General features: G+C 68.9%; 60 protein-coding genes and 1 other RNA gene (2 of these 61 only partly in view). 34 read left to right on the top strand and 27 right to left on the bottom strand.

Annotation, left to right across the window (positions count from 1 at the left end):
* From ACZ5BM_RS05255 to ACZ5BM_RS05215, 9 genes are all read left to right on the top strand, one after another.
* A protein-coding gene (locus ACZ5BM_RS05255) for an NRDE family protein (RefSeq protein WP_498910329.1) crosses the window boundary here: on the top strand, positions 1-214 show its 3' portion. It extends 548 nt beyond the left edge of the window; the window shows 214 of its 762 coding nt (coding positions 549-762); its start codon lies beyond the left edge, outside the window; the stop codon is at positions 212-214.
* 108 nt (positions 215-322) lie between these two features.
* Positions 323-1,087 carry a phosphoribosylaminoimidazolesuccinocarboxamide synthase gene (purC, locus tag ACZ5BM_RS05250; protein ID WP_422862328.1) on the top strand — a complete coding sequence of 255 codons (765 nt, stop codon included), beginning with the start codon at positions 323-325 and terminating at the stop codon, positions 1,085-1,087.
* A 67-nt stretch (positions 1,088-1,154) separates the two neighbouring features.
* A complete protein-coding gene (purS, locus tag ACZ5BM_RS05245; RefSeq protein WP_498910327.1) occupies positions 1,155-1,397 on the top strand; it encodes a phosphoribosylformylglycinamidine synthase subunit PurS in 243 nt (80 codons plus the stop codon).
* Entirely contained in the window at positions 1,394-1,777 is a 384-nt protein-coding gene (locus ACZ5BM_RS05240) for a Rap1a family protein (protein WP_498910326.1), read from the top strand. Before purS ends, ACZ5BM_RS05240 begins: the two co-directional genes overlap by 4 nt.
* A complete protein-coding gene (purQ, locus tag ACZ5BM_RS05235; RefSeq protein WP_498910324.1) occupies positions 1,774-2,442 on the top strand; it encodes a phosphoribosylformylglycinamidine synthase subunit PurQ in 669 nt (222 codons plus the stop codon). Before ACZ5BM_RS05240 ends, purQ begins: the two co-directional genes overlap by 4 nt.
* The gene (gene purL, locus ACZ5BM_RS05230; RefSeq protein WP_498910322.1) at positions 2,439-4,646 is read left to right on the top strand and encodes a phosphoribosylformylglycinamidine synthase subunit PurL; all 2,208 of its coding nucleotides are present in this window, start codon (positions 2,439-2,441) and stop codon (positions 4,644-4,646) included. Before purQ ends, purL begins: the two co-directional genes overlap by 4 nt.
* Positions 4,647-4,669: 23 nt before the next feature.
* On the top strand, positions 4,670-4,900 hold the full coding sequence (locus tag ACZ5BM_RS05225) for a BolA family protein (protein WP_498910320.1): 231 nt from the start codon (positions 4,670-4,672) through the stop codon (positions 4,898-4,900).
* Between the two features lie 28 nt (positions 4,901-4,928).
* The gene (grxD, locus tag ACZ5BM_RS05220; RefSeq protein WP_498910318.1) at positions 4,929-5,261 is read left to right on the top strand and encodes a glutaredoxin family protein; all 333 of its coding nucleotides are present in this window, start codon (positions 4,929-4,931) and stop codon (positions 5,259-5,261) included.
* Positions 5,262-5,336: 75 nt separating this feature from the next.
* Complete coding sequence (locus ACZ5BM_RS05215; RefSeq protein WP_498910317.1) at positions 5,337-5,657, top strand: hypothetical protein; 321 nt, start codon at positions 5,337-5,339, stop codon at positions 5,655-5,657.
* A 15-nt stretch (positions 5,658-5,672) separates the two neighbouring features.
* Here the strand turns inward: ACZ5BM_RS05215 and ACZ5BM_RS05210 are convergent, their stop codons facing one another.
* Genes ACZ5BM_RS05210 through ACZ5BM_RS05200 form a run of 3 tightly spaced genes read right to left on the bottom strand, consistent with a single transcriptional unit; the run spans position 5,673 to position 8,679 of the window.
* On the bottom strand, positions 5,673-6,869 hold the full coding sequence (locus ACZ5BM_RS05210) for a DUF1501 domain-containing protein (protein ID WP_498910316.1): 1,197 nt from the start codon (positions 6,867-6,869) through the stop codon (positions 5,673-5,675).
* Position 6,870: 1 nt separating this feature from the next.
* Positions 6,871-8,175: a DUF1800 domain-containing protein gene (locus ACZ5BM_RS05205; RefSeq protein WP_498910315.1), complete on the bottom strand. Its 1,305-nt coding sequence runs from the start codon at positions 8,173-8,175 to the stop codon at positions 6,871-6,873.
* Between the two features lie 45 nt (positions 8,176-8,220).
* Positions 8,221-8,679, bottom strand: a complete 459-nt coding sequence (locus ACZ5BM_RS05200) for a YraN family protein (protein ID WP_498910314.1) — start codon at positions 8,677-8,679, stop codon at positions 8,221-8,223.
* Positions 8,680-8,744: 65 nt separating this feature from the next.
* Between ACZ5BM_RS05200 and ACZ5BM_RS05195 the strand changes: the two genes are divergently transcribed.
* The gene (locus ACZ5BM_RS05195) at positions 8,745-10,172 is read left to right on the top strand and encodes a phospholipase D-like domain-containing protein (RefSeq protein ID WP_498910313.1); all 1,428 of its coding nucleotides are present in this window, start codon (positions 8,745-8,747) and stop codon (positions 10,170-10,172) included.
* Here ACZ5BM_RS05195 and ACZ5BM_RS05190 read toward each other — a convergent pair.
* On the bottom strand, positions 10,163-10,882 hold the full coding sequence (locus tag ACZ5BM_RS05190; protein ID WP_498910312.1) for an endonuclease/exonuclease/phosphatase family protein: 720 nt from the start codon (positions 10,880-10,882) through the stop codon (positions 10,163-10,165). The two genes, ACZ5BM_RS05195 and ACZ5BM_RS05190, sit on opposite strands and share 10 nt — an antisense overlap.
* Before the next feature lie 32 nt (positions 10,883-10,914).
* Positions 10,915-11,982 (bottom strand): AI-2E family transporter, encoded by a 1,068-nt coding sequence (locus ACZ5BM_RS05185; protein WP_498910311.1) that lies wholly within the window; start codon positions 11,980-11,982, stop codon positions 10,915-10,917.
* A gap of 248 nt (positions 11,983-12,230) precedes the next feature.
* Here ACZ5BM_RS05185 and ACZ5BM_RS05180 point away from each other — a divergent pair, with 248 nt between their 5' ends.
* From ACZ5BM_RS05180 to metC, 3 genes are read left to right on the top strand one after another with little or no spacing between them, the layout of a single operon-like run.
* Complete coding sequence (locus ACZ5BM_RS05180; RefSeq protein ID WP_498910310.1) at positions 12,231-13,109, top strand: helix-turn-helix domain-containing protein; 879 nt, start codon at positions 12,231-12,233, stop codon at positions 13,107-13,109.
* A gap of 52 nt (positions 13,110-13,161) precedes the next feature.
* Positions 13,162-14,034, top strand: coding sequence for a sulfurtransferase (locus ACZ5BM_RS05175; RefSeq protein WP_498910309.1), 873 nt, complete (start codon positions 13,162-13,164; stop codon positions 14,032-14,034).
* Positions 14,031-15,218: a trans-sulfuration enzyme family protein gene (gene metC / locus ACZ5BM_RS05170; RefSeq protein ID WP_498910308.1), complete on the top strand. Its 1,188-nt coding sequence runs from the start codon at positions 14,031-14,033 to the stop codon at positions 15,216-15,218. The genes ACZ5BM_RS05175 and metC overlap by 4 nt, the downstream gene beginning before the upstream one ends.
* 4 nt (positions 15,219-15,222) lie before the next feature.
* Here the strand turns inward: metC and ACZ5BM_RS05165 are convergent, their stop codons facing one another.
* From ACZ5BM_RS05165 to ACZ5BM_RS05145, 5 genes are all read right to left on the bottom strand, one after another.
* A complete protein-coding gene (locus ACZ5BM_RS05165; protein WP_498910307.1) occupies positions 15,223-15,483 on the bottom strand; it encodes a DUF3072 domain-containing protein in 261 nt (86 codons plus the stop codon).
* Positions 15,484-15,518: 35 nt separating this feature from the next.
* Positions 15,519-17,009, bottom strand: a complete 1,491-nt coding sequence (locus ACZ5BM_RS05160) for a YifB family Mg chelatase-like AAA ATPase (protein WP_498910306.1) — start codon at positions 17,007-17,009, stop codon at positions 15,519-15,521.
* A 72-nt stretch (positions 17,010-17,081) separates the two neighbouring features.
* Positions 17,082-18,326, bottom strand: coding sequence for a phosphoglycerate dehydrogenase (serA, locus tag ACZ5BM_RS05155; protein WP_498910305.1), 1,245 nt, complete (start codon positions 18,324-18,326; stop codon positions 17,082-17,084).
* 82 nt (positions 18,327-18,408) lie between these two features.
* Positions 18,409-19,194: an inositol monophosphatase family protein gene (locus tag ACZ5BM_RS05150; RefSeq protein WP_498910304.1), complete on the bottom strand. Its 786-nt coding sequence runs from the start codon at positions 19,192-19,194 to the stop codon at positions 18,409-18,411.
* A gap of 133 nt (positions 19,195-19,327) precedes the next feature.
* A complete protein-coding gene (locus ACZ5BM_RS05145; RefSeq protein ID WP_498910303.1) occupies positions 19,328-20,230 on the bottom strand; it encodes a c-type cytochrome in 903 nt (300 codons plus the stop codon).
* An 88-nt stretch (positions 20,231-20,318) separates the two neighbouring features.
* Between ACZ5BM_RS05145 and ACZ5BM_RS05140 the strand changes: the two genes are divergently transcribed.
* Positions 20,319-21,194, top strand: a complete 876-nt coding sequence (locus ACZ5BM_RS05140) for a prephenate dehydratase (RefSeq protein ID WP_498910302.1) — start codon at positions 20,319-20,321, stop codon at positions 21,192-21,194.
* A 35-nt stretch (positions 21,195-21,229) separates the two neighbouring features.
* Here ACZ5BM_RS05140 and ACZ5BM_RS05135 read toward each other — a convergent pair whose 3' ends face one another.
* Positions 21,230-21,733 (bottom strand): OmpA family protein, encoded by a 504-nt coding sequence (locus ACZ5BM_RS05135; protein WP_498910301.1) that lies wholly within the window; start codon positions 21,731-21,733, stop codon positions 21,230-21,232.
* Positions 21,734-21,890: 157 nt separating this feature from the next.
* Here ACZ5BM_RS05135 and ACZ5BM_RS05130 point away from each other — a divergent pair, with 157 nt between their 5' ends.
* Positions 21,891-23,615: a methyl-accepting chemotaxis protein gene (locus ACZ5BM_RS05130; protein ID WP_498910300.1), complete on the top strand. Its 1,725-nt coding sequence runs from the start codon at positions 21,891-21,893 to the stop codon at positions 23,613-23,615.
* 10 nt (positions 23,616-23,625) lie between these two features.
* On the opposite strand, the gene nudC is transcribed toward ACZ5BM_RS05130, so the two are convergent.
* On the bottom strand, positions 23,626-24,531 hold the full coding sequence (gene nudC, locus ACZ5BM_RS05125; RefSeq protein ID WP_498910299.1) for an NAD(+) diphosphatase: 906 nt from the start codon (positions 24,529-24,531) through the stop codon (positions 23,626-23,628).
* Between the two features lie 106 nt (positions 24,532-24,637).
* Between nudC and ffs the strand changes: the two genes are divergently transcribed.
* The 7 genes from ffs to ACZ5BM_RS05090 all read left to right on the top strand — a co-directional run bounded on the left by ffs (position 24,638) and on the right by ACZ5BM_RS05090 (position 30,382).
* Positions 24,638-24,735: signal recognition particle sRNA small type (ffs, locus tag ACZ5BM_RS05120), an RNA gene on the top strand.
* A gap of 22 nt (positions 24,736-24,757) precedes the next feature.
* A complete protein-coding gene (locus ACZ5BM_RS05115; protein ID WP_498910298.1) occupies positions 24,758-26,812 on the top strand; it encodes a DNA polymerase III subunit gamma/tau in 2,055 nt (684 codons plus the stop codon).
* Between the two features lie 24 nt (positions 26,813-26,836).
* Positions 26,837-27,160: a YbaB/EbfC family nucleoid-associated protein gene (locus ACZ5BM_RS05110; RefSeq protein WP_498910297.1), complete on the top strand. Its 324-nt coding sequence runs from the start codon at positions 26,837-26,839 to the stop codon at positions 27,158-27,160.
* A 16-nt stretch (positions 27,161-27,176) separates the two neighbouring features.
* Positions 27,177-27,767, top strand: a complete 591-nt coding sequence (gene recR, locus ACZ5BM_RS05105; protein ID WP_498910296.1) for a recombination mediator RecR — start codon at positions 27,177-27,179, stop codon at positions 27,765-27,767.
* Positions 27,768-27,795: 28 nt separating this feature from the next.
* Positions 27,796-28,590, top strand: coding sequence for an SDR family oxidoreductase (locus tag ACZ5BM_RS05100; RefSeq protein WP_498910295.1), 795 nt, complete (start codon positions 27,796-27,798; stop codon positions 28,588-28,590).
* Entirely contained in the window at positions 28,587-28,988 is a 402-nt protein-coding gene (gene folB / locus ACZ5BM_RS05095; RefSeq protein ID WP_498910294.1) for a dihydroneopterin aldolase, read from the top strand. The genes ACZ5BM_RS05100 and folB overlap by 4 nt, the downstream gene beginning before the upstream one ends.
* A gap of 104 nt (positions 28,989-29,092) precedes the next feature.
* Complete coding sequence (locus ACZ5BM_RS05090; protein WP_498910293.1) at positions 29,093-30,382, top strand: multidrug effflux MFS transporter; 1,290 nt, start codon at positions 29,093-29,095, stop codon at positions 30,380-30,382.
* Between the two features lie 28 nt (positions 30,383-30,410).
* Here the strand turns inward: ACZ5BM_RS05090 and ACZ5BM_RS05085 are convergent, their stop codons facing one another.
* Both ACZ5BM_RS05085 and ACZ5BM_RS05080 read right to left on the bottom strand, forming a co-directional pair.
* On the bottom strand, positions 30,411-31,067 hold the full coding sequence (locus ACZ5BM_RS05085; protein ID WP_498910292.1) for a hypothetical protein: 657 nt from the start codon (positions 31,065-31,067) through the stop codon (positions 30,411-30,413).
* Between the two features lie 74 nt (positions 31,068-31,141).
* Positions 31,142-31,483: a TIGR02300 family protein gene (locus ACZ5BM_RS05080; RefSeq protein ID WP_498910291.1), complete on the bottom strand. Its 342-nt coding sequence runs from the start codon at positions 31,481-31,483 to the stop codon at positions 31,142-31,144.
* A 167-nt stretch (positions 31,484-31,650) separates the two neighbouring features.
* On the opposite strand from ACZ5BM_RS05080, the gene aroA reads away from it, so the two are divergent.
* The 3 genes from aroA (at position 31,651) to ACZ5BM_RS05065 (ending at position 34,170) form a co-directional block, all read left to right on the top strand.
* A complete protein-coding gene (gene aroA / locus ACZ5BM_RS05075) occupies positions 31,651-33,000 on the top strand; it encodes a 3-phosphoshikimate 1-carboxyvinyltransferase (protein ID WP_498910290.1) in 1,350 nt (449 codons plus the stop codon).
* The gene (locus ACZ5BM_RS05070; RefSeq protein ID WP_498910289.1) at positions 32,997-33,653 is read left to right on the top strand and encodes a (d)CMP kinase; all 657 of its coding nucleotides are present in this window, start codon (positions 32,997-32,999) and stop codon (positions 33,651-33,653) included. Before aroA ends, ACZ5BM_RS05070 begins: the two co-directional genes overlap by 4 nt.
* A 97-nt stretch (positions 33,654-33,750) precedes the next feature.
* Entirely contained in the window at positions 33,751-34,170 is a 420-nt protein-coding gene (locus tag ACZ5BM_RS05065) for a GNAT family N-acetyltransferase (protein WP_498910288.1), read from the top strand.
* A gap of 80 nt (positions 34,171-34,250) precedes the next feature.
* Here ACZ5BM_RS05065 and ACZ5BM_RS05060 read toward each other — a convergent pair whose 3' ends face one another.
* The gene (locus tag ACZ5BM_RS05060; RefSeq protein ID WP_422862362.1) at positions 34,251-34,379 is read right to left on the bottom strand and encodes a hypothetical protein; all 129 of its coding nucleotides are present in this window, start codon (positions 34,377-34,379) and stop codon (positions 34,251-34,253) included.
* A 418-nt stretch (positions 34,380-34,797) separates the two neighbouring features.
* On the opposite strand from ACZ5BM_RS05060, the gene rpsA reads away from it, so the two are divergent.
* The 3 genes from rpsA (at position 34,798) to ACZ5BM_RS05045 (ending at position 38,109) form a co-directional block, all read left to right on the top strand.
* Entirely contained in the window at positions 34,798-36,513 is a 1,716-nt protein-coding gene (gene rpsA / locus ACZ5BM_RS05055) for a 30S ribosomal protein S1 (protein WP_498910287.1), read from the top strand.
* A gap of 133 nt (positions 36,514-36,646) precedes the next feature.
* Positions 36,647-37,555, top strand: a complete 909-nt coding sequence (locus ACZ5BM_RS05050) for a hypothetical protein (protein ID WP_498910286.1) — start codon at positions 36,647-36,649, stop codon at positions 37,553-37,555.
* A 53-nt stretch (positions 37,556-37,608) separates the two neighbouring features.
* Entirely contained in the window at positions 37,609-38,109 is a 501-nt protein-coding gene (locus ACZ5BM_RS05045; RefSeq protein WP_498910285.1) for a hypothetical protein, read from the top strand.
* 65 nt (positions 38,110-38,174) lie between these two features.
* Here ACZ5BM_RS05045 and pbpC read toward each other — a convergent pair whose 3' ends face one another.
* The 10 genes from pbpC to ACZ5BM_RS04995 all read right to left on the bottom strand — a co-directional run bounded on the left by pbpC (position 38,175) and on the right by ACZ5BM_RS04995 (position 50,875).
* Positions 38,175-40,061 (bottom strand): penicillin-binding protein 1C, encoded by a 1,887-nt coding sequence (pbpC, locus tag ACZ5BM_RS05040; protein ID WP_498910284.1) that lies wholly within the window; start codon positions 40,059-40,061, stop codon positions 38,175-38,177.
* Positions 40,062-40,173: 112 nt separating this feature from the next.
* Positions 40,174-45,318, bottom strand: a complete 5,145-nt coding sequence (locus ACZ5BM_RS05035) for an MG2 domain-containing protein (protein WP_498910283.1) — start codon at positions 45,316-45,318, stop codon at positions 40,174-40,176.
* 79 nt (positions 45,319-45,397) lie between these two features.
* Positions 45,398-45,547 (bottom strand): DUF1674 domain-containing protein, encoded by a 150-nt coding sequence (locus ACZ5BM_RS05030; protein ID WP_498910282.1) that lies wholly within the window; start codon positions 45,545-45,547, stop codon positions 45,398-45,400.
* A 32-nt stretch (positions 45,548-45,579) separates the two neighbouring features.
* A complete protein-coding gene (gene ccmI / locus ACZ5BM_RS05025) occupies positions 45,580-46,341 on the bottom strand; it encodes a c-type cytochrome biogenesis protein CcmI (RefSeq protein ID WP_498910281.1) in 762 nt (253 codons plus the stop codon).
* Between the two features lie 55 nt (positions 46,342-46,396).
* Positions 46,397-46,873 carry a cytochrome c-type biogenesis protein gene (locus ACZ5BM_RS05020; protein ID WP_498910280.1) on the bottom strand — a complete coding sequence of 159 codons (477 nt, stop codon included), beginning with the start codon at positions 46,871-46,873 and terminating at the stop codon, positions 46,397-46,399.
* Entirely contained in the window at positions 46,870-47,445 is a 576-nt protein-coding gene (locus ACZ5BM_RS05015; protein ID WP_498910279.1) for a thioredoxin domain-containing protein, read from the bottom strand. Before ACZ5BM_RS05015 ends, ACZ5BM_RS05020 begins: the two co-directional genes overlap by 4 nt.
* Complete coding sequence (locus tag ACZ5BM_RS05010) at positions 47,442-49,418, bottom strand: heme lyase CcmF/NrfE family subunit (protein WP_498911492.1); 1,977 nt, start codon at positions 49,416-49,418, stop codon at positions 47,442-47,444. The genes ACZ5BM_RS05015 and ACZ5BM_RS05010 overlap by 4 nt, the downstream gene beginning before the upstream one ends.
* Before the next feature lie 40 nt (positions 49,419-49,458).
* Entirely contained in the window at positions 49,459-49,968 is a 510-nt protein-coding gene (gene ccmE / locus ACZ5BM_RS05005; RefSeq protein ID WP_498910278.1) for a cytochrome c maturation protein CcmE, read from the bottom strand.
* On the bottom strand, positions 49,965-50,111 hold the full coding sequence (gene ccmD / locus ACZ5BM_RS05000) for a heme exporter protein CcmD (protein WP_498910277.1): 147 nt from the start codon (positions 50,109-50,111) through the stop codon (positions 49,965-49,967). The genes ccmE and ccmD overlap by 4 nt, the downstream gene beginning before the upstream one ends.
* Positions 50,108-50,875, bottom strand: coding sequence for a heme ABC transporter permease (locus tag ACZ5BM_RS04995; protein WP_498911490.1), 768 nt, complete (start codon positions 50,873-50,875; stop codon positions 50,108-50,110). The genes ccmD and ACZ5BM_RS04995 overlap by 4 nt, the downstream gene beginning before the upstream one ends.
* Positions 50,876-51,045: 170 nt before the next feature.
* On the opposite strand from ACZ5BM_RS04995, the gene ACZ5BM_RS04990 reads away from it, so the two are divergent.
* Entirely contained in the window at positions 51,046-51,339 is a 294-nt protein-coding gene (locus ACZ5BM_RS04990) for a YciI family protein (RefSeq protein ID WP_498910276.1), read from the top strand.
* 4 nt (positions 51,340-51,343) lie between these two features.
* Positions 51,344-51,751, top strand: a complete 408-nt coding sequence (locus tag ACZ5BM_RS04985; RefSeq protein WP_498910275.1) for an EVE domain-containing protein — start codon at positions 51,344-51,346, stop codon at positions 51,749-51,751.
* Positions 51,752-51,755: 4 nt separating this feature from the next.
* On the opposite strand, the gene ACZ5BM_RS04980 is transcribed toward ACZ5BM_RS04985, so the two are convergent.
* Entirely contained in the window at positions 51,756-52,037 is a 282-nt protein-coding gene (locus ACZ5BM_RS04980; protein ID WP_498910274.1) for a hypothetical protein, read from the bottom strand.
* 254 nt (positions 52,038-52,291) lie between these two features.
* Here ACZ5BM_RS04980 and ACZ5BM_RS04975 point away from each other — a divergent pair, with 254 nt between their 5' ends.
* Positions 52,292-52,645: a helix-turn-helix domain-containing protein gene (locus ACZ5BM_RS04975; RefSeq protein ID WP_498910273.1), complete on the top strand. Its 354-nt coding sequence runs from the start codon at positions 52,292-52,294 to the stop codon at positions 52,643-52,645.
* 125 nt (positions 52,646-52,770) lie between these two features.
* Positions 52,771-53,580, top strand: coding sequence for an EcsC family protein (locus ACZ5BM_RS04970; protein ID WP_498911488.1), 810 nt, complete (start codon positions 52,771-52,773; stop codon positions 53,578-53,580).
* Between the two features lie 20 nt (positions 53,581-53,600).
* On the opposite strand, the gene ACZ5BM_RS04965 is transcribed toward ACZ5BM_RS04970, so the two are convergent.
* Complete coding sequence (locus ACZ5BM_RS04965) at positions 53,601-53,768, bottom strand: hypothetical protein (protein WP_498910272.1); 168 nt, start codon at positions 53,766-53,768, stop codon at positions 53,601-53,603.
* A 65-nt stretch (positions 53,769-53,833) separates the two neighbouring features.
* Between ACZ5BM_RS04965 and aat the strand changes: the two genes are divergently transcribed.
* Together aat and ACZ5BM_RS04955 are read left to right on the top strand one after the other, a co-directional pair.
* Positions 53,834-54,520, top strand: a complete 687-nt coding sequence (gene aat, locus ACZ5BM_RS04960; RefSeq protein WP_498910271.1) for a leucyl/phenylalanyl-tRNA--protein transferase — start codon at positions 53,834-53,836, stop codon at positions 54,518-54,520.
* An 18-nt stretch (positions 54,521-54,538) separates the two neighbouring features.
* Positions 54,539-54,574: the start of a hypothetical protein gene (locus tag ACZ5BM_RS04955; protein WP_498910270.1), read on the top strand. Its footprint extends 651 nt past the window's final position; 36 of the gene's 687 nt are visible here — the first part of the coding sequence; the start codon lies at positions 54,539-54,541; its stop codon lies beyond the right edge, outside the window.

The following is a 54,574-nucleotide window of genomic DNA, read 5'->3' as shown; positions in this document are numbered from 1 at the left end:
GTTGCTGAGCGACCGCTCCCTGCCGGCCGGCAGCGAGATGAACATCCCGCCGCGCTCCGGTTTCGGCACCACCAACGCGTCCCTGGTCGGGCTTCCGGCCAGTCGCGATGCGGCGCCGAGCTGGTTCTTCGCCGCCGGTGCGCCGGACAAGACGCCGTTCGCGCCGGTGGAGATCGAGGCGCTGGTGCCGTCCGCAGGCATCGACGCCGCCTGACCGGCGATTCATCCGGCCGGGTCCCGCCTGTATCCGGCCGGGTTCCCGGCTGCTATACCGCGCCCGCGCCATCAGATCGGCGTTCGCGAAGCGCAAAGAAGGACCGCCATGGCCCGCCGCCGCCAGCTCTACGAAGGTAAAGCGAAGATCCTGTTCGAGGGCCCCGAGCCCGGGACGCTCGTGCAGTATTTCAAGGACGATGCCACTGCCGGCAACGGCGCCAAGAAGGGCATCATCACCGGCAAGGGCGTGCTGAACAACCGCATCAGCGAGCATCTGATGCTGCGCCTGCACGAGATCGGCGTGCCGACCCATTTCGTGCGTCGTCTCAACATGCGCGAGCAGCTGATCCGCGAAGTGGAGATCATTCCGCTCGAGGTCGTGGTGCGCAACGTGGCTGCCGGCTCGCTGAGCAAGCGTCTGGGCATCCCGGAAGGCACCCGCCTGCCGCGTTCGATCCTGGAATACTACTACAAGAACGACAGCCTGAACGATCCGATGGTGGCCGAGGAGCACATCACCGCGTTCGGCTGGGCTTCCACCGCCGACATGGACGACATCGTCGCCCTGGCGCTGCGGATCAACGATTTCCTCACCGGCCTGTTCCTGGGCGTGGGCATCACGCTGGTGGACTTCAAGCTGGAGTTCGGCCGGCTCTGGGAGAACGAGGATATGCGCCTCGTGCTCGCCGACGAGATCAGCCCGGATAACTGCCGTCTCTGGGACGCCAAGACCTCCGAGAAGATGGACAAGGACCGCTTCCGGCGCGACATGGGGCGGGTCGAGGAAGCGTATCAGGAGGTCGCGCGCCGCCTCGGCATCCTGCCCGAAGCGGGCAACAGCGACATGAAGGGCCCGGAGGTCATGCAATGACCGACCGTCTTCCGACCACTGACGGTCATGCAATGACCGACCTTCTTTCGACGATGAGGGGCATGCAATGAAGGTTCGGGTGACGGTCATGCTCAAGGACGGCGTGCTGGACCCGCCGGGCAAGGCGATCGGCCATGCGCTGCATACGCTCGGCTTCGCGAATGTGGGCGAGGTCCGTGCCGGGCGCGTGATCGAGCTGGAGCTGGACGAGACCGATGCCGCCCGTGCCAAGGCGCAGGCCGACGAGATGGGCCGCCAGCTTCTGGCCAATCTGGTGATCGAGAGCTTCGAAACGGAGGTTCTGGCATGAACAGGCTCGGTCTGATCCTCGCCGCCGTCGCGACATTCGGCATGAGCGGCGCCGCGTTCGCCGAAGCCCAGGGGGGGCGCTTGTCGCACCTGCCGGCCGGCGCGCTGCAGCGTTTCTGCCAGTCGCCGCAAACCGTGAAGGTGTGCGACGCCTATGTGAGCGGCGTTAGCGACGCCATCACGCTGGTGGAAACCGCTGCCGGCCCCAATGTCGCCCGCGACGTCTGCATTCCCGGCCCGACCACCGCGCAGCAGATGCGCGGCGTGCTGCTGGGCTATCTGAGCAAGCATCCGGACCGCCTGAGCAACGATGTCGGTCCGGTGACCTACGATGCGTTCAAGGCGGCGTTCCCCTGCGGCGGCGGCGCGTCCAAGCCGTGAGAGCGGGCATCGTCGTCTTCCCGGGCACGAACCGGGAGCGCGATATGGCGATCGCGCTGCGCAACGCGTCCGGACGCGAGCCGGTGATGCTGTGGCATCGCCAGGACACGCTGCCGGAGCTGGATCTGGTGGTGCTGCCGGGCGGCTTCAGCCATGGCGACTATCTCCGCTCCGGCGCCATGGCCGCGCACGCGCCGATCATGGGCCCGGTGCGCGAATTCGCCGCTCGCGGCGGCTACATCCTCGGCGTCTGCAACGGCTTCCAGATCCTGACAGAAGCGCAGCTTCTGCCCGGCGCGCTGCTGCGCAATGCCGGGATGCGCTTCCTGTCGCAGGATTGCCGCCTGCGCGTGGAGCGGGCCGACACGGCGTTCACCCGCAACTGGCAGGCGGGCGAGGTGTTCCGCGCCCCCATGGCGCATGGCGACGGCAACTACGCCGCCGATGCCGACACGCTCGACCGGATCGAGGGCGAGGGTCGCGTCGCGTTCCGCTACGAGGGCGAGAATCATAACGGCAGCGCGCGGGCGATCGCCGGCGTGTTCAGCGCCAATCTGCGCGTGTGCGGGCTGATGCCGCATCCCGAGGATCTGGTGGACCCGCTGATGGGCGGCACCGACGGCAAGCCGTTGTTCGACGGGCTGGTGGAGAGCTTCAAACAGTGACCACGCATAACCGCACCGTCGATCAGGCGCTGGCGCGCGAGTTCGGTCTGACCGCCGACGAATACGGCACGCTGCTGAACATCATGGGCCGGACGCCGAGCTTCACCGAGCTCGGCATCTTTTCCGTGATGTGGTCGGAGCACTGCTCCTACAAGTCGAGCCGCGTGTGGCTGAAGACCCTGCCGACCACGGCGCCCTGGGTGATCCACGGCCCCGGCGAGAATGCGGGCGTGGTGGATATCGGCCAGGGTCTGGCCGCCATCTTCAAGATGGAATCCCACAACCATCCGAGCTTCATCGAACCCTACCAGGGTGCCGCGACCGGCGTCGGCGGCATCCTGCGCGACGTGTTCACCATGGGCGCGCGTCCTGTCGCCAATCTGAACGCGCTGCGCTTCGGCAGCCCGGAGAACCCCAACACCCGCCGCATCGTCGACGGCGTGGTGCGCGGCGTGGGCGGCTACGGCAACTGCGTCGGCGTGCCGACCGTGGGCGGCGAGATCAATTTCCACCCGTCCTATGACGGCAACCCGCTGGTCAACGCCATGACCGTGGGCGTGGCGCGGCAGGACCGGATCTTCCTGAGCGCCGCCGCCGGCGTCGGCAATCCGGTGGTGTATGTCGGCTCCAAGACCGGGCGCGACGGCATCCATGGCGCCACCATGGCGTCGGCCGAGTTCGACGAGGACGCGCAGGCGAAGCGCCCGACCGTGCAGGTCGGCGATCCCTTCGTCGAGAAGCTGCTGATCGAAGCCTGTCTGGAGCTGATGGCGACCGACGCCATCGTCGCGATCCAGGACATGGGCGCCGCCGGCCTCACCTCGTCCTCCGTGGAGATGGCGGGCAAGGGCGGCGTCGGCATTGATCTCGATCTCGACAGCGTGCCGCAGCGCGAACGGGGCATGACCGCCTACGAGATGATGCTCTCGGAGTCGCAGGAGCGCATGCTGATCGTGATCCGGCCGGACCGGACCGAGCAGGCGCGGGCGATCTTCGACAAGTGGGAGCTCGATTTCGCGGTGATCGGCCATCTGACCGATACCGGCCGCATCGTGGTGCGCCACCAGGGCCGGGTCGAGGCGGATATTCCGCTGGCGCCGCTGGCCGACGAGGCGCCGCTCTATCGCCGCCCGACCGCGCCCAGGCCGGCTCCGGCTCCGCTCGGCGCCGTGCACGATCCGGTCGGGATCGAGCAGGCGCTCGTCACGCTGATCGGCTGCCCGGACGTCGCATCGCGCGCCTGGGTGTGGAACCAGTACGACAGCACCGTGGGCGGTCTGACCGTGCGCCGCCCGGGCGCCGCCGATGCCGCCGTGGTGAAGGTGGAGACCACCGAACTCGGTCTGGCGCTGACCACGGATTGCACGCCGCGCTATGTCGCGGCCGACGCCAGGCTGGGCGGCGCGCAGGCGGTGGTGGAAGCGTGGCGCAACCTGACTGCCGTGGGCGCGCGTCCGCTGGCGATCACCGACAACCTCAATTTCGGCAATCCGGAGAAGCCGGAGGTGATGGGCCAGTTCGCCGATGCCATCACCGGCATGGGGGAGGCCTGCCGCGCGCTCGATTTCCCGGTCGTGAGCGGCAACGTGTCGCTCTACAACGAGACCCGCGCGCCGGACGGCTCCACCGTTTCCATTCTGCCTACCCCGGCGATCGGTGGTCTCGGCGTTCTGGAGAACGCGTCCCAGGCGATCGGCATTTCCCTGCGCCCGGACCAGTTCCTGGTTCTGCTGGGCAAGACCGAAGGTGCGCTCGGCCAGTCGCTCTGGCTGCGCGAGATCCATGGACGCGAGGAGGGGGCGCCGCCGCCGCTCGATCTGGCCGCGGAGCGACGCACGGGCGACTTCGTGCGCGAAGAGATCCTGGGCGGCAGCGTGTCTGCCTGCCACGACCTGTCCGACGGCGGTCTGCTGGTCGGTATCGCCGAGATGGCCATGGCCGGCGGGGTCGGCATCCGTCTCGACGTGCCGCAATCGGGCATCAGCCCGCATGCGTACTGGTTCGGCGAGGATCAGGGCCGGTATCTGCTCTGCGTGGCGGATGCGGATGCGCTGATCGAGCGCGCGCGTCGCGCGGGGATCGAGGCGCGGCTGCTCGGCGAAACGGGCGGCGACGGTTTGACTTTGCCCAGCGGCGCCACAATATCGCTGGCCAGACTGCGGACCACGCACCATGCGTTCTTCCCCGCGCTGATGGATCGCTGATCCCCCTTCGGAGTGCCTTCACGATGCCGATGGCCGCTAGCGAGATCGAACGCCTGATCCGTGCCTCCCTGCCGGACGCCGCGGTGACGATCGAGGATCTCGCCGGCGACGGCGACCATTATGCCTGCACGGTGGTGAGCGAGGCGTTCCGCGGCCGCTCGCGCGTGCAGCAGCATCAGCTCGTCTATGCCGCCCTGTCCGGCCATATGGGCGGGGCGCTGCATGCTTTGGCGATCCAGACCAGCGCGCCCTGATCCGGCCGCGCTTCCAGGAGTTTTGTCCATGTCCGAGACCGTCTTCCAGCGTATCCAGGCCGAGATCGACGCCAACCCGGTGATGCTCTTCATGAAGGGCAACGCGTTGTTCCCGCAATGCGGCTTCTCCGCGCGGGTGGTGCAGATCCTGTCGCACCTTCAGGTGCCGTTCCAGACCGCAAACGTGCTGGAAGACCCCGAGCTGCGCGAAGGCATCAAGGCGTTCTCGAACTGGCCCACCATTCCGCAGCTCTACGTGAAGGGCGAGATGGTCGGCGGTTGCGATATCGTCACCGAAATGTACCAGTCCGGCGAGCTGGAGACGCTGCTCGCCGAGAAGGGCATCAAGGCTGCCGCCTGAACAATCAAGGCTTTACGGCGCGGGTCTGAATCGCGTATCGAGTTTCCGTGATCGATTGAACCACGGAGCACGAACGTGTCCTTCCGCGCCGTCGCCGCCAGGAGCCTTCTCTTCTTTGCCCTGGCCGGAGGCGTCGCGACGCCTGCCTTCGCCCAGCACGTCGTCACCGACGACGAGGCGGGCAAGCTGACACTGGACGCGCTGACTGCCACGCCGGCTCCGGCGGTGCACCGCGTGTCCTACCGGGCGCTCAGCCGTCGTTCGGTGTATCTGCCGGCCGCCGCGCGCGTTCGCATGGGTTCGCGCAGTGCGGTGCATACCGTTTCCTTCCGGCACGCCGCCCATGCGCCGGCCGGGAAGAGCGGCGCCCATCACGGCAAGGGCCGTCGCGGCTGATCCTCAGCGCGTCGATCAGGCGCGGATCAGCCCGCCCATCGGGCTGACGCCGCGGCTGCCGGGAAACACCGTTTCCAGCTGATCCGGTCTCAGGCCGAGATGCGCGTGCAGCACGCCCTTGGCCAGCGCCCGCACATCGGTGGTCGGCGCCAGATCGCGATTCTCGAACAGGGCTGCCTGAGACAGGCCGGGCCAAACGCCCCCGACCCGTCCGCCCGCCACGGCACCGCCGAGCAGGAACGCCACTGTCGCGGTGCCGTGATCGGTGCCGCCAGTGCCGTTCACCCGCACGGTGCGTCCGAACTCCGTCATCACCAGTACGGCCGTGTTGCGCCAGGCAGGGCCGAGACTGGCGCGCAGCGCGGTCAGTCCGGCATCGAGCTGGCGCAGCGGACCGCCCAGACGCTGCTTCTGACCGGCATGCGTGTCCCAGCCGCCGATCTCGAGCGCCGCGATCCGCGGCCCGTCCGCACTGGCCAGCAGATGTCCGGCCGCCTCGGCCAGCGCGGGGAAGCCGTTGCGTCCGCCCTTCGCGGCCGCTCCGCCCGGCGACAACGTCCCGGCGGCGAAATCCTTGGCGTCGAGACCATGCGCGATCGCCGGTCCGGTGAGCGGGTCGCTCGCGTTCAGGGCGGCGATGCGGCTGTAGAGGTCGGGTGAGGGGACTTGCGTTGCTTCAGGGGCATAGGCGCCGACCAGAGCCGGGCCGCGCAGGATCAGCGGCGTGGACAGACCGACGGAAAGACCGTTGCCGTCCGGTTGCGCGGGGTTGCGGGGCAGAGCGCCGACCACGCGGTTCAGCCAGCCGCTGGTCAGCCGATGATCGGCGCCGCTCTCCATGTAGTCCTGCGCCTCGAAATGCGAACGGCTGCGATAGCCTCCGGCCACGGCGTGCACCGGCAGCATGTCTCCGGCGGCATAAAGCGCGTGCAGCCCGGACAGCGCCGGATGCAGGCCGAAGAAGCCGCCCAGATCGAGCATGCCGTCCGTCTGGCCGATGGCGGCGGGCAGCAGAGAGGCGCGCCAGCTCGCCAGATTGCGGTCGCCGTAAGGCACCACGGCGGACATGCCGTCCATCGCGCCACGCAGCATCACCACCACGAAACGCCGGTCGCCGGGCGTGGCCACGGGATCGGCGAGGGCCAGCGAGGCGGAGCCGAGGCTCCAGGCCGCACCGAGGCCGAGAAGGGCCGCTCGTCGGGAAAGGATCATGTCAGCGCCTCTGGAAACCGGGGGAGGACAGCAGCAGGGTGAGGGCATCGCGGCGGTCGCCGGCGCCGCGTATGGCGTCGACCGTGCGCCCTGCCTGGGCGGGACCGAGCGCGATCTCGGCCAGTTGCACGGGATCCGCATCCGGCGGATGGGCAGAGACCCGGTAGCTCCAGTCGACGCGCGCCATCATCGCCTCCGGCCCGCACCAGTCGGCGGCGCGGTCGGACCATCCGTTCGGCAGCGGTGCGGTCCAGACCGGTTGGCCGAGCGCCGCCATCATGCCGGCGAGGCGTCCGTGCCTGGACGGATCGGGATCGTCTCCGAATCCCACCAGACGTGCCGCGGCGATCACCAGATCGAGCGGCGTGCGCAGTTTGCTTCGCGGCACCCAGGCTTCGGGCGTGGAGATCAGCGCCAGCGACACCGCGCGCAGATCGCCGCCGCTGCTCGAGAGCGCCTCCGTGAGGTGGGTGATCGTCGCCGGGGACGGGGTGTCGGACACGAAATGCAGCGCGAGCTTGGTGGCCAGATGGCGGTAGGTGGCGGGGTGGGTCGCCAGCATGTCCAGCATCAGGATGCCGCCGGCCTCGCCGGACGGAAACACGCGCCCCATCACCCGCTTGTCGCCCGGCTGATGCGCGCGGTCGCGAAACACGAAGCCCGGATCGGCCGATTTCCGGTCCACAGACCAGCCGGTGAGGATCGCGGCATAGGCGGTCACGTCGGCCTGGCTGTAATGCGCGGCGGGGCTGACCGTGTGCAGTTCCAGCGATTCGCGCGCCAGATTCTCGTTCAGGCCGTGCTTGCCGCCTTGTCCGGCCGGGCTGTCCGGACCGACCGAACCGGCATTGTCGAGATACAGCAGCATCGCCGGGTGGCGCATCACCGCCAGCAGCATGTCGCCGAACCGTCCGGTCACGTAGGGCCGGATCGCTTCGCGCACGAAGGCGCCGGCGATCGGATGCAGCTCGCCCCGTCGGACGCTGACGGTGAAATGATTGGCCCAGAACCACACCAGGCGCTCGCGGAACGGGGCCGTCGTGGTCACCAGTGCGTCGAGTTGCGCGGCGGCGTCTGCACGATATAGCGGCGCCACCAGGGACTCGCCCGGCGGCGGCTTCAGCTTCTGTTGTTCCGCCAGCAGGATCAGCCCGTCCGACACCGAGGGCAGGGTCGGGGGAAAGCGTGCCGGATCGGCCGGACCGAGCTGACCGGTCAGCCAAGCCTCCGGGTTCGCGGGAAGCGTGCCGTCGCCTGCCGGGCCGAAACCGAACCGCGTCGCGGCGTGGAGTGCATCGAGTGCCATGGGCCGGTTCTGCCAGCGATCGGCGTTGCCGGCGGTATCGGCTCGTTACGAACTCTGGCAGCCGTCTTCCAGGCGGAATGCGTCGCGGATCCGCCGCACGGTCCCGGCCTGATCCACCAGCATCAGGTCGAACCGGATGCCATCGCGCATCCAGTCCGGATGTTCGGCCAGCAGCAATGCTGCCGCGTCTTCGAGCCGCCTTCGCTGGCGCTCGCTGAGGCAGCGTGCGGCATCGGCGAGGGTCGGGCGCGCCTTCACCTCCACGAAGGCCAGCAGGCCGCCGGAGCGTGCGACCAGATCGATCTCTCCCGCCGCGGTGCGGGCACGCCGGGCCAGGATTTCCCAGCCATCCGCCCGAAGCGCATCGGCTGCGCGCTGCTCGGCGCCCATGCCGCGCGAGAAGGTCTTTGCGGCGTGTGCGGTTCGCAGCGCCGGGGCGGGTGGGGAAACCCGGACGAGGCCGGATCGTTGGTCGATATGGCGGCAGAACGAACGCTGCGGCATGTCCCGCTCCATCGCTTCCTGAGAGTGTCCAGCATGCCAGCCAAATCTTTCTCGTTCATGAACGCATGACCGGTTCGGAATTCGACCACGCGACGGAGCTGGTGCTGATCCCGTTGCGGATCGCGATCTCCGTGCTGGTGACGCTGCATGTGCTGCGCACCAAGCGGGATGTCGGTTCGGCGATCGGCTGGATCGGTCTATCGTGGCTAGTGCCGCTGACCGGCGGGCTGCTCTACGTCATGTTCGGCGTGAACCGGGTGCGTCGTCTGGCCAAGCGCCTCGGCCGCAAGCGCCCCTGGTCGAGCCCGCGCGTCGTGTCGGCCGATCATCACGCGATGACCGGCACGTATGGCCTGCTCTCCGAAGCGGTGCAGCGTTTGTCCGGTCGGCCGCTTCTCGGCGGCAACCGGACCCGGGTGTTCCATGACGGAGACGCGGCGTATCCGGTGATGCTGGAGGCGATCGGCCTGTCGCGGTCGAGCGTGCTGCTCTGCTCCTATCTGTTCCACGACGATCGTATCGGCTCTTTATTCGTGGATGCGCTGATCGCGGCGCACCGGCGCGGCGTGGCGGTGCGTGTGATGGTGGACGGGATTGGCAGCGGCTATCTCCGCTGCCGCGCGGCCACGCGTCTGCGGGCGGCCGGAGTGCCGACGGCGCGCTTCATGCACTCGCTGCTGCCCTGGCGGATGCCGTTCATCAACCTGCGCACTCACAAGAAGATCCTGGTGGTGGACGGCCGGATCGGGTTCACCGGCGGCATGAACATCGCGGTGGAGAACGTGCTGCGGTTCCGGCCGAAGCACCCGGTGTCCGATACCCATTTCGAGCTGACCGGTCCGGTGGTGCATCAGCTCAGCGAGGCTTTCGCCAAGGACTGGTCGTTCTGCACCGGCACGGAGCTGGACGATCCGCTGTTCTTTCCGGAACAGGAGCCGGGACCGGATGATGGTGCTCCCATGCGCGTCATCACCTCCGGTCCCGATACGGACGTGGAGAAGATCGAGTTCGCGATGATGCAGGCGATCGCTGCGGCAACGAAGACGGTGCGGATCATGACGCCGTATTTCCTGCCGGATGAGCGGTTGCTGACCGTGCTGGCGATGGCGGCGATGCGCGGTATCGAGATCGACGTGGTGATGCCGCAGGAAAGCAACCAGAAACCGGTGGATTGGGCGCGCGTACCCAACAACCAGCCCTTGCTGGAGGCCGGCGTCAGGCTCTGGCTGGCCCGGCCGCCCTTCAATCATTCCAAATTGATGGTGATCGACCGGCACTGGTCGCTGATCGGATCGTCCAATCTCGACGTGCGCAGCCTGCGATTGAACTTCGAGCTGAACGTCGAGATCTACGATGACGGGGTGGCCGCCCAGCTCGACGATTTCATGCGCGCGCACCAGCACAAGCGGATCACCCATCACCATGGTGACAACCGCAGCTTTCCCGTGCGCCTGCGCGACTCGGCGGCGCGGCTGATGCTGCCCTATTTGTGAGGGGAGCGGCCGTGCAGTCGGAGCCGCACCCGGATCGGGTGATGGTCGGAGGGCTGGTGCGGCAGGACGCGTGACTCCACGCAGTCGAGACCGCGGGCGAGACAGCGATCGAGCCGGATTGGCAGCATGTCCACCATGCGGTGGGTCGGCGCGCGCGGGCCGATATCCTTGAAGCCGGGCAGCATCGCCGGGCCCACCAGATTGAAATCGCCCAGGATCGTGCCGTTGGGCGGCAGCAGGGTGGAGATCAGGCGCAGCTGGCGCCGGTTCAGCATCTGGCCGTGCGACAGATGCACGTTGGCGACGCTGAACCCGTCCATCTCGATCACCTGGCACACGCGCCGGAACATCGAGCCGGGTTGGAGCGGATGAACGCGCGGTTCCGAGCGGAACGGGGTCGGGCTCCAGCAGGCCACGCCGTGGATCCGGCCGGGAAGGGGCGAGCGCGCGTAGAAGCCGCCGATCCGCTCGGCGAGCCTGTCGATGGAAACCGTCGCTTCCTGCATCAACAGGAGGTCGGGCTTTTCGGCGGCGACGAGACGCGCCACGTCCTCGACCGAGGCGCCCACCGTGCGCAGCAGGTTCCAGCTGACGATCACCGTGGTCCGGGCCGCGCCCGCGTGTTCGGTGCCTGCGTGTTCGGTGGGAGAGGGGGCGTGCGGTTGTGGGCGTCGCGTGGCGGCGAGGGCGGTCATCGGCTGCATCGGCATCTCAAGCGTTCGGCGCGCGGCTTCGTTGCACGTCAGGCGTCGCCGAGCGGCGCATCCGGGCGGGGGCGCGTCACCGTGCCCCGACCGGCTGCGAACTCGACCGTCAGCGTGTAGCCCAGCCCGAGCAGCACCGGTCCCAGGAAGATGCCGAGTCCCCCGAAGGCGAGAATGCCGCCGAGCACGCCGAGCACGGTGAGCAGATAGGGAAGCTGCGCCCCGCGGGCGATGAACATCGGGCGGATGACGTGGTCGGCGCCGGAGATTGCCACCACGCCGAACACGGCCAGGAAGATGCCCCAGCCGAGATGGTGCGACATCGCCAGCCAGATCGCGGCCGGAACCCAGACCAGAGGGGCGCCGATCGGCAGAACGGCCACGAAGGCGGCGATCCCGCCGAACAGCACCGGGCTGGGCACGCCGGCGATGGCGAGGCCGACTCCGGTGAGGATGCCCTGGACGATGGCGGTGCCGAGGATGCCGTAGACGGTGCCGCGCACGGTGCCCCCGACCACGGCGAGCAGGCGCGGCGCCGACGGGCCCGCGATTCGGCCGATCACCGCGGTGATGGTGGAGCCGAGGGCATCGCCGCTGATCCAGAAGAAGAAGCCGATGAACAGGGCGATGACCAGTTGCAGGAGGCCGCTGGCGATCTGCACCAGCACGGCCAGGGTCCGTCTGGCGATGGTGCCGATATAGGGCTGCATGGTGGCGCCGATCTGGTTCAGGTCGGCCGACCAGTGTTGCAGCGTGTCGTCGAGCTGATGGCCCACCATGGGGACGCGGGCGATCCAGCCCGGCGGCGTGGGCAGTCCCTTGGCGGTGAGATGCAACAGGCCGGACAGCATCATCGGTGCGTCCTCGACGCCTGCGGATGCGAGCAGGCCGATCGGCAGCACGACCAGCAGGGCGACCAGCACCATCATCAGCACGGCGGCCACGAAGCGGTTGGTGTGCGCACGCAGGCGGGTGAACAACGGCCAGGTGGTGAAGACCAGGATCGCCGCGAGGAGCAGGGCGGAGAAAAACGGATACAGCACGACGATGCAGCCGGCGGCGACCCCGCCCAGCAGCAGCCCCATCATGATCCGTTCGGCTATCATCCACCCTCTCCGGCCGACCCCGCGACCGGCTCAGGGTGTCACGCAATGCCGTCCGGCGACAGACGGGCCGGGCGCAAGAACAAAACCATGTCAACAGTATACATTGGGAGCCGATGTCCAAATTATGGAAAATCATTTCTGAGACGACTTGCATTAGTCGGGCTTGTGTGTCTAATTAACAACGTTATAATTTCGTAAACGGCGCGACGATCATGCCAACGAGGACAATTGGGACCGGGCCGAGCCCGATGCGCCTGAACGAGATCGGACAGCAACTGCGCGCCTACCGGCTTGAAACCGGTATGCGTGCGGACGAGATCGCCGCCAAGCTCGGCGTGTCTCGCGCGGCCCTGTATCGCTACGAAAAAGGCGAGGTGATCAAGCTCGACACGGTTCAGAGGCTGGCCGAGCTTCTCAAAATATCGCCATTGTCTCTTCTTGGTATCGGTGTCGAATATTATAGCCGGGGAATCGGTTTCTTCGAGCGCCTCCGTCAGGTGGAGGAGAGCGCCGACCAGATCCTCCAGCTGGGCCCTGCCTTCTGTCAGCTGGTGACGTCCGAGGCCTATGACGCTTTGCGGACCGACGCGATGCTGGAGCTGGTCGAGCAGGACAAGGACCCGAAAGCGGCCCGGCTGCTGTGCGATCAGGTGCTGGAGATCCAGGCGGCGCGGCGGCATTCCTATCGCGATCGTCGTCCCGGCATCATCGCCATCCTGCCGGAACAGGCGATCCGCCACGTTCTGGAGAACGGCGTGTGCCCCGGCCTGCCTTTGCGTCCCGAAACGCGCGCGCGCTGTCGCGATGTCGCCCGGATCGAGATCGCGGCGGTGGTCGACGTGCTCGAGACAGAACCGATGGGGCTGCAGTTCAGCCTGCTGCCCGGTGTCTCCGTGCCGCCCACCTGCTTCGTCATGCGCCAGCGCGACCGCGCGACCCTGGCGATCAATCCGTTCGCCTGCGACACGCGCTTCGACGAGCCGGGCGGCATCGCCATGGTGACCAGCGCGCCGGAGGCGGTGGCGGCGCATCAGAAAGTGGCGGAAGCGAGCTGGCGCGAATCCCTGAAAGGGGCAGCGGCGGCGCAGAAGCTTCGTGCCCTGCTTGCGGAGTATGCCGGCCGGTGAAATAGGATGACCGCTTCCGTCCGGCCGTTCGGCTGGATGGCGGGGAGATCGAATGGGTCCGCTTGTTTCCACCGAAGCCCTGGCTGCGCTGATCGCGGATGCCGAAACGCGCGAGCGTCTCGTGATCCTGGACGCCACGGCTTTGCTGCCCGGTCAGAATTTCGATCCCGAGGCGGAATTCCGCGCGACGCACATCCCGGGTGCGCGCCGGTTCGACATCGAGCAGTTCTCCGATCCTGATACGAGTCTGCCGCACATGGTTCCGAGCCAGGGGCGTTTCGCGCGCCTGTTCGCGGCGCTCGGCGCCGGCGACGAGAGCGAGATCGTGTTCTACGATCAGACCGGCCTCGCGTCCGCGGCGCGGGGCTGGTGGCTGGCGGGGCTGTTCGGGCACGACCGCGTGCGCGTTTTGGATGGCGGCCTGCCGGCATGGCGCGCCGAGAACCGGCCGACGGAGAGCGGGGAGCCGGACCCTGTCGGACCCGGCCGCTTCACCGCGCGGTTTCGTGCAGGCCGTTTGGCGGGGCTCGGCGACATGTTGCTCTGGTCGCAACAGGCGGCGGCTGGAGACGAGAGCGCACCGCGTCTTCTGGATGCGCGCAGCGCCGGCCGTTTCACCGCCGAGGTGCCCGAGCCGCGTGCCGGCCTGCCCGGCGGGCATGTTCCCGGCGCGAGCAGCCTGCCGTTCGGGGAGTTGATGGATGGAACGCATCTGAAGCCGGTGGAGGTCTTGCGTGCGCGCTTCGCCGCCGCCGGCGTGACGGAGGGGGACCGCGTGGTGACGAGTTGCGGGTCCGGCCTGACGGCTTCCGTGCTCACTCTGGCGCTGGTCCGGGCCGGGTTCGGGCATGGCGCGCTGTATGACGGTTCATGGACGGAATGGGCCCAGTCGCCCGCGCCGCGTGCCGTGGGCGCCGGCAGATGAGCTGGAGCGAGCTGAACGGCAAGCTGGTGCAGATTGGTCGTGGGCATGCCCACGGCGAGCCGCATTTCGTCAGTCCCGGCGTGTCGCGCGGTTCCACCGTTCTCTATGACAGCATGGATGCGATGCGCGCGCGTTCGGCGCAGCGCTACGAGCACCAGCTCATCTACGGCGCCATGGGCGGGCCGACCCAGGCCTTGCTGGAAGAGGCGATCGCCGGGATCGAGGGCGGGGCGCATACCCAGGTCGTGTCGTCCGGTCTGGCGGCCTGCACCACGGCGTTGCTGTCTTTCCTGGGAGCGGGTGGTCATTGCCTGATCCCCGACAGCGTCTACGGTCCGACCCGCCGGTTCTGCGACACGATGCTGCGTCGCCTGGGTGTGGAAACGACCTATTACGACCCGCTGATCGACGAGGCCTCGCTGTATGCGTTGATGCGCCCGGCCACGCAGGTGGTTTTCGCGGAAAGTCCCGGCAGCCACAGTTTCGAGGTGCAGGACGTGCCGATGCTGGCGCGCGTGGCCCACGAGCACGGCGCCAAGCTGATGCTGGACAATACCTGGGGCATCCATGTGTTTCAGCCGTTCCGGCATGGCGTGGACGTGTCGATCCAGGCGCTGACCAAGTATCCGGCCGGGCATGCGGATGCGATCGTCGGCGCGATCACGGTGTCGGACGAGGCGGACTGGGTGACGCTGCGCGATTCCGTGGTGCAGATGGGACAGTTCGCGTCGCCGGACGATTGCTGGCTGGTGTTGCGCGGGCTTCGGACCATGGGAATCCGGCTGGAACAGCAATCCCGCGCGGCGCTGGAGGTCGCGTACTGGTTGCAACAGCGCCCAGAGGTGGCGCGCGTGCTTCATCCCGCGCTGCCCGACTGTCCGGGCCATCTTCATTTCATGCGGGACTTCAGCGGTGCTGCGAGCCTGTTCGGCGTCGTGTTCCATGATCGCTACACGGCGGCGGCCGTGGAGGACATGGCTGGCGCATTGGGCGTATTTGGGCTGGGCGCCTCTTGGGGCGGTTACGAGAGCCTGGTTCTTCCGACCACGGGTACGATCACCCGTACGGTGAACCGTCCGGAGTCCGGTCCTGCCCTGCGCCTGCATATCGGGCTGGAACCGGTTCCGAGCTTACTGGCCGATCTGGAAGGCGGCCTCGCCGTGTTGCGCGAGGCCTCGTTCTAGCGGGTCAATGATCCTTGCCGCGGCCGGTCGCTGATTGCAGCGCATCGATCCGTTTGGAGGCCTCGCCCTTGCTCAGGGTTTCGTCGAATGGCTCTCCGGCCTCTTCCGACAGCGTCTTCAGATAGGACGCCTGCGCACCGGTCATGCTTTCGCCGCCGGTTGTCCAGTCGTCGGGGTTCTTGACGGTGTTGGACGGCAGATCCTGCGCGTCCGCGGCGTCGGTCTTCGGGTTGTTGCTCATGCCGGCAGGAACGGTTTCGTGCATGGTTTGTTCCCTGGCTCACCGGAACGTCAAAGCGGTCATGCCGCCGTCGGACGGCGTCGGAAGCGCAGGGCTTCCGCGACATGGAGCGGCTCCACCCGGTCGCTTCCGGCCAGATCGGCGATGGTGCGGGATACGCGCAGCATCCGCGTGAAACCGCGTGCCGACAGGGCCAGGCGATCCGCAGCCTGCTCGCCCAGCTCGCGGGCGGCGGCGTCCAGTTCGAATCGGTCCGGACTGGCTTCGGCATTGCAGAGTCCGTCCTGACGGGCGATCTGTCGGGCCCGGCAGTGTTTGATGCGGTCGGCCACCACGCAGGAGGCTTCGCCTTTCGGGGCGCGCGACATCTCGCCGGGCGAAACCGGCGTCATTTCCACGGTGAGATCGATCCGGTCCAGCAGCGGCCCGCTCAGCTTGGACATGTATTCCTCGCCGCAACGGGGCGCCCGCTTGCATTCGCGTCCGGCATCGCCGAGATGGCCGCACCGGCACGGATTCATCGCTGCGACGAGCTGGAACCGGGCCGGGTAGGTGTAGTGCGCAGCGGCCCGCGCGACGGTGGTGCGCCCGGTCTCGATCGGCGACCGCAGAGCTTCCAGCGACTGCCGTGTCAGTTCGGGCATCTCGTCGAGGAACAGAACGCCTTTGTGCGCGAGACTGACCTCGCCCGGTTTCGCCTTCGGCCCTCCACCCACGATCGCCGCCTGGCTGGCGGAGTGATGCGGCTCCCGGAAGGGCGGGCGCGTCACCAGCTTTCCGTCCTGCAGCAGCCCGGCGATGCTGTGGATGGTGCTGACCTCAAGGGCTTCCGCGACCGACAGGTCCGGCAGAATGCCCGGCAGGCGTGCGGCCAGCATGGATTTTCCCGCTCCGGGTGGACCGATCATCATCAACGAATGAGATCCGGCGGCGGCGATCTCCAGCGCACGCCGTGCGGTCTCCATGCCCCTCACGTCGGCCAGATCGGGCTGGTTCGGCACCTCGGCGGCGCCGGGCGGGACCGGCGGGCTCAGCACCTGTTCGCCCCGGAAATGGTTGACCAGCGACAGAAGATCGGGGGCGGCCAGAACCTCGATCCGGCCGACCCAGGAAGCTTCTCCGCCTTGCTGCGCCGCGCAGACCAGCCCCAGATCGCGCTCGGAAGCGCCCATCGCCGCCGCCAGCACGCCGGAGACCGGGTTGATCCGCCCGTCCAGCGACAATTCGCCGACGGCGGCGTAGTTCGACACTTCGTGTCTCGGCAGCACATCCATCGCCGCCAGCACCGCCAGGGCGATCGGCAGATCGAAATGGCTGCCCTCCTTTTGAAGATCGGCCGGCGCCAGATTGATCAGCACCCGCTTGGGCGGAAGGGCCAGCCCCATCGACGTCAGTGCCGCACGCACGCGTTCCCGCGCTTCGCCCACCGCCTTGTCGGCGAGGCCCACCAGCAGAAATGCCGGCAGCCCGTTGGCGATCTGCACTTCCACATCCACCGGGATCGCATCGATGCCGGCGAAGGCGAAACTCTTGACGCAGGCGATGGTCATGCGGGCTCCGGATCAGAACGATCCGAAGCCTATGGGTCGCCGATTTAAGCGCCGGTTAACGGCGCGGCCCGCTCAGCGCTGGTAAAGCAAACGTGCGCGGATGGTGCCGTCGAGCGCGCGCAGCTTGGCCAGGATCGCCGCGTCGTCGTCACGATCGGTCTCGGCTTCCACCACCACGTAGCCCAGCTCGCCGTCCGTCTGCAGGAACTGGGCGGCGATGTTGGCCTGCGCCTCGGAGAAGATCTCGTTGATGCGGCGCAGGATGCCCGGGGTGTTGGTGTGCACGTGCATGAAGCGCGTGCCGCGCGGGCGCGGCGGCAGTTGCACCTGCGGGAAGTTCACCGCGCCCAGCGTCGCGCCGACATCGCTGTATTCCACCAGCTTGGTCGCCACCTCGACGCCGATGCGTTCCTGCGCTTCCGCCGTGGAGCCGCCGATATGCGGGGTCAGGATCACGTTGTCCCGGCCCTGGAGCGGCGAGGAGAAGCGCTCCTTGTTGTTGCCGGGCTCGACCGGAAACACGTCGATCGCGGCGCCGAGCAGGTGGCCGTCATCGAGCGCACGGGCCAACGCGTCGAGATCGACCACGTTGCCGCGTGCGTTGTTGAGCAGGAACGAGCCCGGCTTCATCGCGCGGATCTCGTCTTCGCCGATCAGGAGGTTCGTATCCGGCGTCTGCGGCACGTGCAGGCTGACCACGTCGCTTTCGGCCAGAAGACGGGCGAGGGTCGGCACGGCGGTGGCGTTGCCATGGCCCAGCTTGCCGATGGTGTCGAAATAGATCACCCGCATGCCGAACGCTTCCGCCAGCACGGAAAGCTGCGAGCCGATCGAGCCGTAGCCGACGATGCCCAGCGTCTTGCCGCGCACTTCCCAGCTGTTGGCGGCCGACTTGTCCCAGCCGCCGGCATGGGCGGAGACGGATTTCGGGAAGATGCGGCGCATCAGCATGACGATCTCGCCCATCACGAGTTCGGCCACGCTGCGAGTGTTGCTGAAGGGCGCGTTGAAGACCGGAATTCCCCGTTTGGCGGCGGCGTCGAGCGCCACCTGATTGGTGCCGATGCAGAAGCAGCCGATGGCGACGAGCTTGTCCGCGGCGGCGATCACCTCTTCGGTGAGCTGTGTGCGGCTGCGTATGCCGACCACATGCACCCCGTCCAGCGCCGCGCGCAGCGCCTCGCCGTCGAGCGCGCCGGCATGGCGGGTGACGCTGGCGTAGCCGCTCGCGGCCAGGGTCTCCACCGCGCTGTCATGCACGCCTTCGAGCAGCAGGACGCGGATCCGGTCCTTGGACAAGGAAAGGGGACTGGCCATCGAACGGTGCTCGCTGTTCTTCGAAGCTACGGGGGTTAGGACAAAGCGTTTCCGCCGTGTAGCCGGGCGGGGCGAATGGCTGCTATCGCGCACCCTGGAGCAGGGACGCCGCGGGCGCGGTCAAACGCCCGTCGCCCACGGCCAGAACGGTGCCGTCGCTGTCGGGACGCAGGGGACGGCCGTGCCAGTCGGTGACCCGGCCGCCCGCGCCCTCCACCACGGGCACGATCGCCGTCCAGTCCCACACCTTCATGGTGCGCTCGGCGATCACGTCGATCTGGCCCAGCGCCAGCAATCCGTAGGCATAGCAATCGCCGCCCCAGCTCGTGCGTCTGGTCGCGCCCTGGAGGGCGGCGAAACGGGCGGCGTTGTCGTCCGTCATCATCGCCGGATCGGTACAGGAGAGTTCGGCATCCGCCAGGGCGGCACAGGCGCGGGTGCCGGCGCACCCGCCCAGCGTGCTTTCGAAACGGGTCGGCTGTCCGGCGACGCCGATCCAGCGTTCGCCCGTCGCCGGCTGGTCGATGATGCCCAGCACCGGCACGCCGTCGTCGAGCAGGCCGATCAGCGTGCCGAAGGTGGGGCGGCCGGTGAGAAAGGCGCGGGTGCCGTCGATCGGGTCCAGCACCCAGCGCAGCCGCGCCTCGGGGCGATCGAGCCCGAACTCCTCGCCCAGCACGCCGCATTCCGGCAGGCGGTCGAGCAGCAGCGCCCGCATCGCCTGTTCGGCGTCGCGGTCGGCGATCGTCACCGGGCTTTCGTCGCCTTTCACGTCGGCTCGCACGCCGGCGCGGAAGAAGGGCAGGATCACGCTGCGGGCCAGGTCGGCTGCGGCGATCGCCGTGTCGAGCAGGATGCGGTCGGTCATTGGAGCGGTTCCGCCGGAGCGGTCCTCTTGGCGGTCCTCTTGGGGTGCCTCTGGGCGGATGCGGACGGGACGCCGTTCGGCGCGACCCTGGCGGGGAGCCGGCCCGACACGGGCCGTCTGCGTCCAGCCGGCGTCACGGGTGCAGCGTCTTCAGATAAGCGACCACATTGGCGCGTGCGGCCGGGTCGGCGATGCCGGGAAAGCCCATCCGTGTGCCGGGTGCGAAGGCCTGCGGGCCGGCCAGCCATTCGCCGAGCGTGGCGACGGTCCAGCTGCCGTGATGCGCCGACAGGGCGGGGGAATAGGTGAAGTCGGCGCCCTGGGCGATGCCGCGTCCGAACACGCCCCACAAAGCAGGGCCGGCGCCGGGGCCGCCATCCTTGTCCACCGTGTGGCAGGCGGCGCACTGCCCGGCAACCAGCTCCGCGCCCGCTTTCGGGTCGGCCTTCGCCACCATCGCCTCGAATGCGGCGGCATCGGCGCGGCTTTCGCCCGGCTTGGGCGCTTGCGTGCGCAGAAACGCGATCAGGTCTGCGCGCTGCTGCCCGTCCGGCAGGCCTGCGAACCCCATCAGCGTGCCCGGCGCCATCGCTTGCGGGTTCAGCAGCCAGGCATCGAGCCGATCGGCGCTCCAGCGCCCGCCCAGCGCCGACAAGGCTTGCGAATAATGGAACGAGCCGACGCTCGCGACAGGGCGATCCACCACGCCGAACAGGTTGGGTCCGACACCGGCCGGGGCGCCGTCCACCCAGCTATGGCAGGCGGCGCAGTTCTGTTGCGCCAGGACCGCGCCGTGCTCGGCGGAGGCATGGGCGAGACGGTCGGCGACCGGAACCGTGGCGGTTCGGGGCCCAGGCGGCGTGTCCACGCCCGCGATGGCGAAGGCAGGCCGGGGCGGGGCCGTGTCCGGCACCGCGACCACGGCCACCGTCGCGCAGACGCCGGCGGCGATGGCGGCGCACATCGCGGCGGCGGCGATCCTGTGGAACGAGGAGAACGACATCGGGACATACCGCGCCTGGAGGGGACCGGCCACGCGCAGTGGCGGTTCCGGCCCATGCTTGCGGTTGTCCGGAGCCTATGGGATGCAGCCCGCCCGAACAACCCGGTCCCCGAACGAACCCATGTCCACCGCTTCCCAGCCGGCGCCCCATGTCGCGCTCCACGCCGTTCCCGGGCCGATCGCCTTCCAGGGAATGCGTGGCGCTTATTCCGATCTGGCGTGCCGGAACGCCTTTCCGGGCCGCGAAACACTGCCCTGCGCGACCTTCGCCGACGCGATCGAGGCGGTGCATGCGGGCCGCGCCGGGCTGGCGATGCTGGCCTGCGAGAACAGTCTGGTGGGGCGTGTGCCGGACATCCACACCCTGCTGCCGGGCAGCGGTCTGCATATCGTCGGCGAGCATTTCCAGCGGGTCGAGCACTGTCTTCTGGCGGTTCCAGGGACGAAGCCTGCCGATCTGAAGCGGCTGCACACGCATGCCGTGGCGATGGGGCAGGTGCGGGGGCTGATCGCCGAGCTGGGGCTGGAACCGGTGATCGAGTTCGACACCGCGGGTGCCGCCGGGCTGGTGGCGGGCTGGGGCAACAAGGAGGACGGCGCGATCGCCTCCGAACTCGCGGCCGAACTGCATGGGCTCGAGGTGCTGCGTCGCAACGTCGAGGATGCGGCGCACAACACGACGCGGTTCTATGTGGCGGCGCGCGACCGGATGGTGCCGGAACCGGGGCCGGACGTGATGACGACGTTGCTGTTCAGGGTGCGCAACGTTCCTGCCGCGCTCTACAAGGCATTGGGCGGTTTCGCCACCAACAGCGTCAACATGACACGGCTGGAAAGCTACATGGAGGATGGTCGCTTCACGGCCACCATGTTCCTGCTCGACACCGATGGGCATCCGGACACGGAGCCGATGCGTAACGCCTTGTCCGAGTTGCGTTATTTCTCCGACACCGTGCTGATCCTGGGCACCTACCCGCGATCGTCCTTCCGCGACTGAAGCTCCGACGGGCGTGACCCGCCGGAGCCCGCCTGTCAGTGCGACGGGGTAGCGATCAGATCGACGCGGCGGTTGAGGGCGCGGCCTTGCGGGTTGTCGCGCCCGTCCGGCAGGGTGTTGGGAGCCACGGGCTTGCTTTTGCCATTGCCGACCGTGGTGATGGCGCCCGGCGGGATGCCCTGCGTTTCCAGCCAGTTCGCGACCGCCCTGGCGCGTTGCAGCGACAGTCGCTGGTTGTAGCTGTCGCTGCCGATCGAGTCCGTGTTGCCTTCCACGCGGATCATCGGTGCGGGGATTGCCTGCCGGATGGAGGCGAGCGTCTGCGCCAGGGCTGCGGACGCTTCGGGACGCAACGTGGCGCTGTTGAAGGCGAACAGCACGTCGGCCGGGATCGAGTAGCGCGCGGGCTGCACGTAGACGACCCGTGCGGGCGGCGGAGGACCGTAGGCCACGCCTTCCCCGACGCAGCCGGCCAGAGGTGCGGCGGCCAGGGCGGCCGTCAGCAAACGCGCCATCCTGGAAAGACGGTCCAGACCCATGATTCCCTCCTCGCGATGTGCGTCGTAAACGCGTGGCGTGGGACGAAGTGGCATAGTTCGAACACAAAACATGTGACCGGAACGAACCGGGACGGGTGGTAACGATCGCTTAAGTTGTATCGCGCACAGTCCGCGCTCACTTGAGAGGAGCAGCGAGATGGGCCGCGGGGCGATGGTTCGGACGTCCGGTTATGCCGGGGCGTGGAGTTTATCCAGGAAGCTTTCGGCGGGTTTCGCCGCGATGGCCCTGCTAACCATGGGGCTGGGTTTCTTCTCCCTGTATCGCCTGGGTCTGGTCAATGCGGTGGTGGAGCAGGTCCGCGACAACTACCTCCCCAGCGCCATGGATACCGGCCAGCTGCGCTTTGCCGTCGGCGCCCTGCGAGAAGCGGAGTTGAATGCGGTCCTGTCGGACCCTGCCGATGCCGCGGCGCGCGACCGGCTCGCCGCGGCGATCGGGTCGGCGGAACAGGCCGTGACGCAGGCGCGCAAGGATTATGACTCGGTGATCGATGACGGTCTGGAGCGCGACCGCTTCACCACGCTCTACGACCCGGGAGTTGCCCCCCTGTTCGCCGATGCCGACAAGATCGCCTCCCTGGTGCGCGGCAACCAGACCGAGGCTGCGCGGGCGTTCGTGTTCGGCGACGGTGCGCGCCAGTACGGGGTGATGCGGGATTTTCTGGCCTGGGATCAGACCTATGTGCGGCATCACGGCAACGACGCGGCGGAACTGTCCCGTACGGTCTACAGCGGCACCTGGTGGTTCACGATCCTGGGCATCGCGTTCGTGGCGCTCGCGGGCAGCGTCATCGCCGTGGTCCTGACGCGTCTGATCGCCCATCCGGTGCGTGGCATGACCGACGCGATGCGGTCGCTGGCCAGAAAGAACTTCGCCGTCAGCATCCCGGGAACCGGGCGCGGCGACGAGATCGGCGAGATGGCCGATGCGGTTGCGGTGTTTCGCGACTCGATGGTCAGCGCCGAGGAGATGGCTGCGGCGCAGGACGCCGAACGCGCGGCCAAGGAAAAGCGTGCCAGCGTCGTCGAGGGTCTGGTCGGCGGCTTCGAACAGAAGGTGGCGCAGATGGTCGGCATGCTGGCCTCTGCGTCGACCGAGCTGGAAGCGACGGCGCGTTCCATGTCGGTGACCGTTGAGCGGTCCGGCGCGCAGTCCGGCGAAGCGGCGCGCGCGGCACATGCCGCGGATGAGGGCGTGCAGAACGCGGCGTCGGCGGCCGAAGAGCTTTCGATCTCGGTGCAGGAGATCACCCGCCAGGTGGCGGCAGGGGCGGAACGGGCATCCAGCGTGGCCGACGAGGCGCAGCGCACAGATGTCGTGGTGACGCATCTTGCCGACGCTTCCGGCCGCGTCGGGCAGGTGGTCGAGCTCATCTCGTCGATCGCCGCGCAGACCAACCTCTTGGCGCTGAACGCCACCATCGAGGCCGCACGGGCCGGGGAGGCCGGAAAGGGCTTCGCCGTGGTCGCGTCCGAGGTGAAGTCGTTGGCACAGCAGACGGCCAAGGCGACGGAGGGTGTGGGCGAGCAGGTGTCCCAGATCCGCTCCGCGGCGGAAGCCGCCGTATCGGCGCTGGCCTCGATCACCACGGGGATCAGCGACATCAGCGCCGGCGCGGTGACCATCGCCGCCGCCGTGGAGCAGCAAGGCGCAGCCACGGGGGAGATCGCGCGCAGCGTGCAGCGCACGGCGGACAGCACCCGTCTCGTCACCGGCAACATCGCCGAGGTGAGCCGGGCCGCCCAGGACAACGGCGCCGCCGCGGCCCAGGTGCTGTCTTCGGCCGGCGAATTGTCGCAGCAGGCGGAAACGCTCAACCGGGAGGTGGCGCAGTTCCTCCGCCAGGTGAAGGCGGCCTGAGCCGGCCGGCTCAGCCGTTCAGCCACTCCTCGATCAACAGGCGGGCGATCGCCGTGCGGTCGGGGAGGGTGAAGTCCGCCGGGTCGGCAGCGCGTACATCGGCGCGCGTCACCCAGCGGGCATGGGTGATCTCGTTGCTGTCGACGGTGAGCGCGACATCGTCGGTTTCGGCATGGAAGCCCAGCATCAGAGAGCCTGGAAACGGCCAGGGCTGGCTGGCCAGATAGCGCACGTTGCGCACGCGAAGTCCCACCTCCTCCCAGACCTCGCGTGCCACCGCCTCCTCGGCGCTTTCGCCGGGTTCGATGAATCCGGCCAGAGCGGACAAGGTCAGTCCGGGCGGGAAACGGACGCCGCGTGCCAGCAGCGCCCGATCGCCATGACGCACCAGCATGATCACCACCGGATCGGTACGCGGGAAATGCAGATGTCCTGCCGGGCAGTGCAGCCGATGCCCTCCGTGTTCGGCCTGGACCTGCTGACCGCACACGCCGCAGAAGCGGTTCTGCCGCCGCCAATGGTGCATGCCCCTGGCCTGCGCCACCAAAGCCGGCTGTTCCGCCGGCAGCGACCCGGCAACCGGCCGCAAGGGCTCGAAAACGGGCGTGTCGGGCGGCAGAAGGAACGCCGGATCGTCGTGAACATCGAGATCGATCGAGAATACGGGGCCCGACGCGTCGGTGCCGAGAAACGTCCATGGCAGGGAGTCGACCGCGCCGGGCGGAAACGCGTCGCGTCGTGGCATGAACAGAACGGGCGTCTTCTCCGGCGTGTCGCGCCGGAAGGCATGCAGGCCGTGCCAGAGCGGGATGAAGCGTGCGGCCGGGTCTTGCCTGTAGTGTTCGATCCGGGCGTCGTTCTCGCGATCGTTGGCGCCACGGTCATGGACGCCGCCGCTGTAGAAGGTGAACGGCATCGCTTGTTCTCCCCGATCGGTCGCCGGACGGTGTGCGGTATTTCACCGTGTGTCGCCGGACAGCCCCTTGTTGCCCACCCCGGAAGATGTGTTAAGACCCGCCTCGGGAGGTCGGCAGCGGACGGGCGCCTTGCCAACCCGGTCAGGTCCGGAAGGAAGCAGCCGCAGTGAGTTTCCGCTCGGGTCGTTTGTTCGGCCTCCCACCTTTCGCATGCCGGCCCGGCGCATGATCGACGATCCCGACCACGATCTGCCCGAGAACGCGCTTCCGGAACCGCCGCCCGATGACGGGCCCGGCCTGTTCGGCGAGCCCGGTCCCGTCGCCGCCACCGCCGCCGCCCAGACTCCGGTTGCCGCTGCTCCGGCCAAGCCGTATCGCGTTCTCGCGCGCGCCTACCGGCCGACGCGCTTCGACGATCTGATCGGCCAGGATGCGATGGTGCGCATCCTGCGCCGCGCCTTCGAGCTCGGCCGCGTCGCGCATGCCTTCATGCTCACCGGCGTGCGTGGCGTCGGCAAGACCACCAGCGCCCGCATCATCGCCCGCGCGCTGAACTGCGTCGGACCCGACGGCACCGGCGGCCCCACCGCCGATCCGTGCGGCGTGTGCGCCAACTGCACCGCGATTCTCGCCGACCGCCATCCCGACGTGCTGGAGATGGATGCCGCCTCGCGCACCGGCATCGAGGACGTGCGCGAGATCATCGAGGCGACGCGCTTCCGGCCGATGCAGGCGCGGATGAAGGTGTTCATCATCGACGAGGTGCACATGCTGTCGCGCAACGCGTTCAACGCGTTGCTGAAGACGCTGGAAGAGCCGCCCGCGCAGGTCACGTTCATCTTCGCCACCACCGAGCTGCGCAAGGTTCCGGTCACGGTGCTGTCGCGCTGCCAGCGTTTCGATCTGCGCCGCGTGTCGATCGGCGAACTTTCCGCCCATTTCGCCCGCATCGCCGCCAAGGAAGGCGCGGCCTTGTCCGCCGATGCGCTGGCGCTGATCAGCCGCGCCGCTGACGGCTCTGTGCGCGACGGTCTGTCGCTGCTGGATCAGGCGATCGCGCAGGGGCCGGCCGAGGGCGGCAGCGAGATCGGTGCGGAGCAGGTGGCCGACATGCTCGGCCTGGCCGATCGCGGGCTGGTGTTCGATCTGCTGGAAGCCGTGATGGCCGGCCGTGCGGATGCGGCTCTGGCCATCACCGATCAGGCGCACGCGCGCGGCGCCGATCTGGGCCAGATGCTCCAGGATCTTCTGGAGCTGATCCATACGGTGTCGCGCCTGAAATCGATCCCGGCCTTGCGAAGCGGCAACGAGTTGCCCGAAGCCGAGCGCGTGCGCGGTGCCGCCCTGGCGGATGCACTGTCCGTCCCCGTGCTCGGCCGTGCCTGGCAGATGCTGCTCAAGGGCGTGGGCGAGATCGAAGCCGCGCCGGATCGCCGCGAGGCGGCGGAGATGGTGCTGATCCGCCTGTGCCATGTCGCCGACATGCCGACGCCGGCGGAGCTGGTGCGGCAGCTCCAGACGAAGGGGGCGGGTGCCGTCGCCCCGCGCACGTCGCCGTCTCTGCCCGGCGGAAGCGCGGGCGGAGCCGTATCGCAAGCGTCCGGTCCGGCGGCCGTCGCGCCGCGAAGCCTCGCCCCGGAGTCGAGCCCGGCCGGTGCGCCCGCCATGTCCGCATCGCTGCAGCTGGTGTCCGTCGGCGGGGCGGCCTTGCGCGCGCCGGAGCCGGTACTGCCGGAACCGCCCGTTCCGGCGCCGGACGCAACTCCGGCCGGAGCCACCGCCGAGCCGCCCTCGCTGCGGAGCTGGCGCGAGGTGGTAGCGTTCGTGAACAGCCAGCGTCTCGCCACCCTGCACGGCAACCTGATGCATTGCGCGCATCTGGTTCGCTTCCGGCCGCCGGTGATCGAGCTGGCCCTCGAGGAACGCACCCCGCGCGAATTGTCGCAGCAGCTCGCCGCCGTGCTGTTCGAAGCGACCGGCACGCGCTGGAACATCGTCATCGTCCGCGACGAGCCGGGCGAGCCGACCTTGGCGCAGCAGGCCGGTCTGGTGCAGGCCGATCTGGATCGCGACGCCGAAACCCACCCCCTGGTGATGGCGATCCTGGCCGCGTTTCCGGGCGCCGTGGTCGGCCCGGTTTCCGATCGCAGCCTGGACGAGTACTACGCCTTGCCGCCCGAGCAATCGGAGTCGCTGCTGGCCGAGGACGGGCCGCCCGAGATGGAATTCGCCCCGGAAGGGGCCGAGTCGGTCGGGCTCGACGACCTGTCGGACGGCTGAGAACCCCAAACGGAGATCCGCACCATGAAGAACCTCGCAGGCCTGATGAAGCAGGCCAGCCAGATGCAGTCCAAGATGGAAGAAATGCAGGCGAGCCTCGCCACCATCGAGGTGGAAGGCGCCGCCGGCGCCGGCATGGTCACCGTCACGCTCAGCGGCAAGGGCGATCTGAAGCGGATCAAGGTCGATCCCAAGCTGGCCGATCCGTCTGAGATGGAGATGCTGGAAGACCTGATCGTCGCCGCCCACGCCGAGGCGCGCCGCCATCTGGAAGAGCGCACCAGCGCCGAGATGCAGAAGGTGACGGGCGGCCTGAACCTGCCGCCGGGGCTGAAGCTGCCGTTCTGAACCGGCGCCGTCCCGCATGGGCGGACCGGAGATCGAACGTCTGATCGCGCTTCTGTCGCGGCTGCCGGGCTACGGTCCGCGCAGCGCGCGCCGGGCCGCGCTGACCTTGCTGCGACAGCCGCAGACCCGTCTGCTGCCCCTGGCCAGCGCGATGGAGCAGGCGGCGCGTTCCGTGCGCACCTGTTCCTCCTGCGGCAATCTGGACAGTCGCGATCCCTGCTCGATCTGCACCGATCCCGGCCGCGACCGGTCGATCGTCTGCGTGGTGGAAGGCGTGGGCGATCTTTGGGCGCTGGAACGCGCCTCCGTGCATCGCGGCCTCTACCATGTGCTGGGCGGCACGCTGTCGCCTTTGGGCGGCACCGGGCCGGACGACCTCTCCACCCGACCGCTGCTGCAGCGCCTGGAAGAGGGCGGGGTCCGCGAGGTGATCCTGGCGCTGGGGGCCACGGTGGAAGGCGCCACCACCACCCATTGGCTGGCCGAGCGCCTGTCCGCCTTCTCCGTCACGGTGAGCCGCGTCGGCCAGGGCGTGCCGATGGGCGGCGCCCTCGACGTGCTGGACGACGGCACCCTTGCCGCCGCCCTGCTCGCGCGGCGATCATGAGGGCGAACCGGATCGTCAGGGAGCGGGCATGAGCGTGATCTGGCCGATTCCCGACGATATTCCGCGCGCGGCCCTGGTGACCGGCGGTTCCGCGCGCCTGGGTCGGTCCATGGCCCTGGCCCTGGCCGAGGCCGGGTTCGCCGTGGCGATCCATGCCCGCGCGGAGGACGACCGCACGGCGGAAACGCTCGAAGCGCTGGAGAATCGCGGCGTGCGCGGCGCGCTCGTCACGGCCGATCTGTCCCGGGAAGCCGAGACCGAGGGGTTGTTCGCCCGTGCCGTCGCGTCGGTGGGGCCGATCGGGGTTCTGATCAACAACGCCAGCACCTTCGAGCGCGACGAGATCGACGATGCCGATCGCGCGTCCTGGGACCGGCACATGGAGCCGAACCTGCGTGCGCCGTTCCGCCTGATCCAGGATTTCGCCGCGGCTCTGCCGGAGGGTGCGGCCGGCATGGTGCTGAACATGCTCGACCAGCGCGTCTGGTCGCTCACGCCGCATTTCGTGTCCTATACCGTGTCCAAGGCCGGGCTTTGGGCTCTCACCCAGAGTATGGCCCTGGCGCTGGCGCCGCGCGGCATCCGCGTGAATGCGATCGGCCCCGGCCCCGCCATGCCGAGCCCCCGTCAGAGCGAGGATCAATTCCGCCGGCAATGCGACAGCGTGCCGATGCGGCGCGGCACCAGCCCTGGCGAGGTGGCCCGGGCGATGATGTCGCTTCTGTGCCTGCCCTCCGTTACCGGCCAGATGCTGGCGCTCGATGGCGGGCAGCATCTGCAGTGGCATCCCGCGCCGCGCGGCGGCGAGGTCCCGGAGGAATGAGCGTGTTTCCGCCCTGGCCGCAGCATCCCCGCCTGCGACGTGTGTTCCTGCGCGATCTGGTCGCCCTGGCGCATATCGGCGTGTATCCGCACGAGATGGGTGTGCAGCAGCGCGTGCGGCTGAACATCGATTTCGGCGTGGTGGACGACGATGCGGTGGAGGTCGGGCCCGACGATCTGAGCCGCACCGTGTCCTACGAACGCGTCGTGCATCTGGTGCAGCGGATCATCGACGAAGGCCATGTGCGCCTGGTGGAAACGCTGGCCGAACGCATCGCCGCCGCGGTTCTGGGCGAAAGCCGGGTGGAGATCGTCCGGGTTCGGGTGGAAAAGCTGGACGTGTTCTCCGAGCTGGACTCGGTGGGCGTGGAGATCGAGCGGGTGCAGCGGCGCGGCTGATCGCGTCGCTGTCCGTTTGGGTGGAACGAATGCCGAGATCGGTGTCGATACGAGGGTTCCGGTTGGGTCGTCGCCGCCTCAGGCTGCGCACGAACCCGGCTGACATGGACGCTGCCGGCACGCATCTCTCCTCGCGCATCACCCTGCTGCTGGCCCTGCTCACCGCCGTGGGCCCGCTGTCCACCGACATGTATCTGCCGGCCTTTCCGGCCATGCGCGCCAGCCTGCATGCCGGGGCCGGCGAGGCGCAGCTCACTCTGGCGGCGTGGTTCGTGGGGCTTGCGATCGGTCAGGTCACGCATGGACCGCTCGCCGACCATTACGGGCGGCGCATGCCGCTGCTGCTCGGCACGTTTCTCTACACCGTGGCCCAGATCGGCTGCGCGATGGCCGGTTCCATGACCGATCTGTCCTGGTGGCGGCTCTGGGCCGCGTTCGGCGGGGCAGCCAGCCTGGTGATCCCGCGCGCCATCATCGCCGACGTGTCGCAGGACGGTTCGGAGGCGGCGACGATCCTCGGCCGCATGGTGATGGTGATGGGGGTGGCGCCGGTTCTGGCGCCGTCCCTGGGCGGCCTGATCGCCGAGCACTGGAACTGGCGCGGCATCTTCTGGATCTGCGCGATCTATGGAGCGAGCTGCTGTTTCCTGATCTGGCGCTTCCTGCCGGACACCCTCCAGCGCCACCGCAATTCCCGCCTGCGCGCCGGGGCCGCCCTGATGCGCTATCTCGCCGTGTGGCGCGGACGGTCCTTCCGCACCCATGCGCTGCAGGGCGGGTTCGCGACCTTCAGCCTGTTCGCCTTTCTGGGCGGCGCGCCGCCGGTGTTCCTACAAGGCTTCGATCTCACCCCGGCGCAGTTCGGCTCCGTCTTCATCCTGAACGCCCTCGGCTACATCGCCGGCGTCCAACTGAATGCGTATCTGACCGAACGGCTGGGCGCGTCGCGGCCGCTCACCTTCGGCACGATCGCCCTGCTCCTGTCCTGCCTGTTGATGACGGCTCTGGCCGCGTTCGGCTCCTGGCACGGGCTCGGGATCGCCGCCTGCATGATGCTGTGCATGGCGACGCTGGGGCTGGTTCTGCCCGGAGCCGCCCTGGGTTCGGTGCTGGATAACGGCCGCAATGCCGGCGCCGCCTCCGCGCTCTACGGCACGGTGGTGTTCCTGGTCGGCGCCCTGTCCACCGTTCTGGTGGGCTGGATCGGCTCGGACGAGCCGCTGCCGATGGCGCTGTTGATGGTGGCGGGTGCGGTGGTGGCGCTGGCCTGCGATGCACGCCGCCCGAGACGGGCGAGCGACCGGCCGCGCAAGACGCGGCAGGGCGGTTTCGGAGGCAGGCGCCGGAAGCAGGAAGCGGCGGTCGAGTCGGAACTCAGCGTGGAGCGCGGCTGAGTGCGTTTCCGTCGCCAGACCGTTTCGATCAGGGCGGTGGCGGCGGGAAGGCGAGAATGCCGCTCTTGTAGTGCTCCTGCACCAGAGCCAGCGGACGGTTGCCGCGGTCGCGCAGCAGGCCGCGATTCTCCAGCAGCGTGTCCGGGATCGCCAGCGCGCCGCTATCGGCCGTGGACGGATGGCGCGTCCAGTCCGCGGGCACGGGCGACCAGAGCACGCGGCTCGACAGGGTGGCGCGGCTGAAGCCGAGGGCCGCGATCGCCTTGCCGAACGGGGTGCGGGTCGTGTCCAGCACCCGGTTCATCTCCGGTGTGAGGCGCGACGGCACATACCAGTTATCGGCTTCGGACAGCACCACGTTGCCGCAGGACAGGCGGACATGGCGCGCACGCACGGGTTCGTCCGCGCCCACGTCCAGCAATTCCCGTCCGTCCGGCGGCAAAGGGGCTGCGGCTTCCGGGTCCTGAATCGCGACGATCCGGGGTTCGGCGGCGATGCCGTGCGCGGCGCACCAGTGTTCGAGCGTCAGCGTGGCACTCGGCTCGCTGAGCAGGGAAGCGCGCAGCTCCTGAAGCAGGGCCTCGGCGGCGACGCGGTGGAAGCGGTCGTTCGGCCAGACGGGCGGCCAGGCGTGCGGCGCGGCGGTGGCGGCGTGCGGCGGCATGGACATCAGCAGCCCGAACAACAACGCCGCCGGCGGAAAGCTCCACCGGCGGCGCCGATCATGCGCGTGCAAGCCCGAGGCTGGTCGCGTCGCGATCAGTTCTCGTGATCGTCGTTGTCGGTCTCGACCTCGATGTCGGTGCCGATCACGTCGTTGTCGTCGTCGAGGTCGTCGGTGTCCTCGACCACGTCGTCGGCCTCGGTGTCGTCGCCATCGGTCTCGACTTCGGCATCCGTATCATCGGAATCCGCCTCCGCGACCTTCTTGGGGCGCCGGTCTTCGGCGGGCAGGTTTCCGGCGGAGCGGCGCAGACGCGGCTGGTCGAGCGGCTGCTCGGCTCCGCACTTGGGGCACACCGCTGGCACCTTCGTCAGATCATAGAAGCGTGCGCCGCAGGAGACGCAGACGCGTTTGGTACCGAGTTCAGGCTTGGCCATCGTGACCCTGTCTTGGAGGATGTGCGTCGCAGGGCGGGCCCCATGCCATCTCAGGGTCGGGCTGTCAAACGAACGCGGCTTTTTCTCCGTCGATTTCCGCCGATCCGGTCGTTCCGGCCGCGTGTTCCATTGACCTCCGGGCCGCGGACACGCAGGAGAAAACCGCCATGACCCACGCATCGTCCGCCGAAGCCCGCCCGCTCCTCGTTCACGCCCCCGAATCTCCCTTGTCCGGCCGGATCAGGGTGCCGGGCGACAAGTCGATCTCGCATCGCGCGCTGATGTTCGCCGGTCTGGCCGAGGGCGAAACCCGGATCGACGGGTTGCTGGAAGGCGAGGACGTGCTGCGCACCGCGGCTGCGATGCGGGCGCTGGGCGCGGAGATCCGCCGCGAGACCGATGGGAGCTGGGTGGTGCGGGGCGCCGGTCTCGGCCGCCTGCGCGAGCCGGAGGATGTGCTCGACATGGGCAATTCCGGCACCGCGGCGCGTCTCCTGGCCGGCATTCTCGCCAGTCACGGCCTGCATTCGGTGATGACCGGCGATGCCAGCCTGCGACGGCGGCCGATGGCGCGGGTGATCGGTCCGCTCGGCGGCACGGGCGCCGCGTTCGCGTCGCGCGAAGGCGGACGCCTGCCGCTGTCGATCTCCGGCCGGGCCGACCCGTCGCCGCTGCGCGTGCGGATGCAGGTGGCGTCGGCGCAGGTAAAATCGGCCGTACTGCTGGCCGGGTTGAACGCGCAGGGCGAGACGGTGGTGGAGGAACCGGTGCCGACTCGCGACCACAGCGAGAACATGCTGCGGCATTTCGGCGCCGATCTGACGGTCGAGCAGGATAATGCGGGCGGACGGGTGATCCGGTTGCAGGGGCGTCCGGCTCTGGTGGCGCGCGACGTCTCGGTGCCGTCCGATCCGTCTTCGGCCGCGTTTCCCCTGGTCGCCGCGCTGCTGGTGCCGGGCTCGGCGGTCACGATCGAGGCGGTGGGGCTCAATCCGCTCCGCACCGGGCTGTTCACGACCCTGCGCGAGATGGGTGCGGCCCTCGCGATCGAGAACGAGCGGGTCGAAGGCGGCGAAACGGTGGGCGACCTCGTGGTGCGCGGCTCGGCGTTGCACGGCGTGGTGGTGCCGGCGGCGCGCGCGCCGAGCATGATCGACGAATACCCGGTGCTGGCCGTGGCGGCGTCGTTCGCGCAGGGCGAGACGCGCATGTGCGGGCTGGATGAGCTGCGTGTGAAGGAAAGCGACCGGCTGAGTGCGACGGTGGCGCTGCTCGAGGCCAACGGCGCGCAGGTGCGGGTGGAAGGCGACGACATGATCGTGACCGGCCGGGACGCCCCGGTGCTGGGCGGCGGCGAGGTGCGGACGCAGATGGATCACCGTCTGGCGATGAGCGGCGTAGTAATGGGGCTCGCGTCGGGCAAACCGGTTTCGGTGGACGACGTGGCCTTCATCGATACCTCCTTTCCCGGTTTCACCACGCTGATGAACGCTCTGGGCGCGGGATTGTCCGCGTGAGCCAGCGTCTGGTGATCGCGGTCGATGGGCCGGCGGCGGCGGGCAAGGGCACGCTGGCGCGGGCGCTCGCCGAGGCTCTCGACCTGCCGTATCTTGATACCGGACTGCTGTATCGCGCGGTCGGGCGACGCATGCTCGATGCCGGCCTGCTGCCCGGCGAGGACGCCGAGCCGGCCGCGCGCGCGCTCCAGCCGGAAGACCTGCAGCGCACCGACCTGCGCACCCCGGAGGTGGACCGGGCGGCCAGCGCGGTCGCCGCGCAGCCGGCGGTGCGCGCGGCCTTGCTGGCGTTTCAACGCGGCTTCGGTGCGGAGCACGGCGCGGTGCTGGACGGGCGCGATATCGGCACGGTGATCTTCCCGAACGCGCGGGTGAAGCTGTTCGTGACCGCCTCGACCCGCTCGCGGGCGGAGCGCCGCTGGAAGCAGATGTGGGGCGACCGGCCGATCGACGCCGCGGGGCGTGCCGACGCCATCGCCGCGGTGGAAGCCGAATTGCTGGCCCGCGACGCCGCCGACAGCGCCCGCGCCACGGCCCCGCTGCGTCCGGCCGCCGATGCGGTGGAGATCGACAGCGACGCGCTGGATGCCGATGCGGTGCTGCGGGAAGCGCTGCGGATCGTCCAGGCACGTCTGGCCGAAACCGGAACCTGATCCGAACCCTCATCCGGTCGCGATGACGGCTCCGGCGCCCGCCCCGAACGATATGCTCCGCCTTTAGCGGGTCGGCGATCGGGACGGCTGTCTGCGCGTGTTCGACGGCAATATTCCATGCTTCTTCGATGCGATGGAGCGGGACGGTTTCGTCCGCTTCCTCGATCGCTTCGCCGTTTCATCGGCGTTCCAGGTGATCGGGCGCGACGGGGTGATCGTCGCCTGCGTCGGGTTGGAGTGCGAGGCCGGCACCGGAAAGGTCGGGCTTTGCTGGGGCATGGTGGAGCGCGCGCGGCACGGCGGTGGGCTGGGCAGCCGTTTGACGGCGGCCCGTCTGGCGGCGGCCCGGACCATGCCGGGGGTGACGCGCGTCAGGATCGAGACCAGCCAGCACACGCAGGGCTTCTACCGGCGGTTCTGCTCCGTGCCGGACGCGGTCACGCCGGACGGCTACGGGCCGGGTCTCGACCGTTGGGACATGGTGCTCCGGCTGCGAACGGCACGCGTTTCCGATTGAAATCGGCGTATCGCGCCCTCACAGTGGAGCAGCGGACGGGGGCGATCCAGGTAGGACCCCGCCCCCGTCCTCTTCCAGGCCTACAGGTTGTGCAGAGCTCTCCATGCGGCGGCCACCGCATCGAGAGTTCCTGCCGCCGCCGTGAGGAGCGCGGTGATCGCGCCCAGCATGGCGACGAGTTGCCCCACCTTCGGCCTCGGTCTGCTCATCGAAGCCTCCCCGAGAGTGGTCGAACCCCGTTGCGCGTGGATGTTCCGATCTGGCGAGCACGGGGCAGAAACGAGTATGACCCTGCCAAACGGCAGTTGGAACAGGAATCCACCGCCCTGCCGCTAATTTGTTTTTGTTTTGTTCTCATTTGCGGAGACGGAACGTCGCGTTGTCACAACATCGTTCCGTGCGGGCCGCCGATCGTTCTTGACACGGGCGCCGCCGAGGGTGTTTGTCCGCCGCGCAGGCTTCTCCTATCCAGGCGAGGCCCGCTTTGTCGCAACCGGCCCCTCGAGCGATGATCATCGCTCCCGTTTCGGGCAAGACGTTCTGCCGCCGGAAGGCGGGCGGGGCGCAGAACCGTCCACGACGACGCGCCCGGCGCTTCTCGTGTCGCACACAGGAACGTTCCACCACATGGCTTCAGCCGCAGTTTCCAATGATCATTTCGGGGGCGAGGATTTCGCGTCCCTTCTCGACGAGTCCCTCGGCCGCGACGTCGGCTTCGACGGGTCCGTCGTCCGGGGCACGGTCATCCGTCTCACCGACGAGTTCGCGATCGTCGATGTGGGCCTCAAGAGCGAGGGCCGCGTCGCCCTGAAGGAATTCGGCGTTCCGGGCACCGACCACGAGGTCAAGCCGGGCGACGTCATCGAGCTCTACGTGGAGCGATACGAGGACCGTGACGGCGCCATCGTGCTGTCGCGCGAGAAGGCCCGCCGCGAGGAAGCCTGGACCAACCTGGAAAAGGCGTTCGAAGCCAGCCAGCGCGTTCAGGGCACCATCTACGGCCGCGTCAAGGGCGGCTTCACCGTCGATCTCGGCGGCGCGATGGCGTTCCTGCCCGGCTCGCAGGTCGATATCCGTCCGGTGCGCGACGTCGGCCCGCTGATGGGTTCGCCGCAGCCGTTCCAGATCCTGAAGATGGACCGCGCCCGCGGCAACATCGTGGTGTCGCGCCGTGCGGTTCTGGAAGAGACCCGCGCCGAGCAGCGCTCCGAGCTGATCCAGGGCCTCAAGGAAGGCATGATCCTGGACGGCGTGGTGAAGAACATCACCGACTACGGCGCCTTCGTGGATCTGGGCGGCGTGGACGGCCTGCTGCACGTCACCGACATCGCCTGGAAGCGCATCAACCACCCGAGCGAAGCGCTGCAGATCGGCCAGCAGGTCCGCGTGCAGGTGATCCGCTTCAACAGCGACACGCAGCGCATCAGCCTGGGCATGAAGCAGCTCGAGGCCGATCCGTGGGAAGGCGTGGCGATCAAGTATCCGCCGGGCGCCCGCTACAGCGGCCGCGTGACCAACATCACCGACTACGGCGCCTTCGTGGAGCTGGAGCCGGGCGTCGAGGGTCTCGTGCATGTGTCCGAGATGAGCTGGACCAAGAAGAACGTCCATCCGGGCAAGATCGTCGCCACCTCGCAGGAAGTGGACGTGATGGTGCTGGACGTGGACAGCTCCAAGCGCCGCATCTCGCTCGGCCTGAAGCAGGTTCAGCGCAACCCGTGGGAGCTGTTCGCCGAGGAGCACAAGATCGGCTCCACCGTCGAGGGCGAGATCCGCAACATCACCGAGTTCGGTCTGTTCGTGGGCATCTCCGCCGACATCGACGGCATGGTGCACATGTCCGACCTGTCCTGGGACGAGTCCGGCGAAGCGGCGATGGCCCACTTCGAGAAGGGCCAGGTCATCCAGGCGAAGGTGCTGGATGTGGATGTCGAGAAGGAGCGCATCTCGCTCGGCATCAAGCAGCTGCATGACGATCCGGCCGCCGACTCGCTGTCGCGCGTCAACAAGGGCGCGATCGTCACCTGCATCGTCACCGCGGTTCAGGCGAACGGCATCGAAGTGAAGGTGGACGACGTCCTCACCGGCTTCATCCGCCGCGCCGAGCTGGCGCGCGACAAGGCCGAGCAGCGCCCCGAGCGCTTCGCGGTCGGCGAGAAGGTCGACGCCAAGGTGGTGTCGGTCGATCGCGCCGCGCGCAAGCTGGCCCTGACCATCAAGGGCCGCGAGATGGAAGAGGACAAGGCCGCGATCAACGAGTACGGCTCGTCCGACAGCGGCGCCTCGCTGGGCGACATCCTGTCGGCCGCGATCCGTCGCCGCTCCACGCAGGCTCCGGAGTAATCCTTCCGTCCCTCGGGACGGAAGACGGGAAGGGGCGGCGCCAGCGATGGCGCCGCCCTTTTTCATGCGCCGGCTCCTGACGCCACCGAAACGCTCTGTTACGTTTGCGCAAGCGTTCTCGGATTCCCGACTCATGCGTCTCGTCGTTCCGTTTCTTCTCTGCGCCGCGCTGCTCGCGCTGGCATCCGGCCGCGCCGCGCTCGCGGATGACTGGTTCACCGCCCCGGCGAAGAGCCCCGCCGTTTCGCCTCGGCCGCCGGTGGATCATGCCGCGCTGGTGAGTAGCTTCGCGCCGTTCTACCGCATCGGCCCGTCCAGCCTGGGGTTGAGCGACGCGGTGGTGATCGACAACGAAAGCACCATGCGGCCGGTGTACAGCGTCACCGCGCCGTTCCAGCATGCCGAAGTGCCGCTGCCGCCCGGCAACTGGACGGTTGTCGCCGTGGCCCCCGAGGCGTCCGGCGATGACGGTCCTGCCAGCATGGGCACCGTTCTGGCCCGGCTGGAGAACCATGTGGTCACCGGCCTGATGCTGATCCGCGGTGCGAATCGCAAAAAACCCGGAACGCTTCTTACCCTGCCGCCGAACCGGTTCTGCGACAGCCATGACCGCTACGCCAGCGGACATCTGGCGCCTGCTGGCGATGGGCACGATTTCTGCTGGTTCGTTTCGGAGGAAACCGATCCCAACCTGCTCTGGACCCTGCCGGAAATGCCGGCTGAGCTGCGATACGCCGTCGGCACGCTGAGCAAGACCGGCGACAGGCTGCCGCACGCTCTGGTCGGCGCGACCCTTTTCCGCATCGAGAACAATCGCTGGATCGAGATCACCACCTTCAACGATCCCTCGCGCTCCGGCGTCCCGGATGCCCACGGAATGCGCCGTCCGGCTGCGATCGCCATGGCCGACCCGGCCATGCGCGTGTTCGTGGACCGGCTCGTGCGATGGACGAAGCAGCGTGCGACCCTGGTGGCCCATCTCGGCTCGTCGCGTCGCAGTCCGGACGAGGTGGCGGCCATCAACTTCGAGGCGCCGCAGTAGCGTTCCCTGCTTCCTGCTTGACCGCGCCGCGATTCCGGCGGAATCAACCGCGCATGAGCGCCGCAGAGAAGGTCAACCGGTTCGACGCGTGGCTGCTGGACCGTGTGTTCCAGCCGGTGGTGGATCGCCTGCCGGAAAGACCCTCCGGTTTCGATATCGGCATGAGCATGCAGCTGGGCGCCGTGGTACTGGATGCGGCCTGCCTGATCGCGATCATCGCCATCGGACGGGTCGGCTTCGGCAGCATGATCTGGAACGCGATGACCTGGATCTTCGCGGTATTCTTCTACGTCGCCATCGTGCGGATGCGGCCGCTGGTGCGTCCCGGCCATGCCAATCCGCTGCGTTTCATGTTGCAGGGATTGCGGCCGTTGGCGATTCCGTTTGCCATTTACAGTATCTGGCTGGTCGTGCACGCGCCTGACGCGCTCCAGTTGGCGATGGAATTCAATGCCTTGGCCAATCTGGTCTATCTGCTCGGGCTCTATCTGATTTCCTGCCAGCCGCGACCGCCGGCGTATAAGCGGACGGTCGATATCTGGAGCGCAGGCTGACGCAGCGCGGGTCCTGATCGCGGCGGAACCGATTATCTTACAGTGTGAATGATAATCGCAACCGCTCAGCGCACACGGACCCGGACGCGGTCGGTGAGTCCGTCCGCGTCGACCACCGACACCGTGTAGAACCCGGCAGCCGGGGGTAGCCAGCTTGCGGCGCGCGCCACCGGGCGCGAGGGCAGGGGCATGCCGTCGACCAGGAAGCTGATCGGCCGCCTGCCGCCCATCACCCTTACCGGCACCGGGCCATCATCGGACAGTTCCGCGCCCGGGGGTGGGAACAGGATCCGCAGCGGGCTTTCCACCGGTACCGCGATCGGCGCGGAGCTGCCGGCGAGCGCGGCGGCCAGAATCGTGCGTGGGGCTGCCGGCACGAGGCCGAACAGTTTCGACAGCACCGGCAGGGCGGAATTGTGCCCGGTGGCGCCGTCCACCGCCGTGCCGTCCGGGCGGCCGATCCAGACCGCGCCGACATGGGCGGCGTCGACGCCGAGCGCCCAGGCATCGCGGCCGCCCCAGCTCGTGCCGGTCTTCCAGGCCACGCCATCCGGGCCGCCATCGGGGAAGTCGCGCGTCAGCACGTCGGCGACCAGATGCGCGGCGTCGCTTTGCAGCAGCGGCTTGGGTGGGGACGGGTCGGAGGGAAGGAGACGCAGCGCGTGGGCGGTGCCGTCCGCGCCCAGCGCGGCGTAGAGGGCGGCCAGATCGCGCATGGTCACGCCGCCGCCGCCCAGGGCCAGCGGCAGGGAGGCTTCTGCGCCGCGCGGCAGTTTCACCGCGAGCCCGGCGCCTCGCAGCCAGCCGGTGAACCGGGCCGGGCCGATCTCGGCGAGCAGGGTCACGGCGGGCATGTTGAGCGAGCGTCGCAGCGCGTCCGCGGCGCTGACCGGGGCGGTGAAGCGGCGATCGAAATTCTCCGGCGCGTAGCGGCCGAAATGGCGCGGCAGGTCGCTCAGGATCGTGTCCGGCCGGGCGATGCCGTCCTGGAAGGCGAGGCCGTAGAGCATCGGCTTGAGGGCCGAACCGGGCGATCGCACCGCGCGGGTAAGGTCGAGCGCGCCATGCGAGGAGGCGACGGCCAGCAGGGAGCGGCTCGGGATGTCGGCGATCAGGGCGGCGGCGCCCATGCGGTCCGGCCGCCCGTCCAGGGAGCGTGCGAGCAGGGCTTCCAGCCCGGCCTGGAGGCTCGCATCCAGCGTCGTTCGGATCACCGGGGTGCGCGGCAGGCGCGACACGGCCTGTATCGCCAGGGCCGGGAAGGTGTGCCGCGCCGTCGGAACCGGGGCGGCCTGCAGCAGCGTGTCGGCCAGCAGGCGGTTGCGGAGCGAAAGGGCGCGTGCGGGATGACGGTCGGGACGCAGGGCCTCCGGGCGGCGCGGGATCGCGACCAGCAGGGCGGATTGCGCGGCGTCGAGATGCTCTGCGCCGATGCCGAACCAGGCGCGCGACCCGGCCTCGACGCCTTCCAGATTGCCGCCGAACGGCGCCAAGGTGAGCCAGACCGACAGCACGCCGCTTTTGCCGAGCCGTTCCTCGAGCTGGGTGGCGCGGAACAGTTCGATCAGCTTGGAGCGGATCGTGCGCGGACGCGGTTCGAGCAGCCGCGCCGCCTGCATGCTGAGCGTGGAACCGCCGGAAACGACCCGGCCATGCGTGGCCCATTGCCCCGCCGCGCGGGCGAGGGAGGGAAGGTCGATGCCGCCATGGGCGCGGAAGCGGCGATCCTCCGTGTCGAGCAGCATGCGTAAAAACAGCGGCGAGACATCCGTCTCGGCGGTGCGCAGACGCCACACGCCGCCCGACGCGGGAAGCTCGGCGAGCACCGCGCCGTGCCGGTCCAGCACCCGGCTGCCGAGCTGTTCGAACCGGTGCAGATCGGGCGGGCAGAGCCGGTCCAGCACCGCCAGCGTCGGCGGGCCGAGCGCCACTGGCAGGAGAACCGGCAGCACCCAGAGGAGCCGGGGGCGCCGGTATCGGGCCGTCCTGGTCACGGTGTCCCCTGTGAGATCCGTCCCGGGGGCGCCCGGAAGAGCCGGGAGCGCCGTGTCGAGCCGGTTTGGATCACGGTGCCGGCGGCAGCACCGCGACGGTGACGCCTTTCTGCCGGGCGAACAGGCCGGGCTGATACATGTCGGCCAGCATCGCGCCGGGGAAGGAGAAGGTGCCGACCGTCACCGCGCGCAGCCGCACCGCGAGGCGGAAATTCTGGTGCTCGCCATCCAGCGCCATGATCGCGGCGTAGCGGTTATCCGCCGACGGCATCGACACGGTGTCGGACAGGGTGCCGAGCCAGTCCATGCCGTCCACCGTGCCGGCCGGGTAGCGCGTGGCGATCTCCCACCCGGCGGGGAGCCCCTGCAGCAGGCTGACCTGATGGGCGATGTCGCCATTGTCGATGCCGCCTTCGAGCAGTAGCACGAACTCGGTGTTCTGGGTCAGGTGATCGAGATCGAGCGGCTTGCCGTCCGGCGTGAAGAAATGGCGGGTGACGTGCATGCCGTTCTTCGCCGCCGGCAAGGGCTGGGCCGGGACGCCGGTGATGGAAAGGCTACGCCAGATCGCGTCGTGGCCTGTGTTGTGGACCGTGACCGGCCTGGTGAGCGGGAGGCTGATCGTGGCGGCTTGCGGTTTGGCGTTGCCGTCGACGGTGATCGAGACCGGCGCCGCGTTGCTGCCAACGCCATAGGCGGCGGTGGCGAGCCAGGCGAGGTCCTGCGTGTTCAGATCGTCCGGGTGCAGATCGGCGCCGGGGAGGCGGGCCAGCAGCGTTTCGATCCGGTCATGCGGCTGGTTGTTCTCGATCGCCAGCAGCAGGATGGCGGCGTTGTCGCGGGTCTGGTCGCCGTAATCGCCGAACCACTGGTCGCGGTGGGTGTCGGCGATGGCGGACGCGAAGGCGGCGTCGGCGCGCAGACGGTCGTTGCCGATCGCCAGGGCGGCGGCGAGCTGCGCGCGGGCGAGCGGCGTCGGCAGGGCGTCGAGCTGGTCGACCATCACCCTGGCCATGCCGATCCGGTTCTGGCCGCCCAGCGCCAGCACGTAGACGGCATAGGCGCGGTTGGCTTTGTCCGTCGGCGTGTCGCCATCCTGGTCGGCGAGCTCAGCCAGGAAATGCAGCGCGTCGTGCAGTGACGCTTCCGGCACTTCCGCCCCGGCTTTCCGGGCGCGGATCAGGAATTCGGTGGCATAGGCGGTGAGCCAGGGTTGCGCATCTCCGGTGGCGGACCAGAGGCCGAAACCGCCGTCATAGCGCTGCCGGTCCAGCACGTCGTCGACCATGCGTTGCAGCTTCGCCGCCCGGTCCGGGGTGGAGGCGGGGGCGACGGTGAGCGGCAGGCCCTTGCTGGTCGCCTGCTCCAAACAGAACAGCGGATACGCGTCCAGCGCCGCGAGCAGGGCGGCCGGATCGTAACGAACCGCGCTGCCGAACCCGGCGCTGGCATGCCACGTGCCGGGCAGCATGGTGGCGGCGGGCGGCGACAGGGTTTCCGTGGCGCCTGCCGCCAGCTGGGCGACGCTGCTCTGGGTGATGGCGGGCGCGCTGGTGCGCAGGGTGAGGGTCGCCTCGTGGCTGGCGTGGAACCCGTCCGGCCCGTCGATCAGCAGATGCAGCGTGGCGGTGCCGGCGCCCGTGGCGCGCATGGTGGTGGTGGGCACGGCCTGCGCACCCGTGCCGAGTTGCAGCGTCTGGGTGGTCGGGCCGTCGAAGGTCACCGGGCCGTCCGCGGACAGGTGCCAGGTGAAGCTGCCGGCCGGCAGTTCCATGTTCTGCAGCAGCAGCGCCACGCGGGCGGTGTCGCCGGGCGCCAGGAAGCGCGGCAGCAGCGGGGTTGCCACGACCTTGTCGCGCACCACCATGTCGGTGGCGGTGGAGCCGAGCGCGGTGTCGGTCCAGTTCACCGACATCAGCCGCACCTGTCCGGCGAAATCGGGCAGGTCGAGCGGCACGTCGATGATGCCGTCCGCGCCGGCCTGTTTCGGCGGCTGGAACAGCGACAGGATGATCTGCGGGATGTTCGGCTTGCCCTGGCCGCCCTCGTCGCCGCCCTGGGACAGGGTGGTCGACTCGCCGCTGGCCGGCGCGATCAGGTGGCCCCAATCGTCGCGTATGTCGATGCCGAGACGGCGACGGCCGAGGAAATGCGCGCTCGGGTCGGGCGTCTTGAAGTCGGTGAGATGCAGGATGCCTTCGTCCACCGCCGCGACGCTGGCCCAGCTTCCCGGCGCCACATGCAGACGCACATGGGTGATGCCGTTCGGCCGTGCCACCTCGGGCGCCTCGAAACGCTCGGTCAAATGACGCGCGGCCGGGTCGATGCCGAGCCAGACCAGCCCGATCGCCCGTTTCGGGCGCACGGTCTCGCTGCCGGCCTTGTAGGCATGGACGGCGACATAGGCGCCCGGCCCCCAGGCGGCGTCGATCGGCACCTCGAAGGTGGAGCCGCCATGCGACACCGTCACCTGCCGTTCGGACCAGACCTTGTCGGTCAGCACCAGAAGCGTGGCCGGGCCGTCGAACGGGGCGGAGACGTGCACGCGCGCGACCTGTCCGGCGGTATAGCTCGGATGATCGGCGGCCAGGACGGCGGCATCGGGCACGTCGGGATTGTCGGATACGCCCCAGCCGGATTCGAATCGCACGGAGGTGGCGGCGAGCCCGTCGGTCTGGCCGACTTCCAGCCGGTAGCGGCCGAAGGGCAGCCTGCGGGCGAAATGCAGCGGCTTGCCGGCGGGGATTTCGACATCGCTGCTGTCGACCGGCGTGTCGCGCCACACCGTCTCGAAGGTGGCCAGCGATCCGCGCACGACCAGACGCCAGTCCGGGAGCTCGCGCACCAGACGCAGATGGGCATGGGTCGCCACGCGCTTGCCCGCGGGGTCGATCGCCGCCACCTCGAACCCGGCCTCGGCGTTCTCGTCCACCGAATCGGTGAAGTCGGGCTTGATGCCGATCAGGATCCCGTTGGCGCGCACGGGCAGGTCGGTCTTCACCGTGACGGCGTGACCGGACGGGTCGGCCACCTGGACGGCGAGTTCGGCCTTCACCGGATGGGTGCTGTCCGGGGCGCTCTTCAGCAACAGGGGCAGGCTGGTCTTGCCGTCGGAATCGGTGGGGGCGAGCTTCACGTCGATCGTGTCGGGAGCGAACTGCTCGTCCGCCAGACCGATCCGGTAGCCCTTCAGCGCTGCGGGCGCGTCTCCGGGCGACAGGGTGATGGTGGCGCTGGCGGACAGGGCGGCGGCGGGTGCGCCATACAGGAAGCGCGCGGAGACCGGCACCTCTGTGGTCTGGCCGGGCACCAGTTCGTCCGGCAGCTTGCCGAGGGTGACGGCCATGCGGTCCGGCACGAAGGCGTCCACCTGGAAGGTGGCGCTGCCGACCGGCGGCAGGGACGGGTCGGTGAGCAGTTCGACCGTCCATTGCCCGACGCTGGCGGCATTGCCGAGCTGGACCGGCAGATGCACCGACGCGCCGCCGGTCTGTTCGGTCTTGCCTTCGAAGAACACCTGGTTGTTGGGCCGGCGCACGCGGATGCGGGTCGGCATGGTGACCGGCCGGCCGGCGGGATCGCGCACCAGCCCCATCACCTGCACGATCTCGCCCGGCCGGTAGATGCCGCGATCGGTCCAGAGATAGGCATCCACCGGGCCCGGCTGCGGCAGGCCGCCGGTGTTGCGGCCGGACAGGTCGAAGGCGGCGCTGTCGAGGTCGATGCTGCTGAAATCGGTGGGGGTCTCGCGTCCGTTCGGTCCTGTGCCCGGCACGCTGGCCTGGATGCTTTGCGGCGCCATCACCCCGTCGCCCTTGAGCAGCGGGGCGGCGAAGCGGGCGAAACCGTCCTTGTCGGTGTCGGTTTCGGCCAGGATGTCGTTGTTGCGGGCGATCAGGCGCAGATGCACCCCGGCGCGCAGGGCGGCATCGGCGTAGGAGCGGAGCTGCACGGTGAGGCCGTCGGCGCCGCGCCAGACGGTGGGGGCGAGATCGGTCTGCAGCACCGGCTGCGCGGCCTGGAGTTCGTATCCGTCATGCCCGTCATTGGGTTTCACCGCGACCACGTAGAGGCCGGGTTGCTTCATCGCCTCCGCCGGCAGCGGCAGCACGGTCTGCAGGCGGGCATTGGGCGCGAAATGCGGCACCAGGGCGGTGCCGCTCCAGACGATGCGGGATTCGTCGGCGTTGATGCCGGAGGCGGTGTAGGAGCGCAGCACGGCGCCGAGCGTGTTCTCCTTGGTCCAGGGCTCAATGGTGCGTTCGTCGAAGAAGGCGATGCGGATCTTCACCGAAGCGATGTTGGTGCTGGAAAGGGTGATTTTCGGCGCCTGCCCGCGGGGCAGCAGGAACATGCGGTTGTCGAAGGACAGAAGCGGCGAGCGGTTGCCGACGGCGAGCGGCACGGTCACCGCATGCATCAGACGGATGTTCTGGATGCCGGGAAGGCCTTCGCGCAGGGTGGCGACGGTGGTGGTGGCGACGGGCAGGCCGGCGATGCAGATGCGGTCGAGCTCGCGCGTGATGGAAACGTCGGCCGGCTTCGGCTTGAGCGTGATCCAGTCCTCGGGGTGGAAATCGTTGGCGCGCGAGGGCGGCAGGTTGAAGGCGATGCAGGCGCGGGCCGGATCGGCGTCGGCATCGATCTGGACGTTGCGCACGGCAAGTCCGGCGGTGCGGCGCAGCGTGTCGAGGCGGGCGAGCAGGGCCGGGTCGCCGGGTTCGAACTCCAGCGCACGGGACAAGGCGGCGAGGGCCTGATCCGGACGTTTGGTCGCGTCGAGGGCGGTGGCGATCAGGGCGAAGGCGTCTGCCCGAAGCGTCTTGTCGTCGGAGCCGTCCTGCGCGAGCCACGCGGCACGCATGGCCTTGTTCGGGTCGGACGGTTTGCGGGCCAGCTCGGCGCGGGCGAGGGCGAGCCAGACCGAACTGGGCACGTCCTGGGTGTCGAGGCTAGCGCGATCTTCCAGTGCCCTGGCCAGCGCGTTCGGGTCGCCGCCGAGGCGCAGGTCGCGCACGGCGGCGTCGGCACGGACGATGGCGGCCTGCGAAACGGAGGCGGGATGACGCCGGCGGAGATCGAGGCGGAAATCCTCCGCGTCGGATCGGAGGCCGGGCAGGGGATCGGCGGAGTCGTCCGGCTGGGCGAAGGCGGGGGCCGTTGTGGACAGCAAAACGAGAAGGCCGGCGCCGAGCGCCACATCACGAAGTCGCACCGCATCCCCCGTCATCGATGCGGCAGGCTACTCCGGAAAGGTTACGGATTGGTAGCGATGCGCGGGGGCGGAGCGGGTCTCAGAAATCGATGCAGCGGCCCTTCACGGTCCAGTCGCCGTAGCGTGTCGGCTGGTTTTCCTTCGGGCCGCCGATTTCCTTCTCGTCCGGCTGCTCCAGGGCAGGGGCGGTGGGGGCGGGAGGGGCCGGTTCGGTCGGGTCTTTGTCCATAGGCGGAAAGATAGGCAGCCGGCTCGTTCGGCTCAATGCGGATCCTGCGCATGTTCGAACTGGGCGATGCGCTGTTCCGCCAGCGAGCGCCAGGACGCGTCGCGCGATCCTTCGGCCAGCGCGCGTCGGAACAGCGCGGCCGAAGCGGCGCTGACGGCGTTGTCGGCGCGGCACTGCGCTTCGGCGGCTTCCACCGCGATGACCGGATCGAATCCACCCGCCAGGACCGTGCGCCATGCGGCGGCGGCTTCGGCCCAGTCGCCGCGTGCCGCTTCTGTCTGGGCCAGAAGCAGATAGCCCTGTCGGATTTCGGGCCGGTTCGGGTCTTGTCTTGCCAGCGTGTCGCGCAGTTCGGCGACGAGACGTGCATCCTGCTGCGCCCGGCTGTTTCCGGCAGCGATGCGGTTGGCGAGCGGCTGCGCCGGGAGGCCCGGATGGCCGTCGATGGCGTAGAGCGCGAGGGCCAGGACCGGGATCGGCAGCAGAAGCAGGACCGGGGTGAAGCGGCGGAGCGGGCGGTCCGTGCCGGTCGGCTGCTCCGGGCGTGCGGCTTCGGCCAGCAGGCGCCGGTCGATCTCCAGCGCGGCGTCGCGATGGCCGGCCTCGTCCAGCAGGCCGGAGGCGGCGTCGCGATCCAGCGCCGCGCGTTGCAGTCGGTGCAGCGCCAGGGCGGGGGCGCGCCGTCCGCTGAGAGGGGCGGCGCGTTTCAGCACCACCGCCACCGGCACGAGCAGGACGGCGCAGAGGAGCACCATTTCCAGCAGCAGAAGCGCCGCCGCGACCCCGCCGGTCATGGCGATGGTCCTTCGCCGGTCGTCGCGAGCAGGGAGGTGCGCCGGTCGGGTCGGATCATCGTTCCGCGCTCCCGTCGTGCAGCAGGGCGTGGAGGCGCGCGCGTTCGGCTGCGTTCAGTTCCGGGGCGGGTGCCGCGCGTGCGGTGTTGCGGCGATAGGACCAGATCGCGATCGACACGCCGAACAGCAGCGCCAGAACCGGCATGCCCCAGAGCAGCGCCGTCGTGGCGTTGAAGGCCGGGTCCAGGCGGATGAAGCCGCCATAGCGCGCCACCATCCAGCGGGTGATCTCGGCGTCGCTTTCGCCGGCGGCGACGTGTTCGCGCAGGATGTGGCGAAGCTCGCGCGCCAGGGTGGCGTCGCTGTCCTCGATGCTTTCGTTCTGACAGACGAGGCAGCGCAAACGGCTGCCGAGCGCCTCCGCCCGTTTCTCTTGCGCCGGGTTCGGCAGCATCTCGGATGGATCGCTGACGGCCAGCACCGGTCCTGGCAGGAGCAGCGCCACGACGAGCAGCGGCAGGAGGCGCTTCATCGGCCGATCCGTGTCAGCAGAGCGGGAAGGGTGGTGTTCACCGTCGTCTCGGTCAGGGCGCCGGCCAGATGCCAGTCGATGATCCCGCCGGGGCGGATCAGGAAGCTTTCCGGCACGCCGGACACGCCCCAGTCGATCGCGACGCGCCCGCTTCTGTCCGCGGCGAGGCGGGCGAACGGCGCGCCGGTCTGCGACACGAAGCCGGCGGCGTCCGACGGCTTGTTCTCGTAGGCGATGCCCCAGACCGGCAGCAGGGCGGCGACGCGCCCGAGCAGCGGCGCTTCCGCCACGCAGGGGATGCACCAAGAGGCGAAGAAATTCACCAGCACCGGACGGTCGATGCGGTGCAGGTCCTCGGAGGAGAAGCCGGGATGGGCGGGATCGAGCCCGGGCAGGGTGAACGAGGGAACAGGCCGGTCGAGAGACGGGGCGTGGATGTCGTGCGGGTCGAAACCCCCGGTACGCATGCGCGACAGCATGGCCCAGAAGCCGCCGCCGGCCGCTGCGGCGACGCCGAAGGGCAGTAGCGCCAGGACGCGACGGCGCGACGGCGCGTGTGTCCCGCCGCTCATTCCGCCGCCACCGGGACCGCCTGCCGGCGCAGGCGTGTGGGCGCGCCGACGCGAACGCGACGGTCGGACAGCGACAGGAAGCCGCCGATCGCCATCAACAGCCCGCCGAGCCAGATCCAGGGCGCCAGAGGATTGCGGTGCAGGCGCAGTACCACGGTGCCGTCCGCCGCGTGCTCGTCGCCGAGAACGGCGTAGAGGTCCGAAACGAAGTTGGTGTGGATCGAAACTTCGGTCGTGGTCTGGTGCTCGAGCGGGAACACGCGTCGCGACGGATGCAGGATGGCGACCGGTCTGCCGTTCCGCGTCACGTCGATGGTGGCGATGCGGGCGTGATAGTTCGGGCCGTCCGCATCCTCCACCGATTGCAGCGTCCAGTGCAGCCCGGCCAGATCGACGATGGCGCCCGGACGGACCGACACGATGGCGTGCTGCGCCTGGCTCATGCCGACCAGCCCCAGCACGGTGACGCCGACACCGGCATGGGCGACGGCCGCGCCGAGCACCGCGCGGGACAGATGCCGGGCGCGCGCGACGCTGTCGCGGATGGGGGCGCGGAACAGCAGGATGCGCGACGCCAGATCGGCCGCGGCGCCGGCGATCACCCAGACGGCGAAACCGGCGGCCAGAACCGGGAGCGTGCCGGCCACGCCGAACATGGCGATCGCCCAGGCGAGCAGGGCGAGCAGCGACGCCCACCACAGCCGTCGTGCCACCGGGGCCAGACGGGCGCGCTTCCAGGGCAGCATCGGTCCGATCGCCATGGTGGCCAGCAGCGGCATCGCCATCGGCACGGCGGTGGAATCGAAGAACGGCTTGCCGACGGAGATCGCCTGTCCGAGCAGCAGGGCGGCGAAGGGCGGATACATCGTGCCGGTCAGCACCACGGCGCAGATCGAGCAGAGCAGGATGTTGTTCAGCACCAGCCCGCCTTCGCGCGAGAACGGCGCGAACAGGCCGCCCGCCTGAAGCAGATGCACGCGCAGCCCGAACAGCAGCAGCGCGCCACCGATCACCAGCGCCAGCAGGCCCAGGATGAACACGCCGCGCGTGGGGTCGTTGGCGAAGGAATGCACCGAGTTGAGGATGCCGGAGCGGACCAGGAAGGTGCCGCTGAGCGAGAGGGAGAACGTGCCGATCGCCAGCAGCACGCACCAGATCTTCAGCGCCTCGCGTTTCTCCACCACGATCGCGGAATGCAGCAGGGCCGTGCCGGTGAGCCAGGGCAGCAGCGAGGCGTTCTCCACCGGGTCCCAGAACCAGTAACCGCCCCAGCCGAGCACGTAGTACGACCACCAGGAGCCGAGCGCGATGCCGCAGCTCAGGAAGCACCAGGCGGCGACGGTCCAGGGGCGGACCCAGCGGCCCCAGGCGGCGTCCACGCGGCCTTCCAGCAGGGCGGCGACCGCGAAGGCGAACGGCACCGCGAAGCCGACATAGCCGGTGTAGAGAATGGGTGGATGGAAGGCGAGGCCGGGGTCCTGCAGCAGCGGGTTCATGCCTTGCCCGTCCGCCGGCGCCGGCCACAGCCGGTCAAACGGGTTGGAGGTGAGCAGGCAGAACAGTTCGAAGCCGAGCGCCGTGCCGCCGAGCACGCCGAGGACGCGGGCCAGAAGCGTGCCGGGAAGCCCGCGTCCGAACCGGGCCACGGCCACGCCGCACAGAGCGAGGATCAGCGCCCAGAGCAGGATCGAGCCTTCGTGGTTTCCCCAGATTCCGGTGAGTTTATAGAGCAGCGGCTTCGCCACGGCGCTGTTCTCGGCGATGTTGCGCACGGAGAAATCGTTCGCCACCGAGGCGGCCGCGAGGCAACAGAAGCTGAGCAGAAGGGCGATGAACTGGCCCCAGGCGAGCGGACGGGCGGCGGCCATCAGCGCGTTGCGCCCGCGCCATGCGCCCCAGAGCGGAAGAACGGTCTGCGCGCCGGCGAGGCAGCAGGCGAGCGCCAGCGCAAAGCGGCCGAGCTCCGGCGACAGAATCAGGGACAGGAGAACGACGCCGTGCATGGAAGGCGGCTCAGCTTCCGCGCGTGGTGGCGACGGTCATGTCGTTCCAGCTTGCGGCGGAAGGCGGCTTGCCGAAGCGCGGATCCCATTTGCCGGATTTCCGCAGGGCTTCCGCCACGTCCTTGGGCATGTACGTCTCGTCGTGCTTGGCCAGCACTTCCGAGGCGAGGAATACGCCGCCCGGACGCATTTCGCCCAGCGCCACCACGCTTTGGCCTTCGCGGAACAGGTCGGGCAGCACGCCGGTGAAGTGGACCGGCACCGCGTCCTGACCGTCGGTGACCAGGAAGCTGACCGTGGGCGTGGTGCCGGCCGTATGGGTTTCCTTGAGCGAGCCTGCGACGACCATGCCGCCCAGACGGATGGTGCGGTTCGGGGCGGGCGGATGCGCCACGATCTGCGACGGCGCCATGAAGAACACGATGTCGGTCGAGAAGGCCTGCAAGGTCAGCAGCGTGGCGGTGCCGAAGCCGAACAGGCAGCCGCCGACCAGCCAGAGGCGGCGCGTCTTGCGTGTCATGCGCGCACCCGCTCGCGACGCGTTTCCACCGCGCGGAGTTTCCGCCGGGCGGAGCGGAGACGGAGGACGGCGGACACGGAGAGCAGGAGATAGGCGCCGATCGTGGCGGCATAGGCGGCGACGATGAAGGGAAGGTGGGTCATTCGCGTGCGCCCTGCAGCAGAAGTTGCCGCGTGCGGGTTTCCAGGATGGCGGCGCGTAGCCTGGTGTTCACGATCGCGGCGAAGGCGAAGGAGAAGCCCAGCGTGCAGACCAGAAGCGGCCACAGCATTGACAGCGACATGGTGGGCGCTCCGGTGAGGGTGATGCTGTCCGGCTGGTGCAGCGTGTTCCACCACTGCACGCTGAACTTGATGATCGGCAGGTCGACCGCGCCGGCCACCGCGAGGATCGCCGCCGCGCGTGCGCCGCGGGAGGGATCGTCGAAGGCGCGGATCAGCGCGATATGGCCGAGATAGAGGAAGAACAGCACCAGAACGGAAGTGAGGCGTGCGTCCCATACCCACCACGCCCCCCACATCGGACGGCCCCAGAGGGAGCCGGATAGAAGGCAGAGAAAGGTGATGGCCGCGCCGACCGGGCCGATCTCAGCGGCGGCCAGATCGGCCAGGCGATGGCGCCAGACCAGGGACAGCACGCCGCAGACGGCGAGCGCCGCGTAGCCGAGCGAGGCCAACCAGGCGGCGGGGACGTGCACGTACATGATCCGCACCGCGTCGCCCTGCTGCCAGTCGGCCGGCGACAGGAACAGGCCCCAGATCATGCCGGCGACGCTGAGCAGGATCGCGGGCCAGACCAGAAAGGGCGACACTCGCTCGCTCAGACGCAGGAACCGGCCCGGGTTGGCATAGCGGTGCAGCAGGGCGCCGACCCGCCCTGGGCGTGTCGCCGAAACCGGGTCCGGCAGGGAGGCATTTTCCGCGAGCGGGGAAGCAGACACGACGGCCGGAACCTCTTGAGGGGCGTCCGGGCTGGACCGTGCGATCGCCGCATGGCAGCCCTGTGTGGAGACTACACCCGTCTGCGCCGATCTCGCCATATCGGACGCGTGTTTCCGCCGCCGAGGAGCTTCGTTCGATGTTGTTCATGATCCTGTGCAACGACCGCCCCGGACAGGGTGCGCTGCGCGCCGCGACCCGCGAGGCGCATCTCGCGTATCTGGCCGAGCTGGGCGATTCCGTCCTGCATGGCGGCCCGCTGCTGGATGCCGGAGGCGCCGCGGTCGGCAGTCTGCTGGTGGTGGAGCAGCCGGATCAGGCGGCGGCAGACGCGATGGCGGCGGACGATCCCTACAACAAGGCCGGATTGTTCGCCGACGTATCTGTCAGGCCGCACCGTCTGGTGATTCGCGACGGCAAGCGGGCGGGCTGATCCGATGGCGTATTGGTTGGTCAAATCGGAACCGGACGCTTTTTCCTGGGATCAGCAGGTGGCCAACGGCGTGGAGCCGTGGACCGGCGTGCGCTCGCATCAGGCCAAGCGCAATCTCGCCAATATGCGCATCGGTGACCGGGCCTTCTTCTATCATTCCAATATCGGCCGCGAGATCGTGGGCATCGTGGAGGTGGTACGGGAAGCCTATCCCGATCCGACCGCCGAGAGCGGCGACTGGGTCTGCGTCGACGTGAAGGCGATCGCGCCGTTGCCGCGACCGGTGACGCTGGCAGAGATGAAGGCCAATCCCGCTTTGGCGGAACTGGCCCTCATCAGGCAGTCGCGACTTTCCGTGGTTCCAGTCTCGGACGTGCACTGGGCCGAGATCGAGGCCCTCGCCGCCCGTTGATCGATTACGGAGCGCCGTCGGTGGTCTGCGCCAGAACGGCGTTGCGACCGTTGCCCGGCTGGCCGGCATAGGTGCGGTAGGTTGCGGCCGCGTTGTAGGGCGGCGTGACAGGAGCGGAGATCACTCCGTCGTAGCCGGCCACGTCGAACAGGATGTGACGCGGGCCGGTGCCGATCGATTGCTGGGCTTCGGGTCCGGGCAGGCCGGGGCCGCGGAACCGGATGGAAGACTGGCTTTCCGTCGACCCGTACACCGGCGTCGGAGCGGGGCTGTAGCTCTGTGCCAAGGCGGAACGTTCGAAAACTGTCGCAGAACCAAGACAGAAAAGACCGCCGAGTACCGAAATTGTTCTGTTCGGAAAGAATTCGTTAATCACCACGGTCCATACTCCCATAAGGTCGCAACACGTTCATAACGTGGCCGCGAACCAGCGGGTGACATCATGACATGTCACCTCACGACATAGTTAGAGTGCCGTACGGTCATATCACGCGATTCAGGTCTGCGATCGTACGGGGGATGTTGGAGGAGGACACTGTGATGGCGGCCGATAATCCCGCCCAGACGCTGGGTGCGCGGATACGCATGCTTCGGCGTGCGCGCGGTCTGACTCAGGACCGCCTGGCCGACACCACGGGCGTGTCGCGCAGCGCCGTGGCACAATGGGAGAGCGATCGTGCCGGGCACAGTGCGGGCATGCTGCGCCGGATCGCGGAGGCGCTCGGCGTCTCGGTGGGCGTTCTGCGCGACGGCTGGGACGGACAGCCTGGAGAAGCACCGCTGACGCCGCAGGAAACCGCGCTGTTGACCCTGTATCGCAATTGCAGCCCGGCCGACCGCTCGGTTCTGATGCACGTGGCCGAGAAGATCGCCGCCTCCAGCCTGGAAGAGTGAACCGGAGCGATTCACTATCCTTCCGTGCAGCCCTTGGGCACCCTCTGCGTTAGGGCGCCAGTCGGAGGCCGGAGGAGAAGACCGATATGAGCACCAGCACTGGAAGCGAGCTGTCCCATCCCGGCATGGGATCGATCGGGCTGAGCGCCTCGGCGCGCGGCGAATTGCAGCGCGTGCTGGAACAACTCGAGGCGGGACGCGGCGTCCTGGTGCGTCTGGCCGATCTCATGGGCGGCGCCGTCGGCCAGGCAGCGAAGCTCGGTTTTCGCGGCCTCGGCATGGCGCCCAACATGCAGGAAAAGCTGCGTGGCGTGGCGGAGAGTGCCGTCAGCCGGGCGTTCGACATCGCCATTCTCGGTTTGAAGGCGCCGGCGGATCCATTTGCCGTGCGTGACGACTCCCGCAGCAAGCTGCGCGGGCACCTGAATCAGGGCGCGGTGGCGGTGTCCGGCGCCATCGGCGGGTTCGGCGGGATCACGGGCCTTCTGCCCGATATCAGTTTCACCACGCTGGCGATCATGCGCGAGATCGCCACCATCGCCCGCGAACAGGGCGAGGACCTGACCACGCCGGACGCGCGGCGTGCCTGCCTCGAAGTGTTCGCGTTGCGCCCGTTCGTGCAATCGGATGACGAGAGCGAGCTTGGGTTCTTCTCCGCTCGTGCCGTTCTGCGCGGCCGTCCGGTGGTGATGCTTTTGTCCGAGGTCGCCTCGCATTACGGGCTGGCATTGTCGCGCAAGGTGGCGCTGCAGATGATGCCCGTGGCCGGTGCTCTTTGCGGCGCCGCCCTGAACGCGGCGTTCCTGGCGCATTACCGCTCGCTTGCCACCGCGCACTTCACCGTGCGTCGCCTGGAGCGCCAGCACGGGGCCGGCGTGCGTGAAGAGGTGGAGAGCATTCGCGGATCGCTGGCGGACCGCGTGTCGGTCAGCTGAGGAACCGGTCGCCCAGGGTCCTACTCGGCCTTGGGCGACCGCAATGCCGTGAACACCGCGCTCAGGAAGGCCAGGCTGATATAGAAAAGGGCCATCCTGTAGCCAAGCCGGTGGATCTCGTGCGGAAACAGCCAGCCGGCCAGTGCGAAAAGCGCCGCGAAGCTGGTAAACACGACAGTGATGGTCATGGCATCCCCTTGCGCCGCCGGTATCGTTTCGGTTCGGACGGCTTTCGTAGCATGATGCGCGGCCCGTGAGGATCAGGCTCGACGAACGGATGCTGGTTCGGGCCTACAGCGCCGGCATCTTTCCCATGGCGGAAGCGCGGGATGCCGATGCCTTGTCCTGGTACGATCCGGATCCGCGCGGCATCCTGCCTCTGGACGATTTCCACCTGCCGCGCCGCCTGTTCCGCACGATCCGGTCCGGTTCGTTCCGCGTGACGGCCGATACGGCGTTCGACCGGGTGATCGCCGAATGTGCCGCTCCCCGTGCAGGACGGGAGGAAAGCTGGATCAACGGTGCGATCGCCGCCTTGTTCGGCTCTCTGCACCGTGTCCCGGTCGATGGCGCACAGGCGCATAGCGTCGAATGCTGGCTCGATGTGCCGGATGCGCCGCAGACCCTGGCCGGCGGCCTTTATGGTCTGCGGATCGGACGCGCTTTTTTCGGCGAAAGCATGTTCAGCCGTGTCCGCGACGCTTCCAAGGTGGCGCTCGTGCATCTGGTGGCGCGTCTGCGTTTGTCGGGCGTGGTGCTTCTGGACACCCAGTTCCTGACCGAGCATCTGTCGCAGTTCGGGGCAAAGGAGGTGTCACGCGCGGCGTATCGATCCGCGCTGGCGGAAGCGCTGACGGGTGCCGCACGATGGCAGGCGGCCCCGCCACCGTTGATCCTGACCGACGCCATTGCCCAGCTCGCCGCACGCAGCCGATCCTGAACCCGAGGAGCTTCTCCCATGCCGGCATTCCGTTCGACCGTCCCGCCGACCCTA

The organism is Lichenicola sp. GTC18331 (assembly GCF_055386855.1).
Note: the sequence above shows the minus strand (reverse complement) of the source record. Positions and strands in the feature narration are given on the sequence as shown.

Coding starts and splice junctions, on each gene's coding strand:
- ACZ5BM_RS04965 (WP_498910272.1), bottom strand. CDS start 53,768: ATGACCATCACTGTCGTGTTTACCAGCTTCGCGGCGCTTTTCGCACTG.
- ACZ5BM_RS05195 (WP_498910313.1), top strand. CDS start 8,745: ATGACCGGTTCGGAATTCGACCACGCGACGGAGCTGGTGCTGATCCCG.
- ACZ5BM_RS04970 (WP_498911488.1), top strand. CDS start 52,771: ATGGGATCGATCGGGCTGAGCGCCTCGGCGCGCGGCGAATTGCAGCGC.
- ACZ5BM_RS05185 (WP_498910311.1), bottom strand. CDS start 11,982: ATGATAGCCGAACGGATCATGATGGGGCTGCTGCTGGGCGGGGTCGCC.
- ACZ5BM_RS05165 (WP_498910307.1), bottom strand. CDS start 15,483: ATGCACGAAACCGTTCCTGCCGGCATGAGCAACAACCCGAAGACCGAC.
- ACZ5BM_RS05160 (WP_498910306.1), bottom strand. CDS start 17,009: ATGACCATCGCCTGCGTCAAGAGTTTCGCCTTCGCCGGCATCGATGCG.
- rpsA (WP_498910287.1), top strand. CDS start 34,798: ATGGCTTCAGCCGCAGTTTCCAATGATCATTTCGGGGGCGAGGATTTC.
- ACZ5BM_RS05090 (WP_498910293.1), top strand. CDS start 29,093: ATGGACGCTGCCGGCACGCATCTCTCCTCGCGCATCACCCTGCTGCTG.
- ACZ5BM_RS05150 (WP_498910304.1), bottom strand. CDS start 19,194: ATGACCGACCGCATCCTGCTCGACACGGCGATCGCCGCAGCCGACCTG.
- ACZ5BM_RS05015 (WP_498910279.1), bottom strand. CDS start 47,445: ATGAGCGGCGGGACACACGCGCCGTCGCGCCGTCGCGTCCTGGCGCTA.
- ACZ5BM_RS05110 (WP_498910297.1), top strand. CDS start 26,837: ATGAAGAACCTCGCAGGCCTGATGAAGCAGGCCAGCCAGATGCAGTCC.
- ccmD (WP_498910277.1), bottom strand. CDS start 50,111: ATGACCCACCTTCCCTTCATCGTCGCCGCCTATGCCGCCACGATCGGC.
- ACZ5BM_RS04975 (WP_498910273.1), top strand. CDS start 52,292: ATGGCGGCCGATAATCCCGCCCAGACGCTGGGTGCGCGGATACGCATG.
- ACZ5BM_RS05135 (WP_498910301.1), bottom strand. CDS start 21,733: ATGGGTCTGGACCGTCTTTCCAGGATGGCGCGTTTGCTGACGGCCGCC.
- ACZ5BM_RS05210 (WP_498910316.1), bottom strand. CDS start 6,869: ATGATCCTTTCCCGACGAGCGGCCCTTCTCGGCCTCGGTGCGGCCTGG.
- purS (WP_498910327.1), top strand. CDS start 1,155: ATGAAGGTTCGGGTGACGGTCATGCTCAAGGACGGCGTGCTGGACCCG.
- serA (WP_498910305.1), bottom strand. CDS start 18,326: ATGGCCAGTCCCCTTTCCTTGTCCAAGGACCGGATCCGCGTCCTGCTG.
- ACZ5BM_RS05050 (WP_498910286.1), top strand. CDS start 36,647: ATGCGTCTCGTCGTTCCGTTTCTTCTCTGCGCCGCGCTGCTCGCGCTG.
- ACZ5BM_RS05190 (WP_498910312.1), bottom strand. CDS start 10,882: ATGCCGATGCAGCCGATGACCGCCCTCGCCGCCACGCGACGCCCACAA.
- ACZ5BM_RS05205 (WP_498910315.1), bottom strand. CDS start 8,175: ATGGCACTCGATGCACTCCACGCCGCGACGCGGTTCGGTTTCGGCCCG.
- ACZ5BM_RS05045 (WP_498910285.1), top strand. CDS start 37,609: ATGAGCGCCGCAGAGAAGGTCAACCGGTTCGACGCGTGGCTGCTGGAC.
- ACZ5BM_RS05100 (WP_498910295.1), top strand. CDS start 27,796: ATGAGCGTGATCTGGCCGATTCCCGACGATATTCCGCGCGCGGCCCTG.
- folB (WP_498910294.1), top strand. CDS start 28,587: ATGAGCGTGTTTCCGCCCTGGCCGCAGCATCCCCGCCTGCGACGTGTG.
- ccmI (WP_498910281.1), bottom strand. CDS start 46,341: ATGACCGGCGGGGTCGCGGCGGCGCTTCTGCTGCTGGAAATGGTGCTC.
- ACZ5BM_RS05115 (WP_498910298.1), top strand. CDS start 24,758: ATGATCGACGATCCCGACCACGATCTGCCCGAGAACGCGCTTCCGGAA.
- nudC (WP_498910299.1), bottom strand. CDS start 24,531: ATGCCGTTCACCTTCTACAGCGGCGGCGTCCATGACCGTGGCGCCAAC.
- ACZ5BM_RS05140 (WP_498910302.1), top strand. CDS start 20,319: ATGTCCACCGCTTCCCAGCCGGCGCCCCATGTCGCGCTCCACGCCGTT.
- grxD (WP_498910318.1), top strand. CDS start 4,929: ATGTCCGAGACCGTCTTCCAGCGTATCCAGGCCGAGATCGACGCCAAC.
- ACZ5BM_RS05130 (WP_498910300.1), top strand. CDS start 21,891: ATGGGCCGCGGGGCGATGGTTCGGACGTCCGGTTATGCCGGGGCGTGG.
- ACZ5BM_RS05080 (WP_498910291.1), bottom strand. CDS start 31,483: ATGGCCAAGCCTGAACTCGGTACCAAACGCGTCTGCGTCTCCTGCGGC.
- ACZ5BM_RS05225 (WP_498910320.1), top strand. CDS start 4,670: ATGCCGATGGCCGCTAGCGAGATCGAACGCCTGATCCGTGCCTCCCTG.
- recR (WP_498910296.1), top strand. CDS start 27,177: ATGGGCGGACCGGAGATCGAACGTCTGATCGCGCTTCTGTCGCGGCTG.
- ACZ5BM_RS04985 (WP_498910275.1), top strand. CDS start 51,344: ATGGCGTATTGGTTGGTCAAATCGGAACCGGACGCTTTTTCCTGGGAT.
- ACZ5BM_RS05020 (WP_498910280.1), bottom strand. CDS start 46,873: ATGAAGCGCCTCCTGCCGCTGCTCGTCGTGGCGCTGCTCCTGCCAGGA.
- ccmE (WP_498910278.1), bottom strand. CDS start 49,968: ATGACACGCAAGACGCGCCGCCTCTGGCTGGTCGGCGGCTGCCTGTTC.
- ACZ5BM_RS05175 (WP_498910309.1), top strand. CDS start 13,162: ATGGGTCCGCTTGTTTCCACCGAAGCCCTGGCTGCGCTGATCGCGGAT.
- ACZ5BM_RS05240 (WP_498910326.1), top strand. CDS start 1,394: ATGAACAGGCTCGGTCTGATCCTCGCCGCCGTCGCGACATTCGGCATG.
- ACZ5BM_RS05200 (WP_498910314.1), bottom strand. CDS start 8,679: ATGCCGCAGCGTTCGTTCTGCCGCCATATCGACCAACGATCCGGCCTC.
- aroA (WP_498910290.1), top strand. CDS start 31,651: ATGACCCACGCATCGTCCGCCGAAGCCCGCCCGCTCCTCGTTCACGCC.
- purC (WP_422862328.1), top strand. CDS start 323: ATGGCCCGCCGCCGCCAGCTCTACGAAGGTAAAGCGAAGATCCTGTTC.
- ACZ5BM_RS05180 (WP_498910310.1), top strand. CDS start 12,231: ATGCGCCTGAACGAGATCGGACAGCAACTGCGCGCCTACCGGCTTGAA.
- ACZ5BM_RS04990 (WP_498910276.1), top strand. CDS start 51,046: ATGTTGTTCATGATCCTGTGCAACGACCGCCCCGGACAGGGTGCGCTG.
- ACZ5BM_RS05060 (WP_422862362.1), bottom strand. CDS start 34,379: ATGAGCAGACCGAGGCCGAAGGTGGGGCAACTCGTCGCCATGCTGGGC.
- ACZ5BM_RS05030 (WP_498910282.1), bottom strand. CDS start 45,547: ATGGACAAAGACCCGACCGAACCGGCCCCTCCCGCCCCCACCGCCCCT.
- metC (WP_498910308.1), top strand. CDS start 14,031: ATGAGCTGGAGCGAGCTGAACGGCAAGCTGGTGCAGATTGGTCGTGGG.